Source organism: Paramagnetospirillum marisnigri (genome assembly GCF_001650715.1).
GTDB lineage: Bacteria > Pseudomonadota > Alphaproteobacteria > Rhodospirillales > Magnetospirillaceae > Phaeospirillum > Phaeospirillum marisnigri.
This window is the reverse complement of the sequence record NZ_LWQT01000038.1, coordinates 51,150-105,658: the sequence shown is the minus strand read 5'-3', so window position 1 is coordinate 105,658 and position 54,509 is coordinate 51,150. Positions and strand designations below refer to the sequence as shown.

Annotated in this window: 61 protein-coding genes and 1 tRNA gene (2 of these 62 cut by a window edge); 6 read left to right on the top strand and 56 right to left on the bottom strand. The window is 64.4% G+C overall.

The annotated features are described in order from the left end of the window. Positions 1–224 carry the start of a pyruvate kinase gene (gene pyk / locus A6A04_RS03660; RefSeq protein WP_068490015.1) on the bottom strand. Its footprint begins 1,246 nt before the window's first position, so the window shows 224 of its 1,470 coding nt (coding positions 1–224); the start codon lies at positions 222–224; the stop codon falls past the left edge of the window. 73 nt (positions 225–297) lie between these two features. Continuing rightward, positions 298–1,026: a FadR/GntR family transcriptional regulator gene (locus A6A04_RS03655; protein WP_068490014.1), complete on the bottom strand. Its 729-nt coding sequence runs from the start codon at positions 1,024–1,026 to the stop codon at positions 298–300. A gap of 178 nt (positions 1,027–1,204) precedes the next feature. Between A6A04_RS03655 and A6A04_RS03650 the strand changes: the two genes are divergently transcribed. From A6A04_RS03650 to A6A04_RS03640, 3 genes are all read left to right on the top strand, one after another. Beyond that, the gene (locus tag A6A04_RS03650; protein ID WP_068490011.1) at positions 1,205–2,359 is read left to right on the top strand and encodes an ABC transporter substrate-binding protein; all 1,155 of its coding nucleotides are present in this window, start codon (positions 1,205–1,207) and stop codon (positions 2,357–2,359) included. A 63-nt stretch (positions 2,360–2,422) separates the two neighbouring features. Continuing rightward, complete coding sequence (locus A6A04_RS03645) at positions 2,423–3,925, top strand: AMP-binding protein (RefSeq protein ID WP_068490008.1); 1,503 nt, start codon at positions 2,423–2,425, stop codon at positions 3,923–3,925. A 2-nt stretch (positions 3,926–3,927) separates the two neighbouring features. Continuing rightward, positions 3,928–4,878, top strand: a complete 951-nt coding sequence (locus tag A6A04_RS03640; protein WP_068490006.1) for an NADP-dependent oxidoreductase — start codon at positions 3,928–3,930, stop codon at positions 4,876–4,878. 6 nt (positions 4,879–4,884) lie between these two features. Here the strand turns inward: A6A04_RS03640 and A6A04_RS03635 are convergent, their stop codons facing one another. From A6A04_RS03635 to A6A04_RS03540, 20 genes are all read right to left on the bottom strand, one after another. After that, positions 4,885–5,835, bottom strand: a complete 951-nt coding sequence (locus A6A04_RS03635) for a class I SAM-dependent DNA methyltransferase (protein ID WP_068490005.1) — start codon at positions 5,833–5,835, stop codon at positions 4,885–4,887. Positions 5,836–5,840: 5 nt separating this feature from the next. Further along, entirely contained in the window at positions 5,841–6,245 is a 405-nt protein-coding gene (locus A6A04_RS03630; protein ID WP_068490003.1) for a bacteriohemerythrin, read from the bottom strand. Between the two features lie 200 nt (positions 6,246–6,445). Continuing rightward, on the bottom strand, positions 6,446–8,110 hold the full coding sequence (locus A6A04_RS03625) for a ribonuclease J (protein WP_068490000.1): 1,665 nt from the start codon (positions 8,108–8,110) through the stop codon (positions 6,446–6,448). Next, the gene (locus tag A6A04_RS03620; protein WP_068489998.1) at positions 8,107–8,889 is read right to left on the bottom strand and encodes a type III pantothenate kinase; all 783 of its coding nucleotides are present in this window, start codon (positions 8,887–8,889) and stop codon (positions 8,107–8,109) included. Before A6A04_RS03620 ends, A6A04_RS03625 begins: the two co-directional genes overlap by 4 nt. 9 nt (positions 8,890–8,898) lie before the next feature. Beyond that, positions 8,899–9,672, bottom strand: a complete 774-nt coding sequence (locus A6A04_RS03615; protein WP_156612455.1) for a biotin--[acetyl-CoA-carboxylase] ligase — start codon at positions 9,670–9,672, stop codon at positions 8,899–8,901. After that, positions 9,669–11,132 carry an NADH-quinone oxidoreductase subunit NuoN gene (gene nuoN / locus A6A04_RS03610; protein ID WP_082914664.1) on the bottom strand — a complete coding sequence of 488 codons (1,464 nt, stop codon included), beginning with the start codon at positions 11,130–11,132 and terminating at the stop codon, positions 9,669–9,671. Before nuoN ends, A6A04_RS03615 begins: the two co-directional genes overlap by 4 nt. Before the next feature lie 13 nt (positions 11,133–11,145). Then, the gene (locus A6A04_RS03605) at positions 11,146–12,660 is read right to left on the bottom strand and encodes an NADH-quinone oxidoreductase subunit M (RefSeq protein ID WP_068489996.1); all 1,515 of its coding nucleotides are present in this window, start codon (positions 12,658–12,660) and stop codon (positions 11,146–11,148) included. Positions 12,661–12,678: 18 nt separating this feature from the next. Further along, positions 12,679–14,607, bottom strand: a complete 1,929-nt coding sequence (gene nuoL, locus A6A04_RS03600) for an NADH-quinone oxidoreductase subunit L (RefSeq protein ID WP_068489994.1) — start codon at positions 14,605–14,607, stop codon at positions 12,679–12,681. Between the two features lie 5 nt (positions 14,608–14,612). Then, complete coding sequence (gene nuoK / locus A6A04_RS03595; protein ID WP_068489993.1) at positions 14,613–14,924, bottom strand: NADH-quinone oxidoreductase subunit NuoK; 312 nt, start codon at positions 14,922–14,924, stop codon at positions 14,613–14,615. Then, positions 14,924–15,532 (bottom strand): NADH-quinone oxidoreductase subunit J, encoded by a 609-nt coding sequence (locus A6A04_RS03590; RefSeq protein WP_068489991.1) that lies wholly within the window; start codon positions 15,530–15,532, stop codon positions 14,924–14,926. Before A6A04_RS03590 ends, nuoK begins: the two co-directional genes overlap by 1 nt. 13 nt (positions 15,533–15,545) lie before the next feature. Next, a complete protein-coding gene (nuoI, locus tag A6A04_RS03585; protein ID WP_068489989.1) occupies positions 15,546–16,034 on the bottom strand; it encodes an NADH-quinone oxidoreductase subunit NuoI in 489 nt (162 codons plus the stop codon). Positions 16,035–16,047: 13 nt separating this feature from the next. Then, positions 16,048–17,076, bottom strand: coding sequence for an NADH-quinone oxidoreductase subunit NuoH (nuoH, locus tag A6A04_RS03580; RefSeq protein ID WP_068489987.1), 1,029 nt, complete (start codon positions 17,074–17,076; stop codon positions 16,048–16,050). Further along, a complete protein-coding gene (gene nuoG / locus A6A04_RS03575; protein WP_068489986.1) occupies positions 17,069–19,144 on the bottom strand; it encodes an NADH-quinone oxidoreductase subunit NuoG in 2,076 nt (691 codons plus the stop codon). The genes nuoH and nuoG overlap by 8 nt, the downstream gene beginning before the upstream one ends. 17 nt (positions 19,145–19,161) lie before the next feature. Continuing rightward, entirely contained in the window at positions 19,162–20,445 is a 1,284-nt protein-coding gene (nuoF, locus tag A6A04_RS03570; RefSeq protein ID WP_068489983.1) for an NADH-quinone oxidoreductase subunit NuoF, read from the bottom strand. Continuing rightward, the gene (gene nuoE / locus A6A04_RS03565; protein WP_068489982.1) at positions 20,445–21,053 is read right to left on the bottom strand and encodes an NADH-quinone oxidoreductase subunit NuoE; all 609 of its coding nucleotides are present in this window, start codon (positions 21,051–21,053) and stop codon (positions 20,445–20,447) included. The genes nuoF and nuoE overlap by 1 nt, the downstream gene beginning before the upstream one ends. Further along, positions 21,050–22,228, bottom strand: a complete 1,179-nt coding sequence (locus A6A04_RS03560; RefSeq protein ID WP_068489980.1) for an NADH-quinone oxidoreductase subunit D — start codon at positions 22,226–22,228, stop codon at positions 21,050–21,052. The genes nuoE and A6A04_RS03560 overlap by 4 nt, the downstream gene beginning before the upstream one ends. A gap of 1 nt (position 22,229) precedes the next feature. Further along, positions 22,230–22,829: an NADH-quinone oxidoreductase subunit C gene (locus A6A04_RS03555; protein WP_068489978.1), complete on the bottom strand. Its 600-nt coding sequence runs from the start codon at positions 22,827–22,829 to the stop codon at positions 22,230–22,232. A 25-nt stretch (positions 22,830–22,854) separates the two neighbouring features. Next, positions 22,855–23,421, bottom strand: a complete 567-nt coding sequence (locus tag A6A04_RS03550) for a NuoB/complex I 20 kDa subunit family protein (RefSeq protein ID WP_068489976.1) — start codon at positions 23,419–23,421, stop codon at positions 22,855–22,857. Continuing rightward, on the bottom strand, positions 23,412–23,777 hold the full coding sequence (locus A6A04_RS03545; RefSeq protein WP_068489974.1) for an NADH-quinone oxidoreductase subunit A: 366 nt from the start codon (positions 23,775–23,777) through the stop codon (positions 23,412–23,414). The genes A6A04_RS03550 and A6A04_RS03545 overlap by 10 nt, the downstream gene beginning before the upstream one ends. Positions 23,778–24,019: 242 nt before the next feature. Then, positions 24,020–24,096, bottom strand: a tRNA-Asp gene (locus A6A04_RS03540). Positions 24,097–24,386: 290 nt separating this feature from the next. On the opposite strand from A6A04_RS03540, the gene A6A04_RS03535 reads away from it, so the two are divergent. The 3 genes from A6A04_RS03535 (at position 24,387) to A6A04_RS03525 (ending at position 27,738) form a co-directional block, all read left to right on the top strand. Then, entirely contained in the window at positions 24,387–25,859 is a 1,473-nt protein-coding gene (locus A6A04_RS03535; RefSeq protein WP_068489971.1) for an ArnT family glycosyltransferase, read from the top strand. 84 nt (positions 25,860–25,943) lie between these two features. After that, a complete protein-coding gene (locus A6A04_RS03530) occupies positions 25,944–26,744 on the top strand; it encodes a hypothetical protein (RefSeq protein ID WP_068489968.1) in 801 nt (266 codons plus the stop codon). A 463-nt stretch (positions 26,745–27,207) separates the two neighbouring features. Continuing rightward, positions 27,208–27,738 carry a Panacea domain-containing protein gene (locus A6A04_RS03525; RefSeq protein ID WP_068489966.1) on the top strand — a complete coding sequence of 177 codons (531 nt, stop codon included), beginning with the start codon at positions 27,208–27,210 and terminating at the stop codon, positions 27,736–27,738. A 406-nt stretch (positions 27,739–28,144) separates the two neighbouring features. Here the strand turns inward: A6A04_RS03525 and A6A04_RS03520 are convergent, their stop codons facing one another. The 34 genes from A6A04_RS03520 to A6A04_RS03350 form a co-directional block, all read right to left on the bottom strand. Further along, the gene (locus tag A6A04_RS03520; RefSeq protein WP_068489965.1) at positions 28,145–28,693 is read right to left on the bottom strand and encodes a hypothetical protein; all 549 of its coding nucleotides are present in this window, start codon (positions 28,691–28,693) and stop codon (positions 28,145–28,147) included. After that, complete coding sequence (locus A6A04_RS03515) at positions 28,677–28,892, bottom strand: hypothetical protein (RefSeq protein WP_156612454.1); 216 nt, start codon at positions 28,890–28,892, stop codon at positions 28,677–28,679. The genes A6A04_RS03520 and A6A04_RS03515 overlap by 17 nt, the downstream gene beginning before the upstream one ends. 2 nt (positions 28,893–28,894) lie before the next feature. Further along, a complete protein-coding gene (locus A6A04_RS03510) occupies positions 28,895–29,491 on the bottom strand; it encodes an N-acetylmuramidase family protein (RefSeq protein WP_082914663.1) in 597 nt (198 codons plus the stop codon). After that, on the bottom strand, positions 29,488–30,039 hold the full coding sequence (locus A6A04_RS03505; protein WP_068489961.1) for a hypothetical protein: 552 nt from the start codon (positions 30,037–30,039) through the stop codon (positions 29,488–29,490). The genes A6A04_RS03510 and A6A04_RS03505 overlap by 4 nt, the downstream gene beginning before the upstream one ends. A 70-nt stretch (positions 30,040–30,109) precedes the next feature. Then, positions 30,110–30,403 (bottom strand): hypothetical protein, encoded by a 294-nt coding sequence (locus A6A04_RS03500; protein ID WP_156612453.1) that lies wholly within the window; start codon positions 30,401–30,403, stop codon positions 30,110–30,112. Between the two features lie 114 nt (positions 30,404–30,517). Next, positions 30,518–31,459: a hypothetical protein gene (locus A6A04_RS03495; protein WP_068489957.1), complete on the bottom strand. Its 942-nt coding sequence runs from the start codon at positions 31,457–31,459 to the stop codon at positions 30,518–30,520. Further along, complete coding sequence (locus tag A6A04_RS03490) at positions 31,456–35,214, bottom strand: host specificity factor TipJ family phage tail protein (RefSeq protein WP_068489956.1); 3,759 nt, start codon at positions 35,212–35,214, stop codon at positions 31,456–31,458. The genes A6A04_RS03495 and A6A04_RS03490 overlap by 4 nt, the downstream gene beginning before the upstream one ends. Further along, positions 35,207–35,602, bottom strand: a complete 396-nt coding sequence (locus tag A6A04_RS03485; protein WP_068489954.1) for an NlpC/P60 family protein — start codon at positions 35,600–35,602, stop codon at positions 35,207–35,209. Before A6A04_RS03485 ends, A6A04_RS03490 begins: the two co-directional genes overlap by 8 nt. 7 nt (positions 35,603–35,609) lie before the next feature. Further along, the gene (locus A6A04_RS03480; protein ID WP_068489953.1) at positions 35,610–36,125 is read right to left on the bottom strand and encodes a DUF1833 family protein; all 516 of its coding nucleotides are present in this window, start codon (positions 36,123–36,125) and stop codon (positions 35,610–35,612) included. Positions 36,126–36,127: 2 nt separating this feature from the next. Continuing rightward, positions 36,128–36,484 (bottom strand): hypothetical protein, encoded by a 357-nt coding sequence (locus A6A04_RS03475; RefSeq protein ID WP_068489950.1) that lies wholly within the window; start codon positions 36,482–36,484, stop codon positions 36,128–36,130. Then, positions 36,481–38,670 carry a tape measure protein gene (locus A6A04_RS03470; RefSeq protein WP_068489948.1) on the bottom strand — a complete coding sequence of 730 codons (2,190 nt, stop codon included), beginning with the start codon at positions 38,668–38,670 and terminating at the stop codon, positions 36,481–36,483. Before A6A04_RS03470 ends, A6A04_RS03475 begins: the two co-directional genes overlap by 4 nt. After that, positions 38,667–38,897 (bottom strand): hypothetical protein, encoded by a 231-nt coding sequence (locus A6A04_RS03465; protein ID WP_068489946.1) that lies wholly within the window; start codon positions 38,895–38,897, stop codon positions 38,667–38,669. Before A6A04_RS03465 ends, A6A04_RS03470 begins: the two co-directional genes overlap by 4 nt. 20 nt (positions 38,898–38,917) lie before the next feature. Next, entirely contained in the window at positions 38,918–39,304 is a 387-nt protein-coding gene (locus A6A04_RS03460; protein WP_068489944.1) for a hypothetical protein, read from the bottom strand. Further along, positions 39,301–39,954 (bottom strand): phage tail tube protein, encoded by a 654-nt coding sequence (locus tag A6A04_RS03455; protein WP_068489942.1) that lies wholly within the window; start codon positions 39,952–39,954, stop codon positions 39,301–39,303. The genes A6A04_RS03460 and A6A04_RS03455 overlap by 4 nt, the downstream gene beginning before the upstream one ends. An 81-nt stretch (positions 39,955–40,035) precedes the next feature. Next, the gene (locus A6A04_RS03450) at positions 40,036–40,440 is read right to left on the bottom strand and encodes a DUF3168 domain-containing protein (RefSeq protein WP_068489940.1); all 405 of its coding nucleotides are present in this window, start codon (positions 40,438–40,440) and stop codon (positions 40,036–40,038) included. Further along, on the bottom strand, positions 40,437–40,934 hold the full coding sequence (locus A6A04_RS03445; RefSeq protein ID WP_068489937.1) for an HK97-gp10 family putative phage morphogenesis protein: 498 nt from the start codon (positions 40,932–40,934) through the stop codon (positions 40,437–40,439). The genes A6A04_RS03450 and A6A04_RS03445 overlap by 4 nt, the downstream gene beginning before the upstream one ends. Beyond that, positions 40,934–41,248, bottom strand: coding sequence for a phage head closure protein (locus A6A04_RS03440; protein WP_068489936.1), 315 nt, complete (start codon positions 41,246–41,248; stop codon positions 40,934–40,936). The genes A6A04_RS03445 and A6A04_RS03440 overlap by 1 nt, the downstream gene beginning before the upstream one ends. After that, positions 41,248–41,826, bottom strand: a complete 579-nt coding sequence (locus A6A04_RS03435; protein WP_068489933.1) for a head-tail connector protein — start codon at positions 41,824–41,826, stop codon at positions 41,248–41,250. Before A6A04_RS03435 ends, A6A04_RS03440 begins: the two co-directional genes overlap by 1 nt. Positions 41,827–41,829: 3 nt before the next feature. Next, on the bottom strand, positions 41,830–42,042 hold the full coding sequence (locus A6A04_RS03430; RefSeq protein ID WP_068489931.1) for a hypothetical protein: 213 nt from the start codon (positions 42,040–42,042) through the stop codon (positions 41,830–41,832). Between the two features lie 13 nt (positions 42,043–42,055). Continuing rightward, on the bottom strand, positions 42,056–42,391 hold the full coding sequence (locus A6A04_RS03425) for a hypothetical protein (protein WP_068489930.1): 336 nt from the start codon (positions 42,389–42,391) through the stop codon (positions 42,056–42,058). 54 nt (positions 42,392–42,445) lie between these two features. Further along, entirely contained in the window at positions 42,446–42,889 is a 444-nt protein-coding gene (locus A6A04_RS03420; RefSeq protein ID WP_068489927.1) for a hypothetical protein, read from the bottom strand. Between the two features lie 11 nt (positions 42,890–42,900). After that, positions 42,901–44,133 carry a phage major capsid protein gene (locus A6A04_RS03415; RefSeq protein WP_068489925.1) on the bottom strand — a complete coding sequence of 411 codons (1,233 nt, stop codon included), beginning with the start codon at positions 44,131–44,133 and terminating at the stop codon, positions 42,901–42,903. Between the two features lie 68 nt (positions 44,134–44,201). Then, positions 44,202–44,789 carry an HK97 family phage prohead protease gene (locus A6A04_RS03410; protein ID WP_082914662.1) on the bottom strand — a complete coding sequence of 196 codons (588 nt, stop codon included), beginning with the start codon at positions 44,787–44,789 and terminating at the stop codon, positions 44,202–44,204. Then, positions 44,779–46,080, bottom strand: coding sequence for a phage portal protein (locus tag A6A04_RS03405; RefSeq protein WP_068489923.1), 1,302 nt, complete (start codon positions 46,078–46,080; stop codon positions 44,779–44,781). Before A6A04_RS03405 ends, A6A04_RS03410 begins: the two co-directional genes overlap by 11 nt. A gap of 10 nt (positions 46,081–46,090) precedes the next feature. Then, the gene (locus A6A04_RS03400; RefSeq protein WP_068489921.1) at positions 46,091–47,773 is read right to left on the bottom strand and encodes a terminase large subunit; all 1,683 of its coding nucleotides are present in this window, start codon (positions 47,771–47,773) and stop codon (positions 46,091–46,093) included. A gap of 4 nt (positions 47,774–47,777) precedes the next feature. Then, positions 47,778–48,125 carry a hypothetical protein gene (locus tag A6A04_RS22150; protein ID WP_172822726.1) on the bottom strand — a complete coding sequence of 116 codons (348 nt, stop codon included), beginning with the start codon at positions 48,123–48,125 and terminating at the stop codon, positions 47,778–47,780. 629 nt (positions 48,126–48,754) lie between these two features. Beyond that, the gene (locus A6A04_RS03385) at positions 48,755–49,420 is read right to left on the bottom strand and encodes a hypothetical protein (RefSeq protein ID WP_068489915.1); all 666 of its coding nucleotides are present in this window, start codon (positions 49,418–49,420) and stop codon (positions 48,755–48,757) included. Next, positions 49,417–49,623, bottom strand: coding sequence for a hypothetical protein (locus A6A04_RS03380; protein ID WP_068489913.1), 207 nt, complete (start codon positions 49,621–49,623; stop codon positions 49,417–49,419). Before A6A04_RS03380 ends, A6A04_RS03385 begins: the two co-directional genes overlap by 4 nt. Before the next feature lie 154 nt (positions 49,624–49,777). Beyond that, entirely contained in the window at positions 49,778–50,407 is a 630-nt protein-coding gene (locus tag A6A04_RS03375) for a hypothetical protein (RefSeq protein WP_068489911.1), read from the bottom strand. Then, the gene (locus A6A04_RS03370; RefSeq protein WP_068489909.1) at positions 50,404–51,249 is read right to left on the bottom strand and encodes a hypothetical protein; all 846 of its coding nucleotides are present in this window, start codon (positions 51,247–51,249) and stop codon (positions 50,404–50,406) included. Before A6A04_RS03370 ends, A6A04_RS03375 begins: the two co-directional genes overlap by 4 nt. Beyond that, complete coding sequence (locus A6A04_RS03365) at positions 51,246–51,875, bottom strand: SAM-dependent methyltransferase (RefSeq protein WP_068489907.1); 630 nt, start codon at positions 51,873–51,875, stop codon at positions 51,246–51,248. Before A6A04_RS03365 ends, A6A04_RS03370 begins: the two co-directional genes overlap by 4 nt. A gap of 118 nt (positions 51,876–51,993) precedes the next feature. Continuing rightward, positions 51,994–53,406, bottom strand: a complete 1,413-nt coding sequence (locus tag A6A04_RS03360) for a DEAD/DEAH box helicase (protein ID WP_082914661.1) — start codon at positions 53,404–53,406, stop codon at positions 51,994–51,996. Then, a complete protein-coding gene (locus A6A04_RS03355) occupies positions 53,403–54,167 on the bottom strand; it encodes a phage antirepressor N-terminal domain-containing protein (RefSeq protein ID WP_068489903.1) in 765 nt (254 codons plus the stop codon). The genes A6A04_RS03360 and A6A04_RS03355 overlap by 4 nt, the downstream gene beginning before the upstream one ends. Positions 54,168–54,472: 305 nt before the next feature. Continuing rightward, positions 54,473–54,509: the 3' portion of a RuvC family protein gene (locus A6A04_RS03350; RefSeq protein ID WP_068489901.1), read on the bottom strand. Its footprint extends 503 nt past the window's final position; only the last 37 of its 540 coding nucleotides appear in the window; its start codon lies off the right edge, out of view; its stop codon occupies positions 54,473–54,475.

Below are 54,509 nucleotides of genomic sequence, written 5' to 3'. Positions count from 1 at the left end.
AGCTTGGGGCCTTGCAGATCGGCCAGCACGGCGATGGGACGGTGGACCTTCTTTTCCAACTCGCGGATGGCGTCCAGGCGGGCCTTGTGGTCCTCATGGGTGCCGTGGCTGAAATTCAGCCGGAACACATCGGCCCCGGCGATGAACAGTGTCTCGATCGCCTCGGCGGTCGAGGTGGCCGGGCCAAGCGTGGCGATGATCTTGGCGTTCCTGGTTCTCTTCATCGCAAGCAAGTCCTTAGAATGTGGTGCGGGCGCACCATAGCAGACCGGCACCGCTGGTCATACCTTGGGGATGTTACGAATTCTTGCGACCGCCCTGCTCGGCGTAGCGCTTCAGCACCCAGCCCAGATGATCGCGCATGGCGTCCTGGGCGCGGGCGGCATCGCGGGCGCGGATGCCGTCGAAAATGGCCTGGTGCTGCGCCAGGATGCGACGGTCATCCTCGGGCGTCGGGAACAGCTCGTAGCGGTGATAATCCACCATCTCGCTCAGGATGCCCCGGATCATGGCGACGAAGTGGAGATAGATGCCGCTGCGCGAGGCCTTGGCGACGGCCAGATGGAAGCGGACGTCGTTCTCGCTCTTGTGCTTGCCCGCCACGATATCCGCCTCGGTGGCGGCCATGATGGCCTCCAGTTCGGCTAGATCGGCGTCGTCACGCTTGAGCGCGGCACGCCCCACCGCCCAGACCTCGAGGATGGAGCGGATTTCCGCCAGATCCACCAGATTTTCGCAATTGACCCGCACCAGTTCCAGCATACCGGGATCCATGGCCGCCTTGGAGGCGATCACCCTGGTGCCGCCGCCCTGGACCGCGTCCAGCAATCCCTGGGTCTTCAGCCCCTGCAGCGCCGCGCGAACCGAGACCCGGCTGACTCCCATGTCCTCGGCCAATTGGCGTTCGCCGGGCAAACGATGCCCCGGCCCCCACTCCCCCGAGGCGATTCGGGCGAGAATGCGATCAGCAACACGCTCGGATACGAGCCCGGTTGCCTTGCCGCTGTTCTTGGATGGTCTGATCATGTCCAGGCGCCGTCGATATTCGCCATTTCGTAATGGTGCGCCCGACCGGCCATCCCGTCAAGCGGGCCTTGGAGGCACCGAGAAGAGGCTTTGGCTTTCCAGCAATTCGGTACTACAATGCCGACATGGAGTGCTGCCGTCTAGAAGCAGCCCCGGAATCACACTGTGGAGGTGTTCAATGAGCTGGAAACGTGCAGCCGGGATTGGCCTGGCGGTTGTCATGGGTCTGTCTGGCGCCAGTGGCGCCAATGCCGCCGACGATATCAAGATCGGCATGTTCCTGTCCGTGACGGGTCAGATGTCGCCCATGGGCGACCCCCAGAAGCGGACCTTCGATTACATGATCGACAAGATCAACGCCCAGGGCGGTGTCCTGGGGCGCAAGCTCCAGGCCATCATCTATGACGATGGCTCGGAGCCGGAAAAGGCCACCACCTTCGTCAAGCGCCTGATCGAGAACGACAAGGTCGACCTGATCATCGGCGGATCGGGCACGCCCACCAGCATGGCGGTGCTGCAACTGATGGAACGCGCCGAGATGCCCTATATGTCGCTGGGCGGCGGCACCGCCATCGGCGACCCGGTGCGCAAGTGGACCTTCAAGCTGCCGCAGTCCGATCGGTTGGCCGCCGAGAAGGTGCTGACGGACCTGAAGAAGCGCGGCCTGACCAAGATCGCCCTGCTGTCCGAGAATGTGGGCTTCGGCAAGTCCGGCCATGACCAGACCTTGAAGCTGGCCCCCAATTTCGGCATCGAGATCCTGGTGGACGAGGTCTATTCCCCCAAGGACCCCGACGTCACGCCGCAGCTGACCAAGATTCGCGGCACCGCTGGCGTCCAGGCGCTGTTCATCTTCGGCACAGGCACCGGCCCCGCCGTGGTCACCAAGAACATCAAGCAGATGGGGCTGAACCTGCCGACCTACCAGTCGCACGGCGTGGCCTCGAAGGAATTCCTGCGCTTGGTCGGCACCGCCGCCGACGGCACCCGCCTGCCCGCCGGTGCCCAGGCGGTGGCGGAACAACTGCCCGCCAGTGATCGCCAGAAGAAGATCGTGATGGAATTCAAGAAGGAATACGAGGAGCGCAACAAGCCCCTCGAAGTGGGCCCCCTGCCGGGCCACGGTCTCGACGGCCTGATGATCGCCGTCGACGCCATCAAGCGCGCCGGCACCACCGACAAGGCCAAGGTCCGCGACGCCATCGAGCAGACCAAGGACTTCGTCGCCACCGGCGGCATCTTCACCTATTCGCCCACCGACCATATGGGTCTGGGTCTCGAATCCTTCAAAATGGTCGAGATCAAGAACGGCGATTGGGTCATCGTCGAATAGAACCGAAAACCGAGGCCGTTTCTGCGAGGGACGGCCTCATTTTTCCTTTCCGATGGTGATGGCATGAACGCAGCCGACGATATTCTCGGACCCAGCATTGCTGCGGGCCGTGGCGACAGCCTTGCCCTGATCTGCGGCGAGCGCAGCCTTTCCTATACCGAGTTGGACCGGCTGGCCTGCCGCTTCGGCAATGCCATGCTGAACGCCGGAGCCCAGCGCGGCCAGCCCATCTTGTTGCTGCTGGACGACGGGCCGGAGCTGGTGGCCGCCTATCTCGGCGCCATGAAGGCCGGTCTGGCCGCCGTGGCGCTCAACACCCGCATGGCGGTCAAGGACCTGGCCCATGCCATGGGCGACAGCGGCGCGCCGCTGCTGCTGGTGGAAGACGATCTGGCCGAACTGGCGGCAGAGGCTGCCAGCCAGACCCATACCAGCCCCCGCCGGATCGCCAGTGGCGGTTTCGACGACTTCCTGGCCGGAGCGTCCGAACGCTTGGTCTCCGCCGATATGGATGCCGAGGATACCGCGCTGTGGATGTACACCTCGGGCACCACCGGCCAGCCCAAAGGCGCCGTGCATGTCCATGGTTCCATCGCCCTGGGTGAGCGCCATGTCCGCGAGAATCTGGGGGTCGAGCCCGGTGATCGCATGTTCTCGACCTCGAAGCTGTTCTTCGCCTATCCCCTGGGCCATTGCCTGATCGGCGGCTTGCGCTGTGGCGCCACCCTGGTGCTGCACCGGGGCTGGCCCGATGCCGCCGCCGCCGCCGAGGTCATCGCCCGGACCCGGCCCAAGGTGGTGCTGTCGGTTCCGTCGCTCTATCGCTTGATGCTCAAGGACGGGGTGGCCACCTCTGATGCCTTCCGGGGGGTCAAGACCTGGGTGTCGGCGGGCGAGAATCTTCCCGCCGAGCTGTGTCGCCGCTGGATGGAGGAAACCGGCGGCCTGATGCTGGAAGGCATCGGCGCCACCGAGGCGCTGTTCCTGTTCATCGCCAGCACGCCCCAGGCCATGAAGCCCGGCGCCTGCGGCCGCCCCCTGCCCTGGGCCGAGGCCCAACTGCGCTCCGCCGATGGGGAGCCCATCACCACCCCCGACACCGCCGGAGACCTGTGGGTGCGCATGGACTCGCTGTTCCGGCGCTACCACAATCGCCCCGACGTGACCCAGCGGGTGCTGCGTGACGGCTGGTGGAAGACCGGCGACGTCTTCGCCTTCGATACCGAGGGCTGGTGGACGCCCCAGGGCCGCTCCGACGACATGATCAAGGTCTCGGGACAGTGGGTCAGCCCATCAGAGGTCGAAGAGGCCGCCTTAGGCGTGCCCGGCGTCGCCGACGCCGTCGCCGTGGGCATTCCCAACGAGGACGGGCTGGTGCGCCTCGTGCTCTATGCCGTGGCCGAGCCCGGCGAGCATCCCCCCATCCTGGAGACCCGTATCGTCGAGACCTTGAGGGGCAAGCTGGCCATCTTCAAATGTCCCCGCACCGTGCGCTTCCTTGATACCATCCCCCGCACCGCCACCGGCAAGGTGCAGCGGTTCAAGCTGCGGGAAGGAGGGATATAGCCATGAAGGCCTGGGTGCTGGATGCGTTCGGCCCGCCCGATTCCCTGGTCTGGCGCGACATCGAGACTCCTAGGCCCGCCCCCGGCGAGGTGCTGATCCGCGTCCGCGCCGCCGGGGTCAATCCGGTGGACTGGAAGATCGCAGAAGGCGGCCTCGCCCGCCTGTTCCCCTGCAAGTTCCCCCTGATCCCCGGCTGGGATGCGGCGGGAACCGTCGCCGCCCTGGGCGAGGGGGTGGAGGGCTTCGCCATCGGCGAGAAAGTCTGGTCGTTCTGCCGCAAACCGGACATCCAGTGGGGCACCTACGCCGAATACGTCGCCATGGATGCCGCCGCCGTAGCCCCCATGCCCGCCAGTGCCGATTTCGCCCAGGCCAGCGCCATTCCGCTGGCGGGACTGACCGCCTGGCAGTCGCTGTTCGACGTGGCCCATATCCGCCCCGGCCAGACCGTGCTGATCCATGCCGGAGCCGGGGGCGTCGGCAGTCTGGCGGTCCCCCTGGCCCACTGGGCGGGGGCGCGGGTGATCGCCACGGCGCGGGCCGCCAATCATGACTATGTGCGAGGATTGGGCGCCGACCTCGTCATCGACTACACCGCCGAGGATTTCGCCCGGGCGGTGCGGCGGGCGGCACCCGATGGCGTCGACGTCGCCTTCGGCACCGTCGGCGGCGAGGTGCTGGCCCGGTCCTACGAAACGGTGAAGCCCGGCGGCATCCTGGTCTCCATCACCGACAAGACCGACAAGGACTTGGCCGAACGCCTGGGCATCCGGGTCAAATACGTCTTCGTCAAGCCGGACGGGGCGCAACTGCGCCGCCTGGCCGGACTGATGGACCAGGGCATCCTGCCCGCCCCCGAGATGGTGGAGATGCCCATGGCCCAGGCCGCCGAGGCCTTGGCCCACAGCCGCACCGGCCATGTGCGCGGCAAGATCGCCCTGATGGTGGCGTGAGCCGTCTCAAGCCTTGCGGAACAGCCAGTAAACGCAGGGAAGGCCGAATGTCAGGCCCCACTCACAGGCCGATTCCTCCAATCCCTGTTCCGTCATGACGGCGCGAACCAGATCAGGCGCCCGGCAATAGCGCAGATTGCCGCTGATGGTGGCCATGGTTCCGCAGGGAGCCGGATAGTCGGTGAAGGCGAACCATCCCCCCGGGCGGAGCGCCTTGGCGACCTCCGCCGCCACCGGCACCAGATCCCTGAAATAGTACAGCGAGCCATGGGAGACCACCAAGTCCACCGTCAGGTTGGGCAGGACTTCGACCATGTCGCCACAGATGACCTGATCGTAGTGGCCGCTGGCCTCGGCCATGGCCGACATATGCGCGGACAGGTCACTGCCGATCAGGCGCCCGGAGCGTTGCCGCAGCCAGGGTCCCGCCATCCCCGATCCGCAAGGAACATCCACCGCCACCGCCACCGGCTGGCCCGGCAGGCTCCGATCGAGAAACGCGGTGAAGAAATCCACCGATGCGGTGTGCAAAATGTTCTGGTCATACACTTCCGCGGTATTACCATACTCCTTGGCCACATCGGTCTTGGCGAGAGGGGCGGGAAGATCGGCGGTCAGAAAGGAGCCGAACACCGCAAGCGCCTCGCGATGGCGCCCTTGGCTGGCGGTGATCACCGCCAGAATCGAACCGATGGCGTAGAGTTCCGCCGGGCATTCGAACAAGGCAGGCAAAATGACGGCGGCATTGTCCAGATTGCCGAACCCGGTGGATTGGAGCCATTGCTCGAACATTCCAGCCTGGGTGTCCCCCACGGCCCGAGAGATCAACTTCAGGGCGGCGATTTGCGCGAGGACCAGACCTGGATCGTCCCTGATCACCGCCAAGGCCGCCACAAAAGCGCCGACTTGGTCCCCGGCGTTGTGGCGCCGGTAAACCTCGTCCATCGGGTCGTCCATGCCCCTTATTCCCCCTTGAGGCAGTCCTTGTAGAGCATGTCCTCCCCCAGGATATGCTCCAGCAGCCAGGACTTGAGGAAGCCGGTCATTTCCTCCGTCAAATGCGCGGGCTGATCACCGCTGAGATAGCGGTTGCGAAAATCCAGCACCGAGGCCTTGAGACGGATATGGTCGGCCTGCTGCTTTTCCAGGCGCGGATAATTGCGCGACTTCAACGCCATTTCCTCGGCGGCGAAATGGGTGTCGGCATAGGCCACCAATTCGTCGAACAGCCACCCCAACTCATCGATGTCCTCGCCGCCATGCCAAGCGTCATAGAGGCGGTTCAGCAGCGACAGCAGTTTCTTATGGTCGGCATCCATTCGCTCCGACCCGACGCTGAAGGACGAATCCCACTCGATCAAGGACATTTGGTCACACGCTCGAAAGAAGCCTTGGATTTACAGTCGTGTTCGTCTGAGTTTTGTCGAATCTGTCTCTCTTCTCCGTCACCCTCGGCCACCGGATCAAGTCCGGGTGTGACCAGAGGGACCATGGATGGCCGGGTCGAGCCCGGCCATGACGCGGTGAGAGTGCTTCCACATAAACCAGATGAACTCTAATCGAGATTTCAGACCCGCACCAGATGGACATCGGTGATGGGTTTCTTGCCATGGCTTTCCTTCAGGCTGCGCCGCACCGCCAGACGCGCCGCCTCGCGGACGATGCCGTCGTCGCGCCTCGCCTTGGTGGGCAGGTCCTCGACGGCCTCGCGCACCGCCTCCACCACCGCGTCATGCTCCTCGGCCTCGTGGGCGGCGTCCAGCAGGCCCAGCGCCGTCAACTGCGGATCGCCCAGCAGCTTGCCGTCCTTGCCGATCACCACCGTCACCACCGCCGAGCCGTTATAGACCATGCGCCGCCGGTTGCGCAGGACCTCGGAATCCAGCCGCACCAGACGCGGACCGTCGACGCACAGCTTGCCGGTGGGGACATGGTCCACCACCTCCACCGGGCCGGGGGCCAGCCGCAGCATGGCGCCGTTGGAAATCTCCACCGCTTCGGGCACGCCACAGGCCCGCGCCAACCGGGCATGCTCCTGTAGATGTCGGGCCTCGCCATGCACCGGCACCGCCAGGCTGGGCCGCAGCAACCGGTAAAGCTCCTCCATCTCCTCGCGGGCGGGATGGCCCGAGACATGGACGAATTCATCCTTCTCGGTCACGACCTCGATGCCGAGGCGGACGAGGTCGTTTTGCAGCCGGAAGATTTCCTTCTCGTTGCCGGGAATGATCCTCGACGAGAAGATCACCACGTCGCCCTTGCCCAGCCTGACATGGGGATGGTCGCCCGACGCGATGCGGGCCAGCGCCGCCCGGGGCTCGCCCTGGCTGCCGGTGCAGATATAGAGCACCTTGTCCTGGGGCAGGTAGCCGGCATCATGCTCGGTCAGGAAGGGCGGCAGATCGGTGAAATAGCCGTTCTCCCGCGCCGCCTTGTCGATGCGCCACAGCGAACGCCCCACCAGGGCGACGCTGCGCTCGTTGGCCTCGGCGGCGATGGCGATGCTTTCCAGCCGCGCCACATTGGTGGCGAAGCACGACACCGCGATACGCCCGTCGAAGCGGCCCAGCAGGGCGATCAGATTGCCGCGGACCTCGGATTCCGAGCCGGAATGGCCCTTGGTGAAGACATTGGTGGAATCGCCGATCACCGCCAGCACCCCGGCCTTTCCCGCCCGGCGCAGCGCCTCCTTGTCGGCCACCGGCCCCAGCAGCGGGTCGGGATCGAACTTCCAGTCGCCGGTATGGACCACCGTCCCCGCCGGGGTGCGGATGGCCAGGGTATTCGGTTCGGGAATGGAATGGGTCATGGAGATCATTTCGATCTCGAACGGACCCACCCGGAATGTGGAGCCGGGAACAACTACATTGAGAGGCACCTGGGACTGTAGCCCGGCTTCGTGCAGCTTGCCCTTGAGGATCGAGGCGGAAAAACCGGTGGCCCAGACCGGGCAACGCAGACGCTTCCACAGATGCCCCACCGCGCCCAGGTGATCCTCGTGGCCATGGGTCAGCACCAGCCCCACCAGCTTGTCGGCCCGCTCCTCGATCCAGGCGGGGTCGGCCATGACCACGTCGACCATGGGCATGGACTCGTCACCGAACGAGACGCCGCAATCCACCATCAGCCACTTGCCGCCATAGCCGTACAGCGCCAGGTTCATGCCGATCTCGCCAACCCCGCCCAGGGGCAGGAAATACAGCTCGGCTCCCGTCTCCGCTGTCGGGCTCATGCCAGGGCCTGGGGACGGTTACGGCGGTGGATGGCCAGCAGGCCGCGCAAAGTCAGGTCGGCGTCCAGGGCGTTGATCACCTTGGTGGCGTCGGCGAAGAGCGGCGCCAGCCCCCCGGTGGCCACCACCAGCATATCCGAGCCGAATTCCTCCTTGATGCGTCCCACCAATCCCTCGATCAGGCCGACATAGCCCCAGAAAATGCCCGACTGCATGGCGGGAACGGTGGCACGGCCGATCACCTGCTTCGGCCGCCCGATGGCGACGCGGGGCAGCTTGGCCGCCGCCGCGTGCAGCGCCTCCAGCGACAGGTTGATGCCGGGCGAAATGGCGCCGCCGCAGTAATTGCCGTCGCCATCCACCACGTCGAAGGTGGTGGCGGTGCCAAAATCGATGACGATCAGCGGCCCCTTGTAGCACAGATGGGCGGCCACGGCGTTGACCAGGCGGTCGGCGCCCACTTCCTCGGGCCGGTCGAGCAGGATGGACAGGCCGAGATCGACGCCCTCGTCGCCCACCACCAGCGGCTCGCAGCGGAAGTAACGGCGGCACAGGGTTTTCAGTCCGAACACCATGGCCGGAACCACGCTGGCGATGATGGCCGAGGTGATATCGAGGCGATTCAACCCCTCGATGCTCAGCAGCTGGGTCAGCCACACCCCCAGCTCGTCGGCGGTGCGCTCGGAATCGGTGGAGGCCCGCCATTCACCCTTCAAGGTGTCGCCGTCATAGACCGCGAAGACGATATTGGTGTTGCCCGAATCGATGGCCAGCAGCATGGATTCCTCCTACCCCGGAAAGAACACGTCGCCGGCCATGATCCGACGGGTGCCATCATTGCCCTGGTCCAGGATCAGGGCGCCATCCTCGTCCAGACCGGTGAAGAGACCGGTCAAGGTTTCCTTGTCCAACCGCACCACCGCCGGCTCGCCCAATCCCCGGGCGCGCGCCAGCCAACCGGGATGGATGGCGGCGAAGCCCTCGGCCCGCCAGGCGGACAGCCAGGGACCGAACCGCTCGCAAAATGCCGCCAGCACGCCATCGGCATCACCGTTCCAGCCCAGATCGGCCAGGGAGACCGCCGCGAACAAGGCCTCGCCCGGCGGCGGCGCCTCGACCACGTCCACGCCCAGCCCCAGCACAAGCCAGTCGTTGCCCTCGGTCTCCAGCAGCATACCCGCGACTTTCCGGTATGGCGCGGCAGGTCCGGCGCTGCCGCCGGGGGTGGCCAGGACGTCGTTGGGCCATTTGCAGCGAAAATCGGCCCCGGGCAGCAGCTCGGCAAGGGCCTCGGCCAGGGCCAGGGCGGCGACGAATCCGATCTGGGCCGATGCCGCCAAGTCCCGGCTGCGCCGGATCAAGACCGACATATGGAGATTGCCGGGCGGACTCTGCCAGACCCGACCGCGACGGCCGCGCCCGGCGGTCTGGCACTTGGCCGTCACCACAAGAAGATCGGCGGCGGCGCCGTCAAGCGCCAGCCGCCTTGCTTCGTCATTGGTGCTGCCGACGCTGTCCAGCCGCATCAGGCTGAACGGCGCGGGCAGGATGCCGCTGGTCATCCGGCGGCGGGGAACAGGACCGCGGCCGCCGCCTTGGCACCGGTCACCAGCGGCGCCGGAACGAAGGTGAAGGCCAGCACCACCAGGGTGGACACCGCCATGACCAGGGCGATGGATCGGCCGACCGGACGGTCGAGCGGCTCGGAGCACTCATCGAAATAGATGATCTTGATGATGCGCAGATAGTAGAAGGCGCTCACCACCGACGACAGCACACCCAGCACCGACAAGGTGTAGAGATGCGCCTCGATGGCCGCCATGAAGACGTAGAACTTGCCCCAGAACCCGGCCAGCGGCGGCACGCCCGCCATGGAGAACATCAGCACCGCCATGATGAAGGCCATGGCCGGGTTGGTCTTGGACAGACCGCCCAGATCGTTGATGTCTTCCACCAGACGGCCCTTCTGGCGCATGGACAGGATCACCGCGAAGGCGCCCAGATTCATGAACAGATAGATGGCCAGATAGATCAGCACACCCTGGATGCCCAACTCGCCCCCGGCGGCCACACCCACCAGGATGAAGCCCACATGGCCGATGGAGGAATAGGCCATCAGACGCTTGATATTGGTCTGGACCACGGCACCGAAGGCGCCGACGAACATGGAACCGATGGCGATGAAGGTCACAACTTGGCGCCACTGGTCGGCCAGATCGCCGAACGGCCCGGTCAGGACACGCACGAACAGGCAGACCGCCGCGATCTTGGGGGCCACCGCGAAGAACGAGGTCACCGGCGTGGGCGCGCCTTCATAGACGTCGGGCGCCCACATATGGAAAGGCACCGCCGACAGCTTGAAGGACAGGCCCGCCACCACGAAGACCAGACCGGCGATGATGCCCAGGCCCGGCTTGACCGCGTGGCCATGGCCACCGGCGAAGACGTTGTGCAGCCCGTCGAAGTTGGTGGTCCCCGCGAAGCCGTAGAGCAGCGAGACGCCATACAGCAGCAGGCCCGAGGCCAGGGCGCCGAGCACGAAATACTTGAGGCCCGCCTCGGTGGACTTGAGCGAGTCGCGCTGATAGGCGGCGAGGATGTAGAGCGACAGGCTCTGCAGTTCCAGGCCGAGATACAGCGACATGAAGTCGTTGGCCGAAACCATCATCATCATGCCCAGGGTCGCCAGCAGCACCAGCACCGGATACTCGAAGCGGGACACCCGCTCCTTCTCCAAGTATTGCAGCGACATGGCCACCGAGAAGGCCGAGGCCAGCAAGATCAGCGCCTTGGCGAAGCCCGAGAAGCGATCGGCCACGAACAGACCGTTGAAGGCCAGATGGCGTTCGCCGCCCAGCGACGACACCAGCATCATGGTGGCGCCCAGGACCAGGATCACCAGCACGGAAATCGGCCTGGTGTTGTCCTCCTTGCGGAAGACGCCCAGCATCAGCAGCGCCAGGGCGGCCACCGCCATGAAGATTTCCGGCAGGACCGGGACGAGGTCGAGAGTCTTGATCACGTCAGTGCCTCCCTCAACGCGCCGCGACCGACAGGCCCTCGTGGGCGGCCCGCGCGAGCTCGTAATTGTCGATCAGCTTAGCCACGGAGGCATGCATGGGGTCGATGAAGGTGTTGGGTTGCACGCCCATCCAGATCACCACCAGGATAAGCGGCACGAATACCGCGATCTCGCGCATGTCGAGGTCGAGGATCGTCTTCAGGTCGTCCCGGGTCAGGCGGCCGAACACCACCCGACGGTAGAGCACCAGCATATAGGCGGCACCCAGCACCAGACCAGTGGCGGCGAAGAAGGCCACCCAGCTGCTGACCTGGAAGGCGCCCAGCAGCACCAGGAACTCGCCGACGAAGCCCGAAGTGCCGGGCAGGCCGACCGAGGCCATGGTGAACAGCATGAACACGGCGGCGTATTTCGGCATGCGGGTGGCGAGACCGCCGTAGCGGTTGATCTCGCGGGTGTGCATGCGGTCATAGACCACGCCGACGCACAGGAACAGCGCGCCCGAGACCACGCCGTGGGACAGCATCTGGTAGATGGCGCCCTCGACGCCCTGCACCGTCATGGAGAAGATGCCGATGGTCACGTAGCCCATATGGGCCACCGAGCTATAGGCGATCAGCTTCTTCATGTCCTCTTGCACCAGCGCCACCAGCGAGGTGTAGATCACCGCCACGATGGACAGGGTGTAGATCAGCGGCGTGAAGTAGACCGAGGCGTCCGGCAGCATGGGCACCGAGAAGCGGATGAAGCCGTAGGCGCCCATCTTCAGCAGCACGCCCGCCAGGATCACCGAACCGGCGGTGGGCGCTTCCACGTGGGCGTCGGGCAGCCAGGTGTGCACCGGCCACATGGGCACCTTCACCGCGAAGGAGGCGAAGAAGGCCAGCCACAGCCACTGCTGCATGGCGAAGGGGAAGGAATGGGCCATCAGCGACGGGATGTCGGTGGTGTGGGCCTCGAAATACATCACCAGCATGGCCAGCAGCATCAGCACCGACCCGGCCAGGGTGTAGAGGAAGAACTTGAAGGCGGCATAGACGCGCCGCGCTCCGCCCCAGACGCCGATGATGATGAACATCGGGATCAGGACGGCTTCGAAGAAGATGTAGAACAGCACCAGATCGAGGGCGCAGAACATGCCCACCATCATGGTTTCCAGGATCAGGAAGGCGACCATGTATTCCTTGACCCGCACCGTCACGCCGCCGAAGGATGACAGGATGCACAAGGGCGTCAGGAAGGTGGACAGGATCACGAACCACATGGAAATGCCATCGACGCCCATGGAATAGGCGATGGTGGTTCCGGGGAACCACAGGGCGGTTTCCTTGAACTGGAAGTCCGGCGAGGCGCCGTTGAACTTCACCGCGATGAACAGCGAGATGATGAAGGTCGCGATGGAGGTCAGCAACGCCACCGCACGGGCGTTTCTCGCCACCACCTCGGTCTCGCCGCGGATGGTAAGGATGAACAACGCGCCAAGCAAAGGCAGGAACGTCGTCAGCGAGAGAAGGGGCCAGTCGTTCATTTGACGTCTTCCTCGTCGTCAGCGCGCGTTGAAAACATACCAGGTGACGAACACCGCCACGCCGATCAGCATCGCGTAGGCATAGTGGTAGAGGTAGCCGCTTTGCATGCGACCCACCTTCCTCGCCACCGCCAACGTTCCGGCGGCCACCCCGTCGGGGCCGACGCCGTCGATCAGGGCGCCGTCGCCCCCCTGCCACAAGCCCTTGCCCAGCTTGAAGGCGGGCTTGACGAAGATCTTGTCGTAGAGCTCGTCGAAGTACCACTTGTTCAGCAGGAACAGGTAGATGGGCTGGAAAGCCTTGGCCAGCGCGCCCGGGATGCCGGGAGCGAAGGAGTAGAGCAGATAGGCCAGGGCGATGCCCGACACCGCCACCACCGTCGGTAGCAGCGCCGCCCAGGACGGCACATGATGCGCGTTTTCCAGGGAGGGATGGGCGGCGGTGACCAGAATGGACTTGCCCCAGAACTCGGCGTTGTGGTGGCCGACGAACAGGTCATAGCCCAGCCAACCGGCGAACACGGCGCCCAACGCCAGGAACAGCAGCGGGATCAGCATCACCGCCGGGCTCTCATGCACATGGGCCATCACATGCTCGTCGGCGCGGGGACGGCCGTGGAAGGTGAGCAGCAGCAGGCGCCACGAGTAGAAGGCGGTCAGGAAGGCGGCGGTGCAACCCAGCCAATAGGCGCCCTGACCGGCGATGCTGTGCGATGCCCAGGCGGCTTCCAGGATCGTGTCCTTGGAATAGTAGCCCGCGAAGACCGGGATACCGGCCAGGGCCAGAGAGCCGATCCACATCAGCACCCAGGTCACCTTGACGTGCTTCCAGATGCCGCCCATGCGGCGGATGTCTTGCTCGTCGCTCATGGCGTGGATCACCGAACCGGCGCCCAGGAACAGCAAGGCCTTGAAGAAGGCGTGGGTCATCAGGTGGAAAATGGCGGCCTGATAGGCCGACACGCCGATGGCGAAGAACATGTAGCCCAGCTGCGAGCAGGTGGAATACGCGATCACCCGCTTGATGTCGTTCTGGACGCAGCCCACCGTCGCCGCGAAGATGGCGGTGGCGGCGCCGACCACGGTGACCACGGTCAGGGCGGTGTCGGAGAATTCGAACAGCGGGCTCATGCGGGCCACCATGAACACACCGGCGGTCACCATGGTGGCGGCGTGGATCAGGGCGGAAACCGGCGTCGGACCTTCCATGGCGTCGGGCAGCCAGGTGTGCAGGCCCAGCTGGGCCGACTTGCCCATGGCACCCACGAACAGCAGCAGGCAGCAGATGGTGATGGCGTGCCACTCGACCCCGAAGAAGGTCACGGTGGCGGCGGCCTTGTCCGGCGCGGCGGCGAAGATGGCGTCGAAGCCGACGGTGCCGAACATGAAGTAGACGCCGAAGATGCCGAGCGCGAAGCCGAAGTCGCCGACGCGGTTGACCACGAAGGCCTTGATGGCGGCGGCCGAGGCCGAGGGCTTCTCGTACCAGAAGCCGATCAGCAGGTAGGAGGCGACACCGACGCCTTCCCAGCCGAAGAACATCTGCACCAGATTGTCCGAGGTCACCAGCATCAGCATGGCGAAGGTGAACAGCGACAGATAGCTCTGGAAGCGGGCGATGGAGGTGTCATGGCTCATATAGCCGACGGAGTAGACATGCACCGCCGCCGAGACCCAGGTCACCACGATCAGCATGACGGCGGTCAGGGTGTCGACCTTCAGGGTCCAGGCCACGTTGAAGGTGCCCGACGTGATCCAGTCGGCGATGACCACGGTCTGGGGCTGGTGGCCCAGCGCCACGGTCTGGAAGATCAGGCCCGCCAGCACGGCCGAGATCAGCAGCAGGCCGCAGGTCAGGATCTGCGCGCCCCGGTCGCCGATGAAGCGGCCCAGCAGGCCAGCGACGGCGGCACCCAGCAGCGGAAGGAATACGGTTGCAGTGATCATCCCGCTTACCCCTTGAGCTGGCTGATTTCTTCCACCGCGATTGAACCGCGGTTACGGAAGAAGACGACGACGATGGCGAGGCCGATGGCGGCTTCCGCCGCGGCCACGGTCAGGATGAACATGGCGAAAACCTGGCCCACCAGATCGTTCAGGTAGGAGGAGAACGCCACGAAGTTGATATTGACCGCCAGCAGCATCAGCTCGATCGACATCATGATGATGATGACGTTCTTGCGATTGAGGAAGATGCCCATCACACCCAGCGTGAACAGGACGGCGGCCACCGACAGATAGTGGGCGAGACCGATCTCGAACATCAGATGCCCCTCCCAGTCTGCACCTTGCGCAGCTCGACCGAACTGGTCGAGCGGTTCACCTGGTCGGCGACGACCTGCTTGCGCACGCCGGTGCGCTTGCGGTGGGTCAGCAAGATGGTGCCGATCATGGCGACCAGCAGCACCAGACCCGATGCCTGGAACAGGTAGACGTAATTGGTATAGATGATCTTGCCCAGCGCCACGGTGTTGCTGGCCTGGTCCAGGGTCGGCGTCGGCGCCTTGATCAGGGCGTCGATATCGGGCGCGAAGGCCCAGCCACCGAACATGGCCAGCAGTTCCACCAGCAGCACCACGCCGATCAGGGCGCCGGTGGGCAGGTATTGCAGGAAGCCTTCCCGAAGTTCGACCATGTTGATGTCGAGCATCATCACGACGAACAGGAACAGCACCGCCACAGCGCCCACATAGACGATCACCAGCACCATGGCGAGGAACTCGGCTCCCAACAGCAGGAACAGGCCCGCCGCGTTGAAGAAGGCGAGAATCAGCCAGAGCACCGAATGCACCGGATTGCGCGACGAGATGACCATCACGCCCGAGGCGATGGCGATACTCGCGAACATGTAGAAGATCAGAGCCGTGAACATGCCTTTTCCCCTGTCACCGGTACGGCGCGTCGGCGGCGAGCCGGTAGGCCAGTTCGACCTCCCAGCGGTCGCCGTTGGCGAGAAGCTTCGCCTTGTTGTACATGAGCTCGGCCCGGGTCTCGGTGGCGTACTCGAAGTTGGGGCCCTCGACGATGGCATCCACCGGGCAGGCTTCCTGGCAGAAGCCGCAATAGATGCACTTGGTCATGTCGAGATCGTAGCGGCGCGCCCGACGCGACCCATCGGCGCGGGGCTCGGGCTCGATGGTGATGGCCTGGGCCGGGCAGATGGCCTCGCACAGCTTGCAGGCGATGCAGCGTTCCTCGCCATTGGCGTAACGGCGCAAAGCGTGCTCGCCGCGGAAGCGCGGGCTCAGCGGGCCTTTCTCATAGGGATAGTTGATGGTGACCTTGGGCTTGAAGAAATAGCGCAACGTCACCGCCAAGCCCTGGAAAAGCTCGACCATCAGGAATGCGCGGGCGGTGCGGTCAAGGAACGACATCGTTTCTCTCTCCTTAGCCCTTGTTCGGCAGCAGGTCGAAGGCGGTCAGCACGCCCGCGGTCAGCACCAGCCAGAACAGCGAGAACGGCAGGAACACCTTCCAACCCAGCCGCATCAGCTGGTCGTAGCGGTAGCGCGGGAAGGTGGCGCGAACCCACAGGAAGATGAACATCACGAAGCAGATCTTGAGGATCAGCCACAGCGCGCCCGGAATGGGCAGCCAGGCCAGGCCGGGCAGCGGCAGCCAGCCCCCCAGGAACAGGATGGAGGTCATGGCCCCCATCAGCAGCATGTTGGCGTATTCACCCAGGAAGAACAGGGCGAAGGCCATGGACGAGTATTCGACGTTGTAGCCCGCCACCAGCTCGGCTTCCGCCTCGGGAAGGTCGAAGGGGGCGCGGTTGGTCTCGGCCAGGCCGGAGATCAGGAACAGGAAGAACATGGGCAGGTGCGGCACGATGTACCACACGCTGTTGGCCTGGGCCTCGACGATGGTCGAGAGGTTCAGCGAGCCCGCGGTCAGCAACACCGAGATCATGATGAAGCCGATGGAGACCTCGTAGGACACCATCTGCGCCGCCGAACGCAAACCGCCCAGGAAGGCGTATTTGGAGTTGGACGCCCAGCCCGACATGATGATGCCATAGACGCCCAGGGACGAGATGGCGAAGACGTAGAGCACGCCGACATTGATGTCGGCCAGCACCCAGCCCTTGTCGAAGGGGATCACCGCCCAGGCCACCAGGGCCAGCAGGAAGGTGATCATCGGCGCGCCGATGAACACCGCCGGACTGGCGGAGGTGGGGAGGATCAGCTCCTTCACGAACAGCTTCAGGCCGTCGGCCATGGGCTGCAGCAGGCCGAAGGGGCCAACCACGTTGGGTCCCTTGCGCAGCTGGATGGCGCCGATCACCTTGCGCTCGGCATAGGTGAGGTAGGCCACCGCGATCAGCAGCGGCAGGACGATGGCGACGATCTGAACGACGATGACGATCAGACGCCAGAGGAAGGGGGGCAGCAGCCCGGCCAGAAGATCAACCATGGGTCCCCGTCTTCTTGTGCTTGTGGTTGCAACCACCGCCGAAGGCTGCCGTGCATTCCGCCATGGTCTTGGAGGCGCGGCTGATCGGGTCGGTCATGTAGAAATTGTCGATATTGCTCACCAGGGCGCCGTCGCCCAGCGCGCCCTCGGCGCCGAAAGCGGCACCCCAGGCGGCGGGGGTGACCTCGCCGATGGCGGCGAAGGCGGGCGCGGCCTGGGCCAGACGCTGGCGGATCGCCTTCAGGCTGTCATAGGGCAGCGACTTGCCCAACGCCTCGGCCAGGGCCTTGACGATGCGCCAGTCTTCCTTGGCCTCGCCGGGCGGGAACACCGCCAGGCGGGTCTGCTGGGCGCGGCCCTCGAGATTGACGTAGGTGGCGCTCTTTTCCGTATAGGCGGCGGCGGGCAGGATCACATCGGCCCGGTGCGCCCCGGCATCGCCATGGGTGCCCACATAGACGACGAAAGCGTCACCCAGGCCCTTCATGTCGATGTCGTCGGCGCCCAGCAGGACCAGGGCCTTGACCTCGCCCTTGGCGGCGCCGTCGACGATGGCGGCGGTATCCTTGCCCCCGGCGCCCGGCACGAAGCCGAGATCGAGACCGCCGACGCGGGCGGCCGCCGTGTGCAGCACGTTGAAGCCGTTCCAGCCATCCTTCACCAGACCGGCGGCATCGGCCAGCTTGCGGGCGAGGCCCAGGATCACGGCGCCGTCGGCGCGGGTCAGCGCGCCTTGGCCAATGATCAGGGCGGGCTTGGCGGCACTCTTCAGCACCTCGAAGAAGGGATGCTTGCCCTCGGCGATGTCCTTCAAGATCGAGGCCTGGTCGCCCAGATGCTCATACTGGTAGGTCAGGTCGCCCTTGTGGCCGATGCGGGCGATCTTGAAACCGCCCTTCTGCCAGCGCTTGCGGATGCGCGAATTGAGGACCGGGTTCTCCTTGCGGGGATTGGACCCGATGATCAACAGGGCGTCGGCCTGCTCGATGCCGGCCGCCGTGCTGTTGAACAGGTAGGAGGCGCGCACGCTCGCGTCCAGCTTGGCGCCGTCGGAGCGGCAATCCAGATTGGCCGAGCCCAGGGCGGCCAGCAGGTCCTTGGTGGCCAGCAGGGATTCGGCGTCGGCCTGATCACCGGCGATGGCGGCGATCTGCGAGCCGTTCAGACCCTTCAGCTTGGCGGCCACGGCGGCCAGGGCCTCTGGCCAGGTCACCGCCACCAGCTTGCCGTCCTTGCGGACATAGGGACGATCGAGGCGCTGGCGCTTGAGGCCGTCCACGGCGAAGCGCGAACGGTCCGACAGCCATTCCTCGTTGACGTCCTCATTGACGCGGGGCAGGACGCGGATGACCTCGTTGCCCCTTGTGTCGACCCGGATGGAGGCGCCGAGCGCGTCCATGACGTCGATGCTCTCGGTCTTCTTCAGTTCCCACGAGCGGTAGGTATAGGAAGCGGGCTTGTTGGTCAGGGCGCCCACCGGGCACAGATCGATCAGATTGCCCGACAGTTCCGAGGACACCGCCGCGCCGACATAGCGGGTGATTTCCAGATGCTCGCCCCGGCCCAGGCCGCCCAGCACCGGAGTACCGGCGATTTCCGAGATGAAGCGGACGCAACGGGTGCACTGGATGCACCGGGTCATCATGGTTTGGACCAGCGGGCCGTAATCCTTGTCCGGCACGGCGCGCTTGCCTTCCTGGCAGCGGTTTTTGTCGGAGCCATAGGCCATGGCCTGGTCCTGCAGGTCGCACTCGCCGCCCTGGTCGCAGATGGGGCAGTCCAGCGGATGGTTCAGCAGCAGGAATTCCATCACGCCCTGGCGCGCCTTGCGCACCACCGGGGTATTGGTCTTCACCACCATGCCTTCGCCCACCGGCATGGCGCAGGACGCCACCGGCTTGGGCATCTTTTCCACTTCCACCAGGCACATGCGGCAGTTGCCCGCGATGGCCAGGCGTTCGTGGTAGCAGAAGCGGGGGATCTCGATACCGAGCAGATCGGCGGCCTGGATGATGGTGGCTCCGGCCTCGACCTCGATTTCCCTGCCGTCAATGGTCAGCTTGGGCATTGCCGTCTTCTCTCTTCTCAGGCCGCGCGGGTCTTGGCTTGGCGCTCAAGGATGCGGCGCTCAAGTTCGGGACGGAAGGTGCGGATCAGACCCTGGACCGGCCAGGCGGCCGCGTCGCCCAGGGCGCAAATGGTGTGGCCTTCGATCTGCTTGGAAATCTCTTCCAGCAGGTCGATTTCCGACAGTTCGGCATTGCCGGTGATCATCCGCTGCATCATGCGGGCCATCCAGCCGGTGCCTTCGCGGCAGGGCGTGCACTGGCCGCAGCTTTCATGCCAGTAGAACTTGGACAGCCGGGCGATGCCGCGCACCAGATCGGTGGACTTGTCCATCACGATCACGGCCGCCGTGCCCAGACCCGAGCGCATGGCGCGCAGCGCGTCGAAGTCCATGGTGACTTCCTCGCACTGCTGCTTGTTCAGCATGGGCACCGAGGAACCGCCGGGGATGATGGCCAGCAGGTTGTCCCAACCGCCGCGCACGCCACCGGCATGCTTCTCGATCAGCTCCTTCAGCGGAATGCCCATCTCCTCTTCCACGTTACACGGGGTGTTGACGTGGCCGGAGATGCAGAAAACCTTGGTGCCGGTGTTGTTGGGCTTGCCCAGACCGGCGAACCAGGAGGCGCCGCGCCGCAGGATGGTGGGGGCGACGGCGATGGATTCCACGTTGTTGACGGTGGTGGGGCAGCCATAGAGGCCGACACCCGCCGGGAATGGCGGCTTCAGGCGGGGCTGGCCCTTCTTGCCTTCCAGGCTTTCGATCAGCGCCGATTCCTCGCCGCAGATATAGGCCCCGGCGCCGCGATGGACATAGACCTCGCAGTCCCAGCCCGAACCGCAGGCATTGGGGCCGATCAGACCGGCGGCGCGGGCCTCGTCGATGGCGTGGTTGAGATGCTCGGCCTCGCGCACGAACTCGCCACGGATATAGATATAGGCCGCATGCGCCCCGATGGCGAAGGAGGCGATCAGCGCGCCCTCGATCAGCTTGTGGGGGTCGAACCGCATCATCTCGCGGTCCTTGCAGGTGCCGGGCTCACCCTCGTCGGCGTTGATGACGAGGTAGTGCGGCCGGGGGCCTTCGGTCTTGGGCATGAATGACCACTTGACGCCGGTGGGGAAACCGGCGCCGCCACGGCCGCGCAGACCGGAATTCTTCATCTCGTCGATGATCCAGTCGCGGCCCTTGTCGAGGATCGCCTTGGTGTTGTCCCAGTCGCCGCGCGAGCGCGCGCCCTTCAGGGTCCAGTCGTGGATGCCGTAGAGATTGGTGAAGATCCTATCGGAGTCGCGCAGCATCAGGCCTTCCCCCCCTCGAACTTCAACTCGGTCAGGCTGGTAGGGCCACCGGCCGGGCACGAGAACTGACGGCCGTTCTGCGGGCCGGGCTTCGGCGTCTCGCCCCGCTTGAAGGCCTCCAGCACCGCCTTGGTGGTCTCGGCGGTCAGGTCCTCGTAGTAGTCGTCGTTGATCTGCATCATGGGCGCGTTGACGCAGGCGCCCAGGCATTCCACCTCGGACAGCGTGAACAGCCCGTCCTTGGTCATGTCGCCGAAACCGACGCCCAGCGCTTCCTTGGCCGCCGCGACCACGTCGTCGGAGCCGCGCAGCATGCAAGGCAGGTTGGTGCAGACCTGGACGTGGAACTTACCCACCGGCTTGCGGTTGTACATGGTGTAGAAGGTGGCCACCTCCTCCACCCGGATCGGGGCCATGTCCAGCATGGTCGCGATCACTTCCATGGCGGCGCGGCTGACCCAGCCTTCCTGGCGCTGGGCCAAGTCGAGCAGCGGCATCACCGCGCTCTGCTGGCGCCCGGCGGGGTATTTGGCGACGAAGGCCTTGGCCTTTTCCAGGTATTCCGGAGTGAAGGCGAAGCTTTCGGGTTCGTAGGTCATGTCACTCATCGGTCGATCTCGCCGAAAACGATGTCGATGGAGCCGATATTGGCCACCACATCCGCCAGCATGTGTCCCTTGGACATCATTTCCAGCGCCTGCAGATGGACGTATCCCGGCGGACGGATCTTGCAGCGATAGGGCTTGCCGGTGCCGTCCGAGACCAGATAGACCGCGAACTCGCCCTTGGGGGCCTCGATGGCGGTATAGGTCTCGCCGGCCGGGACGTGGAAGCCCTCGGTGAACAGCTTGAAGTGGTGGATCAGCGATTCCATGGACCGCTTCATCTCGGCGCGCGGCGGCGGCGAAATCTTGGCGCTTTCCACCTTGACCGGGCCGCCGGGCATCTTGGCGATGCACTGCTTCATGATCTTGACGGATTCGCGCATTTCCAGCACGCGGACCAGATAGCGGTCGTAGCCGTCGCCGTTCTTGCCCACCGGAATGTCGAAATCCATCTGGTCGTAGACCTCGTAGGGCTGCGACTTGCGCAGGTCCCAGGCGATGCCCGAGGCGCGCAGATTGGGACCGGTGAAGCCCCAGTCCAGCGCCTGTTCGGCTGTCACGGTGCCGATATCGACCACGCGCTGCTTGAAGATGCGGTTCTCGGTGGCCAGGGTCTCGATGTCGTCGAGCACGGCCGGGAAGGTCTCGCACCAGGCGGCGATGTCCTCGATCAGCCCGTCGGGCAGATCGGCCGAGACGCCGCCGATGCGGTAGTAATTGGCGTGCAGCCGCGCGCCGCAGACCCGCTCGTAGAACTCCATCAGCTTCTCGCGCTCCTCGAAGCCGTAGAGCAGCGGCGTCATGCCGCCCACGTCGAAGATGAAGGCGGTGACGTTAAGCAGATGGTTCAGGATGCGGCCGATCTCGTCATAGAGCGTCCGGATGAACTTGGCGCGCAGCGGAATGTCGATGCCCAGCAGATTCTCCGTGGCCAGCACGAAGGCATGCTCCTGGTTCATGGTGCCCACATAGTCCAGGCGATCGAAATACGGCGTCGCCTGCATGTAGGTCTTGTGTTCGATCAGCTTCTCGGTGCCGCGATGCAGCAGACCCACATGGGGATCGGCGCGGTCGACCACCTCGCCCGACATCTCCAGGATCAGGCGCAACACGCCGTGAGCGGCCGGATGCTGCGGACCGAAATTGATGGTGTAGTTCTGGATCTGGGATTCGGCCATCTCAGCTCGCCTTCTCATCGCCGGGCAGCAGGCCCGGACCTTCCCAGGGGGACAGGAAATCGAAGCTGCGGAAATCCTGGGTCAGCTTCACCGGCTCGTAGACCACTTTCTTGGCCTCGTCGTCGTAGCGCATTTCCACATAGCCGGTCAGCGGGAAGTCCTTGCGCAGGGCATGGCCCTCGAAGCCGTAATCCGACAGGATGCGGCGCAGGTCGGGGTGGCCCGAGAAGGTCACGCCGTACATGTCCCACACCTCGCGCTCGAACCAGCCCGCCGAGCTGAAAACGCCGGTGACGGAGGGGACCGGGGTCTCCTCGTCGGTGGCGACCTTCACCCGGACGCGCTGATTGTGCTTCATGGACAGGAAGTTGTAGACCACGTCGAAGCGCTGTTCGCGCCCCGGCCAGTCGACACCGCAGACATCCATCAGCTGCTTGAACAGGCAGCCGGTATCATCGCGGAGGAAGGTGGCCACCTTCACGATGGAGGCGGCGCGAGCCTCGATCACCAACTCGCCGCAGCGGTTGACCTCGGTGCCCAGCACGTCCTGGGGCAGGGCTTGGGCGATGTACTCACCCAGATCCTTCAGCGCTTGCGTCATCTTTGGGCCGTCCCTCGTTCAGGCGCTATCGGAGAATGGAGCCGGTGCGGCGGATCTTCTTCTGCAACTGCAGGATGCCGTACATCAGCGCCTCGGCGGATGGGGGGCAGCCCGGAACATAGATGTCCACCGGCACGATGCGGTCGCAGCCCCGAACCACCGAATAGGAATAGTGATAATAGCCGCCGCCATTGGCGCACGACCCCATGGAGATCACCCAGCGGGGCTCGGCCATCTGGTCATAGACGCGCCGCAGAGCCGGGGCCATCTTGTTGGTCAGGGTGCCCGCCACGATCATCAGGTCGGACTGGCGCGGGCTGGGGCGGAACACGACGCCGAAGCGGTCCATGTCATAGCGCGAACAGCCCGCATGCATCATTTCCACGGCGCAGCAGGCCAGACCGAAGGTCATGGGCCACAGGCTGCCGGTCCGCGCCCAGTTGACCACCGCGTCGACCGAGGCCAGCACGAAGCCCTTGTCGGAAATCTCGGTGGTGACGGCCTTCAGCAACGCGTCCTGCGCCGCGCCGGGAGGCAGCGGCGCCGCGTGGTCGGGCGTCATGATACCGCTGGAGGACGGGTTCACTCCCATTCCAAGGCTCCCTTTCGCCATTCATAGATGAAGCCGATGGTCAGCACGGCCAGGAACACCATCATGGACCAGAAGCCAAACAGGCCGATCTTGCCGAGCGTCACCGCCCAGGGGAACAGGAAGGCCACTTCCAGGTCGAAGATGATGAAGAGGATGGCGACCAGATAGAACCGCACCTCGAATTTGGAACGGGCGTCGCCGAAGGCGTCGAAGCCGCATTCATAGGCCGAGGCCTTTTCGGTGTCGGGCTTCTGGCGGGCCACGATCCACGACGCCCCGATGCAGATCGCCGCGATCACGATGGCGATGCCGAGGAAAATCAGGATCGGCAGATATTCGAGCAGCCAAGCTTCCATCGTTCCTGCCCTAGCTCAAGAGGTCTTCCAACCGGAGGCCATCATCGACATCCGTCTCGCCGCATAATCCGCATCGGCCGGGCTCCGCGCAAGGCAATTAGAATCATGCCAAGGCGGATCGGGGGGATCAGGCGACGAATCGCGAAGGTCGAATGAGGAGCCCCCTCCTGCAACAGACAAACACAAACGGACCCGCTCCGGTCCACCTCGCCCCTCGCGAAGGAACCGGACTGGAGGCGGGATGGCGGGAGTGACGGGGCTCGAACCCGCGACCTCCGGCGTGACAGGCCGGCGCTCTAACCAACTGAGCTACACCCCCTCCGCGGCCACCCGCGTGGGTAGGAGGGGTGTAATCCACCCCCCAGGGCCTGTCAAGCGAACAAGCCCGGCCATCCCAGCTTTTTCCGCTTGCCTGTGCTGCGGAAAATGTGGGAAGCAGCCCTGGTGGTCCGATCCAGACGGAGGGTTATCGGCAAGAGCCGTCTGTCTGGATCGGACCACAATATCAATGGGTTGTGCGCGGATATATTCGGATGCACGTTGCATCGTCTTAATATATCCGCGCACTGGGACGGACCCGACGTCGCACTCTGGGGGAAACCGGGTTTCATGATCAAATCAGGCCAGCCGGATGCCGCCTCCGGTCAGCGGTCCTATCGCCTGACGGTCCTCGGTCTCGGCGGATTGGCGGCGCTGCTGCTGGCCTATCCGCTGGCCCGCATGGCCTTCACCTTCGAGATCGACAATACCGAGGGTTGGAACGCCTATCACCAGCTCCGCGCCCTGGCCGGGCAATCGCTCTACGACGGTGGCTCGCCCTACTTCTTCAACAACTACCCGCCGCTGTCCTTTTATCTGGTGGGCTGGCTGTCGGCGCTGCTGGGCGACGTGGTCATGGTTGGCCGCTGGGTATCGCTGCTCGCCTTCGCCGCCATCTGCCTGTCGGTGGCCTCGGTGGTGCGCTCGGGCGGCGGCTCGCGCCTCGACGCCCTGTTCGGCGCCGTCACCTGCGTCGGCCTGTTCAGCACCCTGGGCGTCGATTATGTGGGCAAGGACAATCCGCAATTCCTCGGCCTCGCCCTGATGAGCCTCGGCCTCGCCGTCCATCTGGCGGGGCCACCCGGTGCCCGGCGCGCCGTGGTCACCGCCGGGCTGTTCGCCCTGGGGGTGATGACCAAGCACAGCGTCGTCTGCATTCCGCTGCTGGTCAGCCTGGACGTCCTGATCCGGGGCAATGCCCGCAGCCGCGCCGCCTATCTGGCCTCGGGCGCGGTGCTGGCGGGGTTGGCCTTCGCCGTGGTCTGGGGCCTGGCGGGTCCGGCCTTCTTCACCCAGTTACTGGCCCGCCGCACCTGGGAGGAGGCCCGCGCCTTCCTGTTCACCATCGAGGTGCTGGGTCAGGTCCAGGCCGCCATGGCGGTGGTCGGGCTGGCGCTGCTCCACGCCCGCAAGCAGCGGCCCGCCCGCCTTGTGCTGGCGCAGCTGGGCATCGCCTGGGTCCTGGCCATCTTTTTCTCGGGTGGGGCCGGAACCGATATCAACGTCTTCTTCGACGTGCTGGTGGCCCTGTCCATGGGGGCCGGGCTGGCGCCGCATCTGGTCGGCATCCCCCGGGCACGCGCCGCCCTGGCCCTGGCCATCCATGCCGGGATCATCTTCTATTCTCCCTTCTGCCTGGGCCGCCTGGGTGTCGAACTGCTGGGCGACATGGACGAACGGGAAAAAATGTTCGCGGAGGATGTGGCCTATGTGGCGGCCATCCCCGGCACCGCGCTGTGTCATTCCCATCTGGTCTGCCTGAGGGCGGGCAAGCCCGCCTTCTACGACCCGGTCAACATGATGCAGGCCATGACCTTCGGCCGGCTGCCCACCGATACCCTGACCGGCATGCTGGAGCGCCAGGAGATCGCGGTGGTGCAGATCACCGATCCGCCGCCCCATCCCGAGGACGACATCCCGGGAACCCGCGGCATCCCCGCCCGTTACGTGGACTTCCAGCCCGAGGCCTTCGAGGCGCTGCGCCAGCACTACGTCCTGGACCGGGTGGGAGCGTCGGGTCGGTTCTACCGGCCGCGCCGATAATGGGCATCGGCGGGTAGGTAATGACCGTGATTGCCAGAAAGTAAACATGGAGTTAATGTGGCTATTCCTTCGATGGGAGAACCCATGATGGTCGGTTTTTCTGCGCTTTTCCCCTCCACCAGTTCCGCACTGCCCGTGCGGCCGACGGCTGCGACCAAAACCGTCACCTTCGATTCCAGGCCAGGGCTGGCGCGGACCTCGACCACCACCGGCGATACGCCGCGTGGCAAGGAGGTTGGCGCCAAGACCGGGGCCGAAGCGGTTTCCAAGGGGATCACCGCCTCCACCAACCAGTTCACCGAACTCTCCAAACTGCAAGAGCAGCTTTCCGCCGCCACCCAGCCGGGAACGGAGTTGACCACCGATCAGGTCAAGGCCATCAACCAGCAGATCAAGGATGCGGTGGCGAGCATCAACAAGCAGACCGACAGCGCCAAGGTCGGCGACACCAACCTGCTGGCCTCCAACCCCGGCGGCGTCACCGTTTCCACTTCCGACGGCACCAAGGTGAACATCACTAGCCGGGGACAGGACTCCCAGTCCCTGGGACTGACCGACAAGGACGGCAAGGCCATCGAGGTGACCGACCTGGAATCGCTGCGCAAGGCGGTCGGCACCATCGCCCAGGCGGTGGGGCAGACCCAGCTCACCACCTACCAGCTCCAGGCCGCCAGCGGGTTGACCTCGCCCGCCAAGGCCAATCCCGGTATCGAGGCGTATGACAAGATTAACGAGGCCCGCTCATCGGCCCCAAAGCCGGGAAGCGCCCTGGCATCGGTGCAGTTGGCGCTGGACAACGCCCGTGCCGCCAACGCGGCCGGCTACGGCCGCACCGCCAAGGGCCACTCGGCCGCCACCCCAAGCATTCTCAGCCTGTTCGCCTGATACCGGAATTAGGTCTTGCCGCTAGGCTTGGTGGGCGGTGACGGGATCGAACCGCCGACCCTCTCGGTGTAAACGAGTGGCGCTGACCTCCAACACCGCATAAATCATAGACCACGGCCCGCACAAGATAACGGTTTCGCGAGTCATTTCTGCGGGTTTCGGGGAATAAAAGCCAACGGCGTTTGCTCAAACGATTATCCCGCATAATCGCCACAGCCTCCGCCGCGCAAGAGAACAAGCCGCCCGGATCACCGCCGCCACAACTCCACCTCTGCTTCGCGTCGGGCGATCAGGCCGGGCAGCTTGACTCCGCCACCGAAGACCAAAAAAGCAGCTCGCCGGGCACCAGATCCAACTCGCCACGGCTAATGGCAGCGCGGATGGTGGACGAGGACAGGTAGACCGGGACCGCACTTTTAGGTATAATTCTTCCCGCAATTTTTGCCCCTGCGGAGGCGGTTCGGTGAACATAGATCTCGTCGCTGACTACATGATCATGAAGGGCAACAAGCCCAACGGCGAGGCCCTGACCCAACTCGGACTGCAAAAGCTCGTTTATCTGTGCCAGGGCTGGCATTTGGCCTTGGCCGATGGTGAGTTATTCCGGGAAGATATCTACGCTTATGAGTTTGGCCCCGTTGTGAGGGAGCTTCGCCATCGGTTCCGATTCCTGGGCGCCAATCCACTGCCAATGATGCCTATAACCGATGCCGAGCGCGTGCTGTCGGCCGGAGCCAAACGGGTGATCGACGACGTTTGGTCTCATTATGGTAAGATGCCAACATCGGCGCTGGTTGACCTAACCCACGCACCCGGATCTCCGTGGAGCCAAGTTTGGAATTCGGCTGATGCCGAAGAGAGGGAAAACCTCCATATCCCACAAGCGCTGATCCGAGATTGGTTTAAGGTGAAGTTGGCAGAAAAGCTGAGGCCGCGCAGGACGCGCAAGCGTGATGTCGCCTTTGCATTCGAATCCTTCTTCGCTGCATCGTAATGGCGACCTGGGTTCTTCACCAGCATGATGCTGTGGCCAGCTGGGTGAATGCTCAATCAAGGGCGGGGCATGCGGGGCTGCGGCACTCATTCGACACCGCATGTAAATATGCCGAGGATGACACGCATTGGGCAGCGAAAGTTGGCATCTATGCCTACGTCGACTATGTCCCCGGAAAACACCCTACGACATTCCCGCTAATTCTGAAGCTCAGGGTTGAAGCGCTCTGTGTCATTGTGGTCGGCGTCGTCATGCCCCGCGAGAATCTAGCATTCAAATTCGAATAGGGTGCGGGGATTAGGCGCGGCACATCCTCTCCGTCATCCACTGCCTAACAACCCCAACCGTGATCGCTGGAAGCACCAGCCGGACCGCAAGGCCAGCAGGGCAATCCGCAGGATGGTCATCATTCTCCCGGCCTCCGGCCCGTTGAGATCCCTGAAGGCGGCGCAGGATGATCTCCGGACGTCATTGCCCAGGCCCGGCACTCGCTGGCGAACTGGGCGGCGGCGTCGGCATCTCGGGCGAAGCGCCAAAGAAAGTCCTCAGCCTCAGCAGAAAGTCGGGGCGCGGTGGCTCCATCCTGACAAAGGCAGGCGGCGCCGGTGGCGGTGGGCACGGAGCGACCACCACCTTTCCCACGTCCGGGGTCGCGCAGGCCGCCGCCAGCAGCGGCAGAGCGGCGAGCATCATCATAGGCCTGGTCGAGGGCCGCTTGTCCTTTCGCATGGGAAATCTCCATCTCGTCGTTGACGCGCCGCCAAGCGCGCTCGGCCGCAACGGCCCGTTCGGTTTCAGCCTGCAGGATCGTGGCCGCCTCGACCTTCTGGGCGGCAATGGCAGCCTCCCAGGTCAAGGCCTCCACATGCTGGCCATAGAAGTATCCACCGAGGGCGGCGCCGATGATGGCCAGCAAGCCGCCAAGAATGATCCTGGGGTTAGGCAGCATCGGCATGATCCGACTCCTTGGGTTGAGGCCCCTTGATCAGGGTGCCGAGCAGGCCGACCAGCACGGCCCCGATCTGCAAGCGGCGCGACCATGGGTCGTCGAGCAGCGGCGACAAGGCGGCCATTGCACCGCCGATGGTGACGGAGACCCAGGTGGTCCAGTCCCGCAAGGCTGGGCCAATCTTGGTGTGGACGCGGCGGGCCATGGTCATGCCTCCATGACGGCCAGCGCATAGGCGTCGGCCAGCTTGATGTGATAGTTGTTGGCGGCGAATCCCGGGCCGTTGTAGCGTCGGGCGAATCCCGTCCAGTCCAGATGACGCAGGGCGGCCAGCATTTGAGGATCGGCCGTGACGAAATCGGCGAAGGCCTTAAGCTGGGCGGGCTCTCCACTGGCCATGGCAAGGGCGAAATCAACCGCCCGGGCGAAGCCGCATTGCTCGTGATAGCGCCCGAGAATCTGGAACATCCCCCATGATGCCGACTTGATGGAGGCATCGACGTCCAGCGCCATGGCCTCGGCGAGGCGGTCATACTGATGGGCGCCGGAGCGGCCATAGAGCGACCGGTCCCACTTGGCCGATGAGATGTTGGGGTGCAGGGCGGCGAACTGGCCACCCGTCAGGCGATGGAATATGTGAGCCTCGAACAGGATCTTGGGACGCCCATCGGGCAAAAACCCGCCGCCGCTGGACTCGACGGAACAGACGGCGCGCACCGCCGCCGGGCTGACCCCCAGGGCGGAAGCGGTGGCAAGAATATCGGACGGGCCAAGTCTGGTGGCCGGGCCATGGAAATCGATCATGATGCGGATGCCTTTCGCTTGGGAGGCGCCCGGCGGCGGGGCGCCGTGGCGGTGGAACGGATGGATTCGGCGATGCCGGTCAGGGCGGCCAATCCGCGCGTCATCTCCTCCTGAGCATGCTGCGACAGGGTCAGGACGTGCCCCAGCTCGTCACGGGTGACCGTGTCGTCCAGGCGCTGATGGATGCGGGTGACCGAGTCCCTGATGTCTTGACGGTGATCCCGCCTCTCCTCCCGATCAGCCCTCATTTCGGCGGTCAAACTGTCCATTTTGGCAGAGAGATGCGATATCTCGGGGCAGCCACCCGGAGGCGGGCAGGCGTCTGGAGGGTGGTCACCACCAGCACCCCCGCCCAACCGATCCCGCAGGATCAGGCCGACCATCACCACCACGGCCAGGCTGCACAGTCCCAGCGCCGTCATCCCTATGGCCTGCGCCGCTGGATGAAGCCCGGGGAGGATATCAAAGCCCTTGGTGGCCACCGCCTGGGCGGCGCCGACGGCCTGGTCGTAGTTGGGGCCGTCTGCGGCCAAAGCCTCGAATGCCAAGGGCGTGTCCTTTCAGGTATGAAAAAAGCCGCCCAAGGCGGCCGGTGGTCAGGCGACGGTGACGATTGGATCAGGTCTGCAGTTGTCCCCGCAAGCCGGTGATGGCGGCGGTCAGGCTCGCCAGCCGGTCCAGGTCGGCCTCGGCGGGCGGGTTACCGCTGGCCAGGGCCAAGGCCACCTCGGCGGCCGGGCGGACCCGCCTGGCGTCCAGGGCGGCGATCTCGGCCAGGATGGGGGCGTTATGGGCGAGGCGGTCGCGTTCGGCCTGACCGGCTGCCCAAGCGGCCTCGCGGGCCTCCATCTCAGCGATCTCGGCGGCGGTCAACTCGACAGGCCCGTCAGGGGTGGCGCGGTACATAGTCATTTTTCACCTCAGGATTTCGCAAAACCATAAAGACGGACGGTCCCACTCGCGACACTCCCAGCCGAAAAGAATATCTGGAATCCCGTGATGGCGGCCGTTTGCTTAAGCGTTGCTTCAAATTGCGCTCTGACTACTCGGCTGTATGTCGTCCCGACATAGGTAATCTCTCCAGACACATGCTTGTGCACCGAAGTATTGGACGGAACGAAGAACATTGCCCGCCCATTGATTCCGCCAATTGACGTGTTCTTTGGATTTCCGCCCGTACTGGATGTAAGTCGCAGTGTCGGATGCTCCGTCTGCTATGCGCGTGCTACCGATACCCCAATTGGCTGCCGACCAATTGTAGTTGGTGGTTACGAATGCCCCACCGCTGTACATGCGCATGCGAAGTATGGCGCCGTCCGTTGCTGGCAGGATATTTTCGAACACAACGAGGTAGGCGTCATAGGTGCTTGATAGACCGGACGGGATGTCAACAGACGCGGAACTTGACGCCGTTGCAGAGTCTATAAAGGTGAGCGACCCGCCGCCCGCCGGAAAGGCTATGGTCCCGGCGCCGTCGTTGTAGCTGCCCCCCGCCGCCGCCACCATGGCGCCGACCACGTCCTGGGTCGCTTCGGTGAAGTCGGTGATGCCGGAACTGGCATGTGTATGACTGGCGGGGGCGGCGCCCAGCGTCAACAGTTGCGCCGCCGCGTCGGCATCATCGAGCAGGGCCTTGCCAGCGGCGGTGAGGTTGGCAGACAGCCAGTCGAGATCGGCGTCGTGGGCCTGGACGTCGGAACCGACCCCCAACCCAGCAAACGCGATGGCGCCGGTTGTAATGTTGATGGTGAGGATTGATATCCATCCAGCGGCCACCGTATAACGCTTGAGGACGTCCGGCGCAGCGGATGAATCCCACCACAACATGCCCTCGAACGGATTGGAGGGCGCCGTGGTTCCGCGATTATAGGACACCGCAGCGCCGAACAGCGCGTCCAGACGCGCCTCCAGGGTCGCCATGGACAACGGCGATACCCCGTTGATGGCAAATTCATCGACTTGGCTCATGCTGCCTTGGCTCCATAGGCTTGAGCGATTCCCGAGATGGTTCGCGCAACCGGGCTTCCGCTGTTGGTGAATGCGATATTGAAACCGTCCTCGGCCAAGCCGGTGATGGTGTAGGCGTCCCCCTCCTGTCCGTCGGAAACCGACAGCCCAATGGATGGGGTGACGAAAAAGGCCGGGCCGAAGGTTACGTGCGCGCCGCCGGTGCCGACGGAGGCCGTAAATCCGACCGTCCGATCCGGCATGTCGATCTCGACATAGACGCGGGTCAGCAGCGGCGTGATCGATGGCGCCGTGCCGGTCAGGCGAATCCGGAACCGGAACGCCCTGCCGGTGTAGTCCCCAACCAGGAACGGCTGCCAGTCACCCCATGTTGGCGACGCTCCAGGATCGTCGGCAGTGACGCTGATCTCCAGCGAGGCCGAATACTGGCCATCGGTCACGCCGTAGAGGTTGGCGGGAGAATACAAATCCTCGAACGCATACAGGTCACTGGTGACGTTCAGGCCCGCGACGGTCAGCGCCGCCGTGACACGGGAGGTGAAGACGCCGCCCAGGTCAATGGTGTCGTCCAGGACATAGGTCCCCTCGGTCGCCAACCCGCCATACATCAGCAGATCGGGAACGTCATAGAGATCAGCGGCGCCGTAGAGATCGCCCGCCGGGGCCAGCATCAGGCCGTCATAGGCAGCGCTGTAGGATACCCCGTCACCAACCCCGGTGAAGCTCGGGCTTTCCTGATTGACGGACTGGATAAAGTTCAGACCCTGAATGGTGGTGACGTTTGTGATCGCCGCCGCTGCCATCTCGCTTTCGTTGCCAGCGTGATCCACGAATTTCAGCAGATAGGTCCCCGCCATGGCCGGGGCGGTAACCGACGTGGCGGCACGGGGGATTCGCTCGATCACATCCACCGATGCGGCCCAGGTAGCGCCACTCAGCTCGGGTGAATAGCGAAGCCGGGCGTGTGAGATGTCGATGGCGGTTCCTGCCGTCCAGTCAAGGTGGGCGGTGCCGTCGATGATGTTGACCCGGAATCCGGTCGGGTTGTCTGGAAGCTCGGACTGACCAACCACCGTTTCGGTGACCACGTCAGACCACGCCCCGGCCACGCCATAGACGCTGATTGCCTGGGCCTGGATTTCGTACAAAAATCCGTCTGCCACTCCTGAAATGGCCACGGTCCCTTGGCTGGCGGACTGCTCGACGATCTGCCAGACCGACGACCCGACGGGGCGGGACCGAACCACGTAGGAGGCCGTGCGAGGCGTTCCGGCGCCGGGCTGCAGACTGACCAGGATTCTGGATGCGAAAGACCCGTCCGACCCGACCTGAAGGGCCGAGGTGCCGGACTGAACGCCGACGATGGAAGGAGCCGGAGGCTTGAGGCGAGTGGGATCAGCTCCGACGGTAATGTTTGGGGTGAACGCCGGTATGGCGCCGGTGTCGGCGGCATAGATCGCCGCGGCCTTTTCCACGCATTCGATGATAGCGGTGAGGTCGGGCCCGGGCCGGATGGCCCGAACAATCAGCTCTTCCGTCTCCCGATCAGCTTCCCCGAACATCGCGAGGTCGCCGACCTGCGGCCCACTTGCCGTCGGGATGGGGATCAAGAACTCGATCTCAGGGCCCTCTCCCTCGATAGTGACCAGGGAGGTAGACAGGCCAGAGCCATCCTCAAGGCGGAACCGGCATGCGTAGGCGACTCCGGTTTCCATGGTCACCGCTTCATCCAGGATCACGCCGGTCGTGTTGGAGCCGTCCACCACCAGCGACTTGACCCGACCCCAGGCGCTGCCCCACATCGGGACATCGTGCCCGACCCGGATCAGGTCGCCACGGCGGCAAACAAGGTGTTCGAAGTCGGCATAGAAGCTGTGGATTTCAGGGCGGAGGCGGGCTTGGGCGATGTGAAACCGCCCGTGCTTCCAGATGAGGTCACGGTTGGTGACGCCGGGGAATTCGATCCCCTCGAACTTGGTCGCGTTACTCTCGTCATAGCCGTCGTCGTAGACGATGCGCTCGTCTTGCTGAAACCCGTTGTCCTCATCGACGAAGCGGCAACGCCAGGCGTGGGGAACATCCATCAAGACGCGCTCGAACTTGTACCCCCAAGAATTGCGCGGCGTGAAATGTTGGGTCACCGGCTTGTCAGCATCGTCGAAAATGACGCTCCACAGCCCGTCCGTGATCGAAGGCGACGCGCGCGCCGCCGAACAGATGTCGGCGCAGGTGTCCCATACCGAGGCAGAGAAGTCCCGCACCATGTTGAATTTGTACCCGTTGGCGTCGCAGAATTCCCAGAAAGCTATAAAGGACTCGTCGTCAAGCTGGGCCTCGGTCCTCCGCCTTTCGTTGGCCGGACCGGTCAGCACAAGCCGCATCAGCGATGCCGGATTTTGCGTTTCAGCCTCGACCCAAGCCGTCCCGTTCCAGTCGGGGGCGTAGCTGGTCACCGTGGCGTTCAGCTCGGAAATGACGCCCTGCAATTGCTCGCTGGCCCGAATGCGGATCGCCGTCATCGCCAGCGGATAGGGGAAATTTGTCGGCGGCGCGCTGCGGAAAGTGCGAAGGACCGTCCATGCGGTATCGTCGACGATCTGGCTGTCGTCGGTGTCGGCGGTAGTGCGGCGGATTCTCACCTCGTACTGGCCGCGCGCCACCGTCCAGCGGTCGCCCTTGCGAAGCGTACCTACAACCTGATCGGTGATGGTCAAGGTAGGGCGGGCGGTCCAAGATTCGGCGCCGACGGCGCGATATTCTATCTCGACCGTGACGGTTCGGGGGTTGCGGCTGGCGCCGGAGAAGGTGGTCAGGCCGCGCGGGAACGAGATATCGACGCTGAGTTCGTCGGCTCCGGTGTGGCTGGTGCGCTGAATCCACCCGACAGACTGGGTCAGGGTGACGCCGATAGAATCCTGAAACACCGCCGCCGGGTAAAGGGTAATGGCCGGGTCATCGTCGCGGCCCTCGATCGTCTCGATCTCTACATCCTCGAAATCGGCGATCGGAGTCTCGCCGATTTTGATGTCCTCGATCTTGAGGGGCCCATAGCCCCAGACGAACAGCATCCGCAGGTATTCGTCGTTTCCCAGGATCTCGGTATAGGGCTTCGCGCCATAGGGCGGCGTCCCCTTGTGGCGACCAAGCACCGCGGAAATAGGCCCGAACGGGTTGGCGCGGTTGGACGCCCCGGTGACCGAGTAGGTTGGAGAATCACTGTAGGACGACGCCGCTCCAGCGCCGGAGAGGGACGGCATGGAGGGCGGCCGGGCCGGGAACATGGCGTTGACGGCAAACATGCCGACGGCGCCGATTCCAGCCGTGAAAACCGTCGTCCAGGTGCCTACAGCGGCCATCTGGGCGGCGGTCATGACAGTAGTCATCCCGAATCCGTTGACCACTCCGGCCGCCAGAATGGGCGCGAAATACACCGCCGCCGCGATCACGGCGATAGACAGCACCGTGGCGATTGGGTTCTTCCCGCCCCCACCACCACCTCCGCCCCCGTTATGCAGCGCTACGGTCACCACCACGTTGGCGCCGATCTTGGGCTTGACGCTGCGCCACATGGTGGGCGGGATGATCTCGCCATTAACCTGGACAACGGCGCCCCCGCGCATGGTTTCGGGGACGTTGCCGCGCCGGTGGGCCTCATCGACGATCTGGGCCAGGGTATGGCCGGGCTCAATACCGCCCAGGAATCGGGGGGCGGCCCGCAGGAAATGCGGCCGTGCGATGACTTGAAGCTCAGTCATGGCGGAAATATCCGACGACGGTGTTACGGCGGCGCAGGCTGGCGATCGGCTCGACGGTGCTGTCGATACCGGCCATGATGTGCAGCATGGCGTTGCGGCCCACCCACAGGCCAACATGGCAGTGCAGGGGGCCGGAGCGCATCAGGATCACGTCACAATCACGAGGGTCGTCCACCTGGCGCCACTTGGCCGCCTCAGCCTCCATGGCCGCCGCGATCTCGCGCAGAGTGTCGCGACTGCCATCCCGGTAGATGCCGGCCTTGGACGGCAGATCGATTCCCAGGCGGTCGAAATAGACCAGCCGCACCAATCCCCAGCAATCCAATCCGGCACGGCTCCGCCCATCGGCCAAGAAGGGCAGGCCGATATAATCGTCGGTCCAGGGCATGGCGACCTCAGAACAGGGCAGGGAAATAACCGGGGGTGAAAGACAGGCCTGGGAACGGCTCACGCACCAGGGTCTCAAGCATCAGCGTCCCCTGGATCGTCGAAGCATCCACCGAGACGTTGACCAGCAGGAAGTCAGGCCATGTCGCCTCGACATCATCGGGGCTTTCGGACAGGACGATTTCGGTGGTGATGGTGGGCGGGCCGACGATGCTGCGGATGGTGGCAGTCAACTGGCGGCGCACGTTGTCGATCTGGAGGACCATGTTCCCCGGCCCCTCGTCCTCATCGCTCGGGAGGGTCAGGGTGAAGGGGTAAAAGACATACTCGGTGCCGCGCGAGATGGTGCCGTAAACGATATCCGTCGGGCTGGAATCGTCCAGGCGCTGGGTCGGATCGGATGACACATAGATGGGCGCATCCAGGCCAGGATGGGTGATCGTGACCAGAAACACCGGGCAGACGCCGGTTTCCTGGGCGAACGCGCCGCGCAGAAAGGCCGTGGTCAGAGTGGTGCGAGGCATGGCTAGGGCAACATCTCGAGGTCGAGAGTGACGGAGAACACCCCGTCGCCGCCCTGGGGCTCGGGTCGGGTGACGAAGCGGTATTCGGCGGATGTCAGCGGATCACGAGGCTTGCGCCAAGAAAACCGCAGGGTGCCGCCCATCAGGTCGGCCTCGTAGAAATCCAGCAGCGTATCGACCTGGGCGCTGGTCAGAGTCATGTTGCCGCGCACCGGACGCGGACCGTTAGATGACCGCCGCCGCAGCTTGGCCACGCCAATATCCGGCTGAGACGCGATGGCAACGTCCGGCGGAGCCTCGCTGTAGCCGCTGATCTGCAGCGCCTGGGGCAGGGTGGCGGGCCAAGCAGGAATGGTCATCGCTGCACCAACTGCTCGCGGGCGCCGAAGGTCTGGCGCATGGCCTTATTGCTCTGGCCGCCGCGCTGGCCGAGCTTTTTCGACACCGCCTGATCGATCATCACGTCAATCTCCATGCCGCCGCCAGCCGTGCGGCGCTGGGCTGAGACATCGTCCCCCGCGTTGTTGATGATGTTGACCTTCACGTCGCCGCCGACCGGGCCGCCGTCGATTAAGGAGAATGCGCCATCGGCATACCCGGGCAGGCCGGAATAGGCGGAGGCGATCTGTTTTGACAGCATGGCAGGATAGACCTGCTCGCCGCCCCGGAAGTTGATCAGCTCAGGACCGCGCTCTCCCACCCAGGCCATGCCGGGCGGAGCGCTGGAGGTTCCGGAGGCGAAACCGAGTCCGCTGGTGATCGATCCGAGAAGGCTGGAAAAAAACGGTTGAGCGGCGGCGGCCAGAGGCTGCGTGATCTGCGACCGGATCATCAGGCGGAGGATATCCTGGGCAAGTCCCTGCAATACTTCTGAGAACGACTTTGCCGATACGATGGCGTCCTCAAAGGCGCTGGAGAACGTCATCCCAAGATCGGCGCCAAGCTTCTTGGTGCTTTCGATCTTGTCCTTGAGACCGTCCATCTGGACACGCTGCTCGCCCAGCTTCTTGGCGGTTTCCTCGGCGGCAGCGATCTCATCGGCCGACATCTGGACGCCAGCCGCCCGGTACTGATTGATCAATTCCAGCATGGCGGCGACCCGCTCATACTCGGCCTCAGACACCTGGAGGGCGGCAAGAAGTTTGGCGTTGTCGGCGATCTCCTGCTCCATGCCAGCGGCGATCCGATCCCGCGCCTCTGTCTGCTGCATGGCCATGTCCCAGGCTTCCGCTTCGGACTGGTTCAAGCGGTCTTGGGCTTCCTTGGCCGCGGCTACCGCCTGGGTGGCGTCATAAAGACTTCCGGCTGCAGCGATGATCTGTTCCTTCTGCCGGGCGGTGGCATCCGCCCCGGCGGTCTGGAGGGCTGCATAAATCGCCTGCTCCCGACCCGTCCGCGAAAGCTGCGCCTCCTGGAACTGGAGCGCCGCGATCTGCTTTTTGATAGCTTCGGCCTTCTTCACCTCCTCATCGGATGGACCGGCGGGAGTCGGCCGTGGCTCGGGGCGCGGAATGGCGGCAATGTCTCGCCGGTCCTTTTCCGCATTCAGGCCCGCCAGCTTCTCCTTTCGCCCCTTGATGTAACCGTCCAACAGCGGATCAGATCCATCCGACGGCCGCAGAAATTTCGGAATGCGGTCGCGAATGCTTTCGAGCGTGGCGATCCATTCCTCCAGACGCGCCTTATTGGCGGACAAGGCCTCATCCGAGGTTCGGTTGAGACGGCCAAAGGCAGCGGCCAGGACATCGACACCCTTGGCCGCCATGGCGATTGTATCGGTCAAACCGGTGATGGCAGCCGACATGATATCGTTGCCGCCGACCTCTCCGAAGGCCCGCATCAAGGCTTCGAACTGATCCTTGAGGTTCGAGGTTTGTCCCCCTAGGGTCGCCATCTGCTCGGCCATGGCTCCGGCGAATTCCACCTCACCCAGGCCGCGAAGGTAGCTTTCGATTTCGGCGGCATTCTTCCGGACCGTCGTCGTCACGCCCCGAAAGGTGAATTTGACCTTGTCACCCTCGGAACTGGCCCTGATCCCAAATTCCTTGAGGCGCTCGAACTCGCCAGTTGCGGCGTCGGCGACCGCCTCGATCATCTGGTTGAGCGGCTTACTCATGGCGGATGCGGTATTGCCATAAGCCCGCAGCGCATCCATTGACGGATCAAGCCCCATGGCTTTCAGCTTGATGAAGGCGTCGGTGACCTCGGTCAACTGGTACGGCGTCTCGGACGCGAACTTCTCCAACGATCCGAGGGCGGCTTTGGCGGCATCGCTGGACCCGGTTACCGTCTTCAGGCTGGCGCCGAGCTTCTGGAATTCGGCGTTGACCGCATAAAGCGCCCCAACCGTAACCCCGCCAGACAGGCCAGCGAACACAGTTCCAACCGTGCGCCCTAGCGAAGCGAATTTCGCGTCAATGGCGGCGAGGTCGCGCTCCCACTTCCGACCGCTGGCCGCCAAGGCGGCGTCGGCGCGGGTGAGGTTCGACATGAACTTCGCGCTGTTCGCCTCAAGATCGACGGCGACTTTTGCAATGGTGCTCATCGTTCGGCCCTTCGCTTGATGGGGAACGCGGTCTTCAGCGTGGCCTTCAGCCGCGCTTCAACGCCTTGCCCCTGCGCCTTCTGTCCCATGACTTCCTTCAGCGTCGGCATTTTCTTGCACCGCTGAAACGCGGCGGAATGCCAAGCATGCCAAGCCATCTGGTCTTGCCTGCCCCGCCGATCATCGGCCTCGGCCTTGGCCAGGACGCCCAGGACATAGGGCGTCATCCGCCAGAATTCCGACGGTGCTACCCGCGCCCGGTGAGCCGCCGCCAGAGCCGACTCAATCGGGTCTGTGGCGGCATCGGAGGGTTTGCCGGTTCGGGCTCCTTCGGAGCGCCCTGGGGGCCGAAATAGGCGGCAACCAGGGCGGCCTGAACGGCATCGACGGACGGATTGACCGGCGGCGAGGCGGCAAAGACGCGTTGGTCATCCCAATCGGGGTGATGGCGCGACAGGCCGATGGCCACCATGTCGGCCAGGGCGGCAAGATCGCCGGATAGCGCCATGGCCTGGCCTTCGGCCCCGAGTTCGGACCGGATGCGAGCCAGAGCCGCCCAATCGAAGCACAGCGTCAACCGCTGGCCGTCCACGGTGATGGGCGCGTCTCCGGTATACGGGTTCGCCACCATCATTCGTCCGACCAGGTCACGGCGCCGGTGATCTCGATGGTCGCCGAGCCCGACACCTTATCGTCAACCGCACCCGCCACGCTGAATTCCAGCGCGAACCCAGCGAAGGTCGCATTGGTCGCCGGGGCCGTGGCGCTGGCGTCGGAGAACACCAGGGCGAAATTGGTCTCGGCCCGGCTGGCCCGGGCGGCGCGGAACGCCACCTGTCCGGCATTGCCGGGAACGAAGTTCAGGCTGAAGCTGATCTGGCCCTCGTCGGGCAAGCCCATCAACTTTTCCTGTCGGATGGAATCCAGACTGGAGGCGTTGATCACCGCCGCCGAACCGCCGGGGCCAGAGAAGTCGGTGATTTCTCCAATCGGCTTGTAGCCGGTGACGGTGAAGGACGCCGCCACCGCGTCGGTGGTCATGTCGGCATCGACGGTGCCCTCGGCATTGCCGGTCACCGTCATGTCGGTGGCGGTCAGCGCCGAAATGAAGAACGGACCGGGATTGTCGGTATCGCTGGTGGTGACAATATCGCCGACAGCGAAGGTGGCGGTCCAGTCGCCAGCGGCCCGGATGATCTTGTGGGTGGTGGCGTTGAAGGTCACCGACACGCTGCCGGTGGAGGACTGGATGCCGAGCTTGGTGCCCTGGGTTTCGATGGCCATCGTGGCTTTCTCCATGGAAAAAGCCGCCATACGGCGGCTTGTGGTGGAAGGTGAACCTGCGGGGGAATCTTGCAGGTTCTGTTATTCGTCGTGGGTAACCATGAAATCCATGCTGACCCGGTACAGGGCCGGGTTTACGTCGCCCTCATAGAGGTCTTGATCCGACACCAGGGCGATTCCGCCGACACGGACGCCACCGATGGCGCCGCGATATCCATCAATGGCCTGCCTGATGGTGGTGGCCAGCGCCTTTGCCCCGGCATAGGTGGTTGCGTAGGCGTCAATCTGGATGCGCGGTTGCGCCATGCCGGTGGGGCCGGTGATGGTGCGCCAACGGGTGCCGCTGATGCGCTGAAAGGTGACAAAGGGCGCCGTCACCCGCTGCGGCGCGGTCATAGCGTAAATTCGGGCGCTCGACCCAGAGCCCACCAGGGCGGTAACGGCGGATGATGCCTTCAGCAGCGCGAGGATGGCGGTTTCGCTCATTTCTTCTGCGCCCTTCCCAGCTTCTCAGCCTCGCGAGCAATGCCGGATGCAAGTTGCTCCTTCATCTTGCTCACCGCCTTGGCAAAGGCACCATCCACGGCGGGGCGGAACCAAGGGCGGGCGGCAAGTTGCGTGCGAGCATTGGCGCCTTTTGATCGGCCTGGCCCGGCCGTGTAATGCATTCCTGTGCCGAACTCCATGAAATAGCCCCAAAATGCATCGCCAGTATCCACACGGTACATTGCCGAGCCCTTTGGGATATTGAGTTTTAGCCGGATGACCCGAATATTGTCGCGGAGCGACCCGTACTGTGCCGACATCTTCGACGGTTCGTCGCCGACGGGTGCAGCCGCCTTGACGGCTGAGCGCATCACCATAGCCCCTGATCTGGTTGCGGCCCGAAGCACCTTGCGCTCGACATTGACAGGTAGCTGACGGAGCGCCTTGCGTGCCTCGGCCAAGCCGGTAACCCGCGACAGGGTGGTGGTCGCCATCACTGCACCGCCTTGACCTTGAGTTCCAGGCCTTCGCGTCGGCCGATCTCATCGACAGCGAGGATATCCCAGGCCTTGCCGTCATAGATGACCCGGTGAACCGTCGTCACGTCAGAGCGCCAACGGATGCGAAACCGTGCCTGGGCCTCGGCATGCACGGCGGCGGCGCTGTAGGCCTCCTTTCCGGCGCCGGGCAGGAATTGCGCCCAGACGGTGGCAAGATCGGCCCATGTCTCGGTAACGCCCCCCAAGGCGTCGGAGGATGTCGTCAGCGCCTGGATGGTGACACGGCGGTCAAGACGCCCGGCATCCATCAGCCGAAGCTCCAGAGGCGGTAGGGCGACAGCAGAAGGCCGAATGTCGGCAGGTCATTGACGACGTTGCCGATATTGACGGTTTCACGGTCGCGGTAGAGGGTTCCGATTAGCAGCAGCATGGCGGCACGGATCGGGGCCGGGACATCACCGGCGGCGTCGCCGTAGCCGCAGGTCCAATCCACGGTGACAGCCACCGGCTGGCAACGGGTGGCGGGCCAGGACGCCCCCCAGGCCGGAGTGACCCGGCCGGGCTCGGATTCGGCATCGACCACATAGGCCGCCTGGTCAAGGGTGATGGTGGCGCCCGACCCGTCCACATAGGTGATTCCGTCAACCGCCTGAAGCCGTCCCTTGGGCAGGCGGAAATCATCGGGGAAGCGGTCGTCCCAGGACAATTGCCACGACTGCGTGATCAGGGCGCGGCCGGTCAAATCCTCCACGTGCCGCCGGGCCGCCGCGATCAGGCTGGAGATCAAGGTATCGTCGTCGGACCCGTCAACGCGCAGATGGGCCTTGGCCTCGCCAAGCGTGATAGGCTCGACGGTCGGCGCGGTGACCAGGACGGGGATGGGCATGATCTACCTGCGGGCCTTGCCGGTCTTGATGATCGCCGTCTTCGGCTGGGGCAGGGTGGCGACTTCCGGCTCCGACACCGGCTCCTCGCCGCCGATCTGCTCGGCATAGCCGCCCTCGATTAAGGCGTAGGCGCGGCCGCGCTCGAAATCGACGATCTGTCCGGGCTGGAATGACCCATCCGGGCCGGCCATGGTGGTCTTGAGCCTGATCTTCATGTCACTCTCCCATTCAGTTTGCGGCGACCATGCCGACCGCTTCCAGACGGGCCTCGACCTCGGCCAGACGGGTCTGGAGATTCGCGACGACCTTCAACAGGGTGTTGCCCTCGTCGGCGGTGGCAAAGCCGAATCCGGTGTTCTGCACCAGATTCTGGATCGCGTAATCCGGGGTTCCCGGGGCGGTGTGGGTGATGGTGGTCAACTGCGCCGTCAGCGCGGCGCCCTGGGTACCGTTGACGGAGATGATGGCGCCGGTCTCGATGTCGATGCTGCCGCCGCTGGTGATCACCAGACGGTCGCCGCCATCGGTCTTGTAGACCTTCGGCTGAAAGGTGGGGTCGGTCATGGTCAAATCCCTCTGGAAAAGGTGGGCCGGGGGTAATGCCCCGGCCCTGTTTCATCAGGCCTCGGCGGGCTCGATCAGGGTGTCGCTGTCGATGACCGTGCTGCCCTGGGTCACCGGCATCACGCGGGGACCGTACTGGATGGCGATGACGCCATCCTTGACCGCGTTGGCAGTGGCGGAGGTAAAGACCGCGCGGACATAGCGTTCGCGGGGCCGGTAGACGTCCAGCACCAGCAGCTTGTTATCGGCGTCCGACGCCCCCGCGGTGAAGGTGGCCGAGCCCGAAAGGGTCGCCATGCCCGATGTCGAGTTGGCGGTGTTCTGCTGGGCGGTCAAGGTGACCACGGACGTGTCGGAGACATCGCCCAGGGCGGCTATAAAAACCACGCCTTCGTAGCCGCTCATGTCCAGTATGTCGGAAGCGGTGGCGGCCTGTCCGGCGGTAACCGCGTTGGTGACGCGAGTGATCTTCACGTCCTTGAGCAAAGAGGGGTTCATGTCGTTTCTCCTCAGCCCAGCTTGACGCGGGCGAAAGCCTCGGCCAGCACCGGGGCACCGTCCGATTCCAGGCGGCCGATAAAGCCGTCCTGATTGGTTTCGGCATACAGCTCGGTGAGCCGCTGCACGGTCATGTCGAGTGCGTCGGCAATCCAGTAATGGCTGAAATCGCCGAACAGGCCGACATACTGGCCGGTGGTGAAGGTGTTGGGCGCGTATTCGCTGATCATCAGCGGACGGCCCATCAGTGTGTCGGGCTCGCCGTCGCGCACCGACTGTCGCCAGAGATACTGACCGTCTCCGTCCTTGATTTTGGTGATCTGCTTGACCGCGTCGCGGTGAAACAACCAGTCGGCCTTGGTCCAATAGGCCGATTTGACCGCGAACTTGGCCTCGATCAAGCCATCGAAGGTGATGGCGGTCGAGGTGTTGCCGGTGGCGACATCACGGGCGGTGCCGATGCCGTCATTGCTGGCGGTGAAAACGCCCAGCGGCTGGCCAGAGCCGGAACCGGTCAGGAACGCCTTTTCCTGGGTGATGGCGAACTTGTAGGCCAGGCGCTGCATGACGATCTGCTCGATGGGCAGGGCGCCGACCCTGATCAGCTTCTTGCTGATCTTGATCCGCTTGGCCAAGGGCGTCGGCTTCAGTTCGCGCTTGCCGAACCTCATCGCGGTGTCCTCGGAGCCGGTGCCCAACTCCTGGGTCCATTCGGCATCGTCGATGTCGGTGTCCAGCGAGGGGGCGCCCATGCTGGTGGACGAGGTCAGACGGAACTTGTTGGCACGGGCGCGGATGAACACCGCGTTGTCCACCGCCTGGATCAGGCTGGTGACGAACTGTTCGGGGGCGATCAGATAGCCGCCCTCGACATTGCTCCCGGCCTGCAGCGCCCGGAATTCCTCGGCGCCTTCGCCGGTCAAGCCGCTCATGCCACCGCGCAGATAGGAGCGAAACCCCGCCATCTGAAGGTCGGCCTGGGTGCGTTCCTCGCCGCCGGTCTTGCCCTTGGAGCGCTGCTCCTCGACCTCACGACCGGCATTGGCGCGGTCCACCTCGACCTGGCGTTCCTCGGCCTCGATCTGCTGGCGCAGACCTTCCTGCTTGTCGAACATGGCGGAGTGGATCGCCAGTTCCTCGTTGGTCAGGTCGCGCTTCTCGGCGCCGGCCTTGTCCATCAGGGCGCGCATATCGGCGCCGATCTTGCCCCGCTGCTCGCGGAGGCTTTTCAGCTTCTCGGACATATGGTCTCTCCATGAAAAAAGCCCGGCGGAATGCCGGGCTTCGCGTCACCGCCTCCGGGCGGGATCGGTCAGGCCACGCTCGCCATTCGGGAGCGGGCGATGGTCATGTTGCTGGGGCCGGCGGGCGGAGTGGTCTGGGAGGCCTGCCACGACCGCAATTCGCGGACAGCGATATCGGTCTGCGGATAGGCCGGAAACACCACCGGAGAAACGTCGAACAGCCGCAGCTTCTTGAGGGTGCGGATGGTTCGGCCCTCGTCGTCCTTGGCCCAGTCCTGGCCGCCGGGGCGCACCGAGAAGCCGAAGCTCATCTGAGTGACGTCGCCGCGCTCCATGCTGACCATCAGATCGCGGGCGAACTGGGTGTCCGGCGGGTCGATTTCCACCGCCAGACCGCGCGCATCCTCGGACAGGCGCAGGGTCTTGGCAACGGTGCGGCCCAGGATGAAGTTGGAGTCGTGATTAAACAGGGCGCGGACATCGTCGGTCTTGACCGCGTCGGCGAAGGCGCCGGGGGCGATCTGCTCGCGAAAGCCTCCCAGATCCTCCGACAGCTGGTTGAACACGGCGGCATGGCCGCGCATGGTCTTCTTGCCGTCAGCACGGGTCTCGAAGGTCAGGCCCTCGACCACGAAGGCGCGGCGCTCAATGTCCATTTTCGGTGGCCTCCTGGCCGGTCAGTTGCTCCAGCGCCCGAGTCGCCTGGGCGGCTGGCTTGAGCAGGATGTCCATGATCTTCTCGGCCGGGGCCATGTTGAGTGGCTGCAGCCGGCTATCGCCGCCAGGGATGGCGGGCAGATTCATCAGGCGGCGGACCTCGTTGGGAGTCATCAGGCCCCACTGGATCATCAGGGCGTAGCCCTCCATCCGGGCCTTGAAGTCGCCGCGCAGCAGGCCGTCAGCGTTGAATTCGAAGAAATAGCGCTTGCGCGACTGATCGGTCAGAAGCGCCCGGTCAAGGGCCTGCTCCCAAACCTCGAACCAGGGCCTGACGAAGTAGGTCAGGAAGCCGATGGATTGCTGCTCGATCCCGGTGCCCCAGGAGGTGGACTTCTCGGTTTCGCCGATCAGATGGGGAGGGATTCCGAAAATCTTGCTGGCGATGTCTGCCACCAGAGTCCGGTAAAGCGCCACCACCTCGCCGTCATGGTTGGTCTGCCCCAGGTCGACCGGCTCCATGCCACCGTAGAAAAACGCCAGACGATGCGCGTTCTCCAGGCCCAGATGCTGCTTTTCCCAGGCCTCGCGCAGAGACTTGATGCTTTCCGGCGTCATGCCAGCCGGTGCCTTGATGCCTTTTTTCGGCATGGCGTTGTTGGCGAAAAACCGGGCCAGGAATTCAGCGGCGGCGATGGCCAGGCCGATCATTTGGCGATTTTGGACGACCGGCGAAATCCCGATCAGGCCATCACGGTCGAACGGGCGCCGCTTGATGTGAAGCACCTCTCCGGGCAGCAGGATTTCCGAGGGGCCTTCGGGCGGGTTGTACTGGTAGGCATGGCCGCCGGTTCGGCGACGATAGACGCCAACCCGCGACGGGTGCAGCGGTTCCAGCGCCACTGGATAGGCCCCGGCCCAGCGGATGCGCGAATAGGCGTTGCCGTGCTGGCAGAGGTGGAACACGCCCTCCTGGCGCCATTCCGCCGAGGTCTGCCAGGAATTTGGCCTGTCATGAACCAGGGCATGAAGAGGGTGGTCTGTCGCGCGCTGTCGGGCATCATCACCAACTCGCTCGAACAGATCCAGCGGAATGGTGCCGACCATGTCGGCCATGAGGCCGACCGAGGCGTACACCGCCGGGCAGTTGAGGGCAGACTCAGGCGTGACGCTGACCCCCGCCGCCGTCGATGACAGGGCGCCGAACAGATCGGCCAATACCGGATCGCGCGGGTGACGCGGATCGACGACGCCTGACCGGCGTTCGAACAGGCGGCCGAAGAATCCCATGCTTTATTCCTCAGAATCCGCCTATGGCGGCGACCAGTGAGTCAATGTTCACGGCCCGAGCTTGCGGGTTAATGGCCATCAGAGACACAGCGCTGAACATCGCCATCAGCGGGTCAATCTTCGCCGTGCCGCTGGCCTGCTTAGTGATGAGGATGGCATTGCCTTTCGGCTCAACCCTGGCATTGCCGACGCACCACGCCATCAAGGGGCGGCCACCATGGATGATGTCTCCGCCTGCAACCTTTCGCTCGGTGGTCTTGATAGCCGCGCCCAGGCGCCAGCCCTGCGAGATTCCCACAATCCGCTCGATGTCCATTTCTCGGGCCGTCAGCTCATCGACGATATCGCCAATTCCAGCGGCATCGACCCCGACGCCCTTTTCGGCCAGAAGCCCGGCATCCTCGATCCGGAACACCAGATCAGCCACCGCCTGCACGTCGTCACCCGGCTGGTTGACGATGGTCAGATCGCCGTCGCGCTCAAAGTCCCGCAGCTTCGACGCCTCGGACTTCCGGCGCTCCAGCACGATCTGGTGCGCCCAGGCGTGGTGCCAGGACAGCCAGCGCCGCGTCTCCCGGCACCGGCCCATGACGCAGAGCCCAAGCAGATCATCCAGGCCGCCGCCGTCAATGCCGACCACTACCACCTCGGAGCGCTCAAGCAACGCATCCAGGGTCAAGGTCTCGTCGGCCCGGTCAGGCCAAAAATCGGCCCCGGCCCAGCGGTCGGAGCGGAGGTTCAGCCCGATCTCTACGTTGAGGTGCTTGGCCAAGAAGCCGTTGAGTGATTCCGGCCCTGCCCGTTCAGCCTCGGCGATTTTGTCGAGCAAGAACTGGTGATCGACCGACGCCCCGAGGTTGGGGTTTGTGATGCCGAAATTCTCCGGCTTTCGGTAATCTCCGCTCTCCAAAAGCCGCTTCGGAAACTCGTATAGGACACCCATCGACCTGGGGGCGATCAGCTTGCCGTCGCGAATGTCGCGGAACCGGTCCAGCGATTGCTTGAACACGCCAGCAGGCGGCTCGTCGCTCTGGGTTGATAGCCCAATGACAAAGCCTTCTGGGCGGCTGGCAAGCCCACCGGTGGCCTCCCGAAGCATGTTCTCAGCATTACCGCGCTTTCCGAAAAGCCAGACCTCATCCACCAGGATGCAGGATGCCTTTTTCCCGGAAACCACGTCAGAGTCGGCGGCAACGATCTTGAGAGTAGCCCCGGTGGTGCGGTGTTCGATAGTTCGCTGGTGCGGAATGGCTCGAAGCAAAACCTCAAGGTCAGGATCGGCGCGGACCATGTCCATGGCGGGCTTGGCCGAATTGTTCGCCACCTCAATAGTGGGTGCCAGGATGATCAATTCTGCCGACATCCGCCAATTTCGCAGAAGGGCGGTTATCATGATCCCGGCGGCGATGGTGGATTTGCTGTTCTTCTTGGAGATCAGGAGAAAAAAGTCATTGATGAGGCGGCGCGCGTTCGCGGCGTCATAGGCCCCGAACACCGCCGCGACCAAGTCGAACACCCACGGCCTGCACGCCTCTCCCATCGTTGGGCTTCCGGGCGCGTCCACGATCCGCAGCCGCTTGAACACGTCCAGGGCAGCGGCAGCCTCGTCGGGGAACAGCGGAGGGCACGGCACCAGCGAACGGCCGGAAAGGATGCGATCCTCCCAGTCCGGGCAGGCCGTTGTCCAATCCATCGGGTCACCCGTTGTTGATCAACAGCTTTGGAGCGGCTGGAGGAGCGAACGGATTTCCGGCGCTCGCAGCAGTTTTCGCAGCAGCGTCGGCCTGAGCCTTCTTGCCCGGAGCCGATGCCGCCGGTCCTGCCTTCGTTTCAGCATCAAGAACGATCTGGGCAGCCCGAACCCGAAGCGCCATGTCAACGTCAGTGCTGTTGAACACCGACTCCAAGAACTCCTTCGCGCTGACGGACGCCTTCGATCCCGGCTTGGCCTTGGCCAGAACCTTCTCGGCCTTGGACATCGGCTTCGGCGCGCTGGCAGACTTCTTCGGGCGGCCGGCTCCGGGACGGGCACCACCACGCGGCATCTTTGATTACCTCAAACTGGCCGAGTCGTGAATTCAAACGGAAAGAAAAAACCTCTGGATGGGAAGGGCGGCGGTACGCGGCCGTCAGACCCCCAGAGATTTACCCCCCCCTACCCCCTTCGCGAACCCCTGATCCCTCGCGGTGCGTCGGTCGTGGCACGGCTTGGCCATGAGGCGGATGTGGGATGGGTCGAAGAACAGGTCGGGCCGCTCCCTGGCGCCCTCTATGTGGTCGAACACTGCTACAGGCGTTGACGGGCTGGCCTCCCGCTCGTACAGGACGGTCAGGCATCCGCAACCACACTCGCACCGGCCTCCGCGCTCGACGTAGAGGGTGGTGCGAAGCTGCTTCCATCGGCTGGTCTTGTAGAGCTTCCGAATCGGGTCATTGGCCCTGGCTCGGTCCAAGTCGGCCCGACGCACCGCGTCAGCCTGCTCACGGGTCATTGGCTGGATGACGGAGCCCGTCCGACTGTCCAGCGTTCCGAGGCGCGTCCTGAGCATCGACAGCCTCGGCATCGTTCCTCCGAAACGGAAAGCGCCCGGAAGCTGGTGGGCTCCGGGCGCTAGATCGTCAACGTGCATTTATGACATCGCACAACATATTGAGGATGTCAACGCTCATCGCATCATGCGGTGTTCTTTCTCCCCCTCAGCAGCACCTGGGACAGGGCATCGAGGCCGCGGCGCAAGGCGGACAGGGCGGCGGACCGCTCACCCAGGACCAGGCCATCTGGAGCGATGTTGTCGATCAACACACTGTCGATGACGGCAAGCACGAGGCGAGACTGTCGGCAGGACAACAGGGCGGCATCGGCATCAGCCATGCGCTGGCCAACGCGGATCACTGCGTCGTCGGTAGCAGCGTCGGAGGCCTCCTCTCCCTTGTCCCGTCGCTCCAGCGCCATGCCCTGAGGGTGGCGGCGGGGAAGGCCGACCATCCGGTACCACCGGACCCACAGGGTGCGATACTCCTCGGCCGCCGCCTCCATGTCGGCGGTGATCCACTCCTCCGGCCCGGAACCGAAGTCACCAACCCGCCGTTCCCTGCTTCCGTCGTTGTGAGTTTTCCAGGTCAGCCGCCCAAGAGCCGTCCCGGCCCCAGGGTCGCGGCAGATGGCGGAGACGGCTTCGGAGCCGTGGTGGATCAGCGCTTCGACGTCGATCCCCAGAGCCGTGGCCCGCTGGGCCAGCGCGGCAAGGGGGATGATGTGATCGGTCTGGACGCGACGCGCTCTCCCGTTGGGCTCCCGGTCGATAACTGGCTTGCGGTTCCGGCCTCGTTTTCTGCTCATGCTTTCCCCCTTTTAGGCCGGGCGCCGTACTGGCGCGTAGCCTCGTTGATGATGGTTTGCTTGGTCCAATCGTCGTTGATGGTGTCAAGCCACAGCACCACTGGCCCATGGTTGCGCCATGCATCTCTGGCCATCTCCATCAGCTCGGCTATATCGGTCGGCCCGGACTGGACGAAACGGGCGAGGCTGCTGCGGATGCTCATCGGGCCATCTCAAGGGCCGCGCGAGCAGCGTTCGCCATCTCAACGGCGATAGCCACCCAGCAGGACCGATGAAGATGCTTCGGGCCGGACCGCCGACCGCCGTACTGGATCAGCGGAGACCCGGCGGAGGCGGGTTGTTTGCAGTGGGCGCAGATCATCGCCGCGCCTCCTGGGGATGCAGCGGCATGGCATTGGGGCCATTCCCGCCGATCAGGCTGGCGATGCTCTCTCCCCGAGCCCGCGCTTCCCGCACACGGGCCAAAGCTTCCCGCTCGGACGGCGACAGCCTGGCTTCCCAGGCGGCGTGGCGCTTCGCCTCATCTCCGGCAGTGTCCCGCTTGGCATGGGCGGCAATGTGAGCCTGAGCAATCTGGCGGGCATTGGACCTGGGCCGCGTCAGATCGGATACCACGGCGTCGACTTCGCCCTTGCTCGGCAGATATCGGGGGTGGCGGCGGGGGACTTCGTCGACGAGCCTTGTCAGCAGATCGGGCGGGCACTGGGCAACCGACGTGGTGATCATGCGGATGTAGCCGTCCGGGTCATCGGGCTTCTGTCCGCCATAGCTGGCCACGATCAGGCGGGCATGCTTGGCGGCGATTTCAGGATCGCAGCGTCCGAGGGCGGCGGTCATCTCGGCCACGATGGCCCGGCATTCCTCGGCCGGGATCAGAGGGTCGTTGTCGGCGATTGTCGGGGCACTTCCATTGAGGCTTTCCGCCAGAATTGCGCGGTGCTTCGCCGCGACGGGCATGGACAGACGGGCGGGAGCAATGGCGTTCATTCAGGAGCCCTCCTGGCGGCAAGCTCGGCGTCAAGGCGGTCGAATGCCGCTGATGCCGATTTGGGGTGGGGACGGTGGCTTCCAACCGGGACGGCATCACGGCAAGAAAGCTTATTGCTTCGCTCCACGCGTCGATCAGCGATGGCGCGGTCGAAATACCTCAGCGAGGCAGGAACCCATGACGGGTCGTTTTTGGACAAGCGCTCCCGGTCGAGAACGGCGTTCACGGCCGGATAGATGTCCAGGTCAGGGTCGAAGCCGTCAGCAAGCCACGTCGCAGCGCGGTCGAGCTTGCTGAGCCAGTGGGCGGCATCCAGCTTCGTGAGATCGATCCCCATCAGCGAGAGGACCGTTTTGCCGACAAGGCGGGATTGGTCGAGAACAGCGTTCACGTCCGCGCGCGCAGCAGCAGCAGTATCTTCATTAACTTCATTAACTTCATTAACTTCATTCTTCTTCGTTCGGACGTCGTTCGGGGAGCGTTCGGGGCTCGTTCGGACGTGCGTTCGGGGAGCGTTTGTGGAAGGTTGATAATCTGCGTATTTACAAACGGTTATGACTGTGATGCCCGTTCGGACCTCCGTTCGGATAAATCCGTTTTTCTCAAAATGTCTTAGCCGGGCATGTGCGGTCGCCTTGCTGCACTCCCATGCTTGGGCCAGGAACGATGTGGCGAAACAGCATTGGCCCCGGTCTAGGCTGATTAGCTTTCCGGCCACCCGCGCGGTGGTTGGCTCCCAAGCGGCGTTGGTGATCAGCCAAATGGCGGCGTATTCATCGTCTTTTCCGCGAAACTGCGGGTTACCGATCAGGTCGCGGTGCAGCAGGATGAATCCGCTCATGCCACCACCTGATAGTCTTCGTCCCGCTCCAGCCGCTTCCGGCAGGGCGCTATCCAGAACATGGCGGTGTCATTCACCCGAACGTCGGTGCGCCAGACGATCCAGCAATAGCTGGTGGCGCTGCTGGAGGATTTATCCAGCCGCCCCTTGACCATCGGCACGCGCTCAGCGAACTGCATGACAGCCCACGGGCGATGGACACTGAACAGGCTGGCGTGGCGCTCGACGCCCTCCAGGAATGCGGTTCTCACCAGCATCGCAACACCCTGCCGGGCGATGCCCAGGCCGCGGTGAACGAACTCGGCGGCCAGCCGAAAAGGCGGGTTGGTGATGATCCAGTCCGGTTCGACCGGCGGCGGGGATGGAAACAGGAAATCCATCACCTGGCCAAAGCCATAAGGGTGAACATCGCTTGCGGTGACGGACCCGAAATACTCAGCCAGCGGCCGGGCCATGTGGCCATTCCCGCAGGCTGGTTCCCAGGCGGATAGACCGCCGATTAGGCCGGAGGCAACGACCCGCTCGCATAGGGCTCTGGTGGCCCATGGCGGCGTCGGGAAATAGTCCAGGCTGTCGGCCGGCTCCCGGCGGCGCTGCATGACGGCGGTGGAGGTGTTCTGGCTCATTCCACGTCCCTCCGCGCTACACCACCGGCGGAAGCTGGGTAGCCAGCATCTCCTTTCGTTGTGGCACTCCCGCCGGTGGCGATCTCTGTGTCAGAGCAGACATATCCGTATGTGCGGCTCATCCCACCCTCCTATCCTTGGCCGTCCGCTCGATCCACGCCTTGTCGGAAATGCCCTTGATCTTGGCGATGGTGGCGATGTGCTGGCGGCTGGTTACGTGCTCCAGCACCTTGACCAGGGGAAGGCGGTGGATATCGTCGATGGCAAGGCGGCCGACCGAGGCGAAGGCATTGCGGTCGCCGGGGGTGATGATGGCGGTGCGGGCTGGGTATTTGGTGCCGCAGCTCGGGCATAATTCTCCGGCTTCAGCGGATCCGATGACGCGCCAGCAGGTCGGGCACCTGATAGTTCCTGGGACCTGGCGCTCCAGTCCCTTCACGCCGCCATCCAGGGTCCACGGCCGGTCAGCATCGATCATTCCGTGGGCGGCGACGTTGCGCACCAGATCGATGATCAGGGCCCGGCCTTTGTCGGTATGGGGCGTCAGCGGGCGCCCAGCCTGCTGCATGAAAAGCTGGGTGGACTTGGTTGGGCGGGCGAGGATGGCACAGCCGACCTCTGGAAGGTCTGTTCCCTCGCTGATCAGGTCGCAGCTCGTCACCACCTGGACGCTGCCGTCTGCCAGACCGTCGAGGGCGGCGGCGCGCTGGGCGGCTGGAGTGTTGCCGTCGATGCTGACCGCCCGCCATCCGGCGGCGCGGAACGCCTCGGCAGTGGCCTCCGCATGGGCAACTCCCGCGCAGAACACCACGCAGGATTCGCCCTGGGCGAAACGGCCATATGCCCGAAGCGGAGCGCGGATGAAATCAGGATTGTCGAGGAGGGCCTGAAGCTCCTCCTGAGCAAAGTCGCCGCCACGGGTCTTGACGGTGGAAAGATCAATGCGAGTGGGCGGAGCCAGCACGGCGAAGTCAGCCAGATAACCAGCCTGGATCAACTCGCGCATGCTGGGGCCGCGAACAGCCTCGTGAAAAACGTCCCCCAGGCCCTGGCCATCAGAGCGGAACGGCGTGGCGGTGGAGCCGAACAGCAGCGCCTTGGCCATGGCTTCAGCCAGCCGCAGCCACTTGCCCGCAACCGCGTGATGAGCCTCGTCCAACCACGCCATATCAAGGGAGAGAAGCCAGCGGGCGGTATCTGAGCAGCCGGAAGACAGGCGGGCGAGCACTGTGTCAATGCTGGCGACATGCACCTTGTGGCTGGTGATGGTGTGGCCGGGCATGATGGCGCCGTGCGGGATGTCTTCGCGGGATAGCGCCAAGGACGCCTGTTTCAGCAGCTCGACGCGATGAACGAAAGCACCGACGTTCCACCCGGCACGGCCCGTGACCTGGCCAATGACGTGGGCGGCAATCCTGGTCTTCCCTCCACGGGTCGGAACCACATTGATCGGCGAGCGCTTGCGCATCAGGCAGGCCAGCGCCTCGTTGACGGATTTTTTCTGATAGGGGCGCATGGGGGCGAGGCTCATGGCAGCGGCCTCCGAGCGATGATCTTGCCCAGCACGTTGACGACGCGGCGCCCGCCATCCGGATCGGAGACGAGGCCGGTGCGGTCGCCATGGGGCCGAGAATGGTCGTAATAAGGGGCGGCATGGGCGACGATCATCTTCGGCTCAACGCCAAGGCGCTCGGGCCAGATGGCCATGACTTCCATCCCGTTGCCGACGTGATGGTCGGCCATGTCGAACCACACCGCCTCGCTGTCGATGATCACCATGCCGATGCCGTCGCGAACCACCGGGGGCGGCAACAGAAGTTGACGGGGGTCTGGATCACGGCGCGACTTGCGACGGAAGTGGGCGGACACCGGGACCGCGTATTCCGGGCCGGGGCGAACAGCGGTGGGACGCGCATCCAGCGCCTTGCCGTAGAAATGCCGGAACAGCACGTCATAGGCCTCCTCCTGATAACGGATCAGGGTGTCTCGGACCTCGGGCTTGACGCGCTGGGCCGACACGCCGAACAGCCAGCCGTTCATTTTGTCGAGGGGGAGAGTGATCAGTTCGCGGGTCTTCCCGTCGGCGGCAACTGTGGGTGTAACGACAACGGTTGCCGAGAGAACGGGGTCGCGTTTGATGCGCTGAAGCTGTCCGGACCAGTCCAGCCCGAGGGCATCGCTGATAGGACGGACGGCGACGTGCGGCTTGCTGCCGTGCCAGAGGCACAGGATATCGGCGCCGCAGAAATTGACGGTGGCGGGAGTCGGATTCGTGGTGTGGGAATGGGTCATGGTCGTAGCCTTGTGCTCGCGTTGAAACGCGCCACTCGGGCTGCTTTCCATGGCCGCCCTGGTGGCGGGAGCGTTGGAAATCCGGCACAAGTCGGACCCCCCTACTTTCCCTTTCGGGTGTTGTATCCGGGGGCGCCCCGCCATAGGGGATTCATGCTCTGGGCAAATTCCAGGCATGAAAATAGCCACGTAACTGTCGGGGTGGCTGCCGCTTGTGCTGGAGTTTCCGTCCCCTCTGCTTTCCACGGCATTGGGGAACTCCACCACCAACATGGCACCAACCCGGATTTCGGTCAACGGGGTCATCATGTGGCCTCCCTCCGCCTGGCGCGCTCGGTATGC

Excerpts from the sequence above, each read along its gene's own strand:
- nuoL (WP_068489994.1), bottom strand. The coding sequence starts at position 14,607 with ATGATCACTGCAACCGTATTCCTTCCGCTGCTGGGTGCCGCCGTCGCT.
- A6A04_RS03620 (WP_068489998.1), bottom strand. The coding sequence starts at position 8,889 with ATGCTGCTGGCCATCGATTCGGGCAACACCAATATCGTCTTCGCGGTC.
- A6A04_RS03475 (WP_068489950.1), bottom strand. The coding sequence starts at position 36,484 with ATGACCATTCCTGCTTGGCCCGCCACCCTGCCCCAGGCGCTGCAGATC.
- A6A04_RS03465 (WP_068489946.1), bottom strand. The coding sequence starts at position 38,897 with ATGACGCCCTATGTCCTGGGCGTCCTGGCCAAGGCCGAGGCCGATGAT.
- A6A04_RS03480 (WP_068489953.1), bottom strand. The coding sequence starts at position 36,125 with ATGCCTCGCACCACTCTGACCACGGCCTTTCTGCGCGGCGCGTTCGCC.
- A6A04_RS03635 (WP_068490005.1), bottom strand. The coding sequence starts at position 5,835 with ATGGACGACCCGATGGACGAGGTTTACCGGCGCCACAACGCCGGGGAC.
- A6A04_RS03500 (WP_156612453.1), bottom strand. The coding sequence starts at position 30,403 with ATGACTATGTACCGCGCCACCCCTGACGGGCCTGTCGAGTTGACCGCC.
- A6A04_RS03520 (WP_068489965.1), bottom strand. The coding sequence starts at position 28,693 with ATGCCGATGCTGCCTAACCCCAGGATCATTCTTGGCGGCTTGCTGGCC.
- A6A04_RS03535 (WP_068489971.1), top strand. The coding sequence starts at position 24,387 with ATGATCAAATCAGGCCAGCCGGATGCCGCCTCCGGTCAGCGGTCCTAT.
- A6A04_RS03375 (WP_068489911.1), bottom strand. The coding sequence starts at position 50,407 with ATGAACGCCATTGCTCCCGCCCGTCTGTCCATGCCCGTCGCGGCGAAG.
- nuoK (WP_068489993.1), bottom strand. The coding sequence starts at position 14,924 with ATGTTCGAGATCGGTCTCGCCCACTATCTGTCGGTGGCCGCCGTCCTG.
- A6A04_RS03410 (WP_082914662.1), bottom strand. The coding sequence starts at position 44,789 with ATGGACATTGAGCGCCGCGCCTTCGTGGTCGAGGGCCTGACCTTCGAG.
- A6A04_RS03495 (WP_068489957.1), bottom strand. The coding sequence starts at position 31,459 with ATGAGCCAAGTCGATGAATTTGCCATCAACGGGGTATCGCCGTTGTCC.
- A6A04_RS03385 (WP_068489915.1), bottom strand. The coding sequence starts at position 49,420 with ATGAGCAGAAAACGAGGCCGGAACCGCAAGCCAGTTATCGACCGGGAG.
- A6A04_RS03550 (WP_068489976.1), bottom strand. The coding sequence starts at position 23,421 with ATGGGAGTGAACCCGTCCTCCAGCGGTATCATGACGCCCGACCACGCG.
- A6A04_RS03650 (WP_068490011.1), top strand. The coding sequence starts at position 1,205 with ATGAGCTGGAAACGTGCAGCCGGGATTGGCCTGGCGGTTGTCATGGGT.
- nuoG (WP_068489986.1), bottom strand. The coding sequence starts at position 19,144 with ATGCCCAAGCTGACCATTGACGGCAGGGAAATCGAGGTCGAGGCCGGA.
- A6A04_RS03630 (WP_068490003.1), bottom strand. The coding sequence starts at position 6,245 with ATGTCCTTGATCGAGTGGGATTCGTCCTTCAGCGTCGGGTCGGAGCGA.
- A6A04_RS03360 (WP_082914661.1), bottom strand. The coding sequence starts at position 53,406 with ATGAGCCTCGCCCCCATGCGCCCCTATCAGAAAAAATCCGTCAACGAG.
- A6A04_RS03530 (WP_068489968.1), top strand. The coding sequence starts at position 25,944 with ATGATGGTCGGTTTTTCTGCGCTTTTCCCCTCCACCAGTTCCGCACTG.
- A6A04_RS03555 (WP_068489978.1), bottom strand. The coding sequence starts at position 22,829 with ATGACGCAAGCGCTGAAGGATCTGGGTGAGTACATCGCCCAAGCCCTG.
- A6A04_RS03560 (WP_068489980.1), bottom strand. The coding sequence starts at position 22,228 with ATGGCCGAATCCCAGATCCAGAACTACACCATCAATTTCGGTCCGCAG.
- A6A04_RS03470 (WP_068489948.1), bottom strand. The coding sequence starts at position 38,670 with ATGAGCACCATTGCAAAAGTCGCCGTCGATCTTGAGGCGAACAGCGCG.
- A6A04_RS03430 (WP_068489931.1), bottom strand. The coding sequence starts at position 42,042 with ATGAAGATCAGGCTCAAGACCACCATGGCCGGCCCGGATGGGTCATTC.
- A6A04_RS03545 (WP_068489974.1), bottom strand. The coding sequence starts at position 23,777 with ATGGAAGCTTGGCTGCTCGAATATCTGCCGATCCTGATTTTCCTCGGC.
- nuoI (WP_068489989.1), bottom strand. The coding sequence starts at position 16,034 with ATGTCGTTCCTTGACCGCACCGCCCGCGCATTCCTGATGGTCGAGCTT.
- A6A04_RS03440 (WP_068489936.1), bottom strand. The coding sequence starts at position 41,248 with ATGGATGCCGGGCGTCTTGACCGCCGTGTCACCATCCAGGCGCTGACG.
- A6A04_RS03420 (WP_068489927.1), bottom strand. The coding sequence starts at position 42,889 with ATGAACCCCTCTTTGCTCAAGGACGTGAAGATCACTCGCGTCACCAAC.
- A6A04_RS03370 (WP_068489909.1), bottom strand. The coding sequence starts at position 51,249 with ATGAGCGGATTCATCCTGCTGCACCGCGACCTGATCGGTAACCCGCAG.
- A6A04_RS03625 (WP_068490000.1), bottom strand. The coding sequence starts at position 8,110 with ATGAGCCCGACAGCGGAGACGGGAGCCGAGCTGTATTTCCTGCCCCTG.
- A6A04_RS03640 (WP_068490006.1), top strand. The coding sequence starts at position 3,928 with ATGAAGGCCTGGGTGCTGGATGCGTTCGGCCCGCCCGATTCCCTGGTC.
- A6A04_RS03445 (WP_068489937.1), bottom strand. The coding sequence starts at position 40,934 with ATGGCGACCACCACCCTGTCGCGGGTTACCGGCTTGGCCGAGGCACGC.
- nuoE (WP_068489982.1), bottom strand. The coding sequence starts at position 21,053 with ATGAGTGACATGACCTACGAACCCGAAAGCTTCGCCTTCACTCCGGAA.
- A6A04_RS03645 (WP_068490008.1), top strand. The coding sequence starts at position 2,423 with ATGAACGCAGCCGACGATATTCTCGGACCCAGCATTGCTGCGGGCCGT.
- nuoF (WP_068489983.1), bottom strand. The coding sequence starts at position 20,445 with ATGCTGCGCGACTCCGATAGGATCTTCACCAATCTCTACGGCATCCAC.
- A6A04_RS03405 (WP_068489923.1), bottom strand. The coding sequence starts at position 46,080 with ATGGGATTCTTCGGCCGCCTGTTCGAACGCCGGTCAGGCGTCGTCGAT.
- A6A04_RS03435 (WP_068489933.1), bottom strand. The coding sequence starts at position 41,826 with ATGCCCATCCCCGTCCTGGTCACCGCGCCGACCGTCGAGCCTATCACG.
- A6A04_RS03485 (WP_068489954.1), bottom strand. The coding sequence starts at position 35,602 with ATGCCCTGGACCGACGATTATATCGGCCTGCCCTTCTTGGCCGATGGG.
- A6A04_RS03615 (WP_156612455.1), bottom strand. The coding sequence starts at position 9,672 with ATGACCAGCGGCATCCTGCCCGCGCCGTTCAGCCTGATGCGGCTGGAC.
- nuoH (WP_068489987.1), bottom strand. The coding sequence starts at position 17,076 with ATGGTTGATCTTCTGGCCGGGCTGCTGCCCCCCTTCCTCTGGCGTCTG.
- A6A04_RS03460 (WP_068489944.1), bottom strand. The coding sequence starts at position 39,304 with ATGATGGTGGCGAACCCGTATACCGGAGACGCGCCCATCACCGTGGAC.
- A6A04_RS03355 (WP_068489903.1), bottom strand. The coding sequence starts at position 54,167 with ATGACCCATTCCCACACCACGAATCCGACTCCCGCCACCGTCAATTTC.
- A6A04_RS03450 (WP_068489940.1), bottom strand. The coding sequence starts at position 40,440 with ATGAGCGAAACCGCCATCCTCGCGCTGCTGAAGGCATCATCCGCCGTT.
- A6A04_RS03380 (WP_068489913.1), bottom strand. The coding sequence starts at position 49,623 with ATGAGCATCCGCAGCAGCCTCGCCCGTTTCGTCCAGTCCGGGCCGACC.
- A6A04_RS03425 (WP_068489930.1), bottom strand. The coding sequence starts at position 42,391 with ATGACCGACCCCACCTTTCAGCCGAAGGTCTACAAGACCGATGGCGGC.
- A6A04_RS03490 (WP_068489956.1), bottom strand. The coding sequence starts at position 35,214 with ATGACTGAGCTTCAAGTCATCGCACGGCCGCATTTCCTGCGGGCCGCC.
- A6A04_RS03400 (WP_068489921.1), bottom strand. The coding sequence starts at position 47,773 with ATGGATTGGACAACGGCCTGCCCGGACTGGGAGGATCGCATCCTTTCC.
- A6A04_RS03415 (WP_068489925.1), bottom strand. The coding sequence starts at position 44,133 with ATGTCCGAGAAGCTGAAAAGCCTCCGCGAGCAGCGGGGCAAGATCGGC.
- A6A04_RS22150 (WP_172822726.1), bottom strand. The coding sequence starts at position 48,125 with ATGCCGCGTGGTGGTGCCCGTCCCGGAGCCGGCCGCCCGAAGAAGTCT.
- A6A04_RS03590 (WP_068489991.1), bottom strand. The coding sequence starts at position 15,532 with ATGTTCACGGCTCTGATCTTCTACATGTTCGCGAGTATCGCCATCGCC.
- A6A04_RS03510 (WP_082914663.1), bottom strand. The coding sequence starts at position 29,491 with ATGATCGATTTCCATGGCCCGGCCACCAGACTTGGCCCGTCCGATATT.
- A6A04_RS03365 (WP_068489907.1), bottom strand. The coding sequence starts at position 51,875 with ATGAGCCAGAACACCTCCACCGCCGTCATGCAGCGCCGCCGGGAGCCG.
- A6A04_RS03655 (WP_068490014.1), bottom strand. The coding sequence starts at position 1,026 with ATGATCAGACCATCCAAGAACAGCGGCAAGGCAACCGGGCTCGTATCC.
- A6A04_RS03455 (WP_068489942.1), bottom strand. The coding sequence starts at position 39,954 with ATGGCCATCGAAACCCAGGGCACCAAGCTCGGCATCCAGTCCTCCACC.
- A6A04_RS03605 (WP_068489996.1), bottom strand. The coding sequence starts at position 12,660 with ATGAACGACTGGCCCCTTCTCTCGCTGACGACGTTCCTGCCTTTGCTT.
- A6A04_RS03515 (WP_156612454.1), bottom strand. The coding sequence starts at position 28,892 with ATGGCCCGCCGCGTCCACACCAAGATTGGCCCAGCCTTGCGGGACTGG.